This window comes from Paraburkholderia sp. J8-2 (assembly GCF_905220195.1).
Classification (GTDB): Bacteria; Pseudomonadota; Gammaproteobacteria; order Burkholderiales; family Burkholderiaceae; genus Paraburkholderia.
The window spans coordinates 400,957-456,491 of the sequence record NZ_CAJMZA010000002.1; the positions used below are offsets into that span (position 1 = coordinate 400,957).

The window sequence follows — 55,535 nt, forward strand, 5'->3', positions numbered from 1 at the left end:
TGTCGTCGTTATTCTCTGCATCGCGCGACGTTGCGCGCGCCAGGCTCATCCCACCACCGCGTGCACGATCAAGAGCAGCACGACGATGAACAGCACTGCGCCGATGATGCCCGCGATGATCAGCTGCACGGGGTGCAGGTTCGCGGCGTCGTCTTCGAGGTCGGCGCGTTTGCGCACGCCGAGAAAGGACCACGCCACCGCCTTCATCACCTGCAGGATGCCGCCCTTCTTCTTCGCCGGCCCTGAACCTGCGCCGCCGCGTTCGTCGCTCATGCGCCTTTCGCCTCCTGGCTTCGTTGCCAGAGCCTCATGCTCCCGCCGACTGTTTCGGCGGCGGCGGCACGGCCGGTTTGTTCAACTCGAAAAACGTGTACGACAGCGTGATCGTCTTCACGTCCTTCGGCAGCTTCGGGTCGATCACGAACACCACCGGCATGCGCTTCGTCTCGTTCGCCTTCAAGGTTTGCTGCGTGAAGCAGAAACACTCGATCTTGCGGAAGTACTCCGTCGCCTGCTTCGGCGCATAGCTCGGAATGGCCTGCGCGTCAATCGTACGTCCTTCGTTGTTCGAAATGTCGTACATCACCGTCATGACTTCGCCCGGATGCACGTCGAGGCTCGTTTGCTCCGGCCTGAAGCCGAGGAGGCCCCGCGCGTTCGCGTCGAACTCGATCGAGATCGTGCGCGTCATGTCCACCTGCGTGTTGCGCGCCTCACGCTCCGTGGTATCGCGCTGCACGAGGTTGTTGATGCCCGTGACCTGGCAAATCGCCCGATACATCGGCACCAGTGCAAAACCAAAACCGAACATCAGCAGCGCCACGACGACGAGCTTGATGAGCATCGACCGGTTGAATGCGCGATCATTTCCAGCTTGCGTGGACATCGGACTTCCTCGAACGATCTTCCGGCAAACGCACTTCGCGTTAGTGGCCGGGGAAATACACCTGCTTGACGACGGCAGCCACAAAGAAGCCGACTACGACGGCCAGCAGAATGAGGCCGAGCCGCAGATTGCCCGCGCGGACCTGCTCGGGCGTACGTCTTTTTTGTGGATCCCGGGTCATACGTGCAACGCGGCTGGCCGCGGCTTCTCCTTGCATCGTGAATCGCCTCTTGTGCGTGCTGCTGTGAACACTGCGCGAAGACTGCGTTGAGACCGCGGGCTTCGTTCGCGTCCGGCTGTGCGCAGCCGGACGCCACAAACTCAACGACTCATTCGACCGTCGGCGGATTCTCGAACGTGTGGAACGGGGCCGGGCTCGGCACGGTCCATTCGAGGCCGGTTGCGCCGTCCCACGGCTTGTCGCCGGCTTTCTCCAGTTCGCCGCCGCCGCGGTATGCGGGCAGCGCCACCGCGAACAGGAAGTACACCTGAGAAAGGCCGAAGCCGAACGCACCGATCGTGATCACCTGATTCCAGTCCGTGAACTGGGCCGGATAGTCGGCATAGCGGCGCGGCATCCCGGCGAGACCGACGAAGTGCATCGGCAGGAACGCGAGGTTGAAGAAGATCAGCGAGCACCAGAAGTGGATCTTGCCGCGCATTTCGTTGTACATCCAGCCGGTCCATTTTGGCGCCCAGTAGTACCACCCTGAGAACAACGCGAATAATGATCCCGCCACCAGCACGTAATGGAAGTGCGCCACCACGAAATAGGTGCCGTGATACTGGATGTCGAGCGGCGCCATGGCGAGCATCAGGCCCGAGAGGCCGCCGAACGTGAACACGATCAGGAAGCCCACTGCCCACAGCATCGGCGTTTCGAAGCTGAGCGAGCCGCGCCACATCGTGGCGACCCAGTTGAACACCTTCACGCCCGTGGGCACGGCGATCAACATCGTCGCGTACATGAAGAAGAGCTGGCCCGTGACCGGCATGCCGGTCGCGAACATGTGGTGCGCCCAGACCATGAACGAGAGAATCGCGATCGACGCCGTGGCGTACACCATCGAGCTATAGCCGAACAGCGGCTTGCGCGAGAACGCCGGGATGACCTGCGAGACGATCCCGAACGCCGGCAAGATCATGATGTAGACCTCGGGGTGCCCGAAGAACCAGAAGATGTGCTGGTACATGACCGGGTCGCCGCCGCCTGCCGCATTGAAGAAGCTCGTGCCGAAGTGGCGGTCGAACAGCAGCATCGTGATCGCGCCTGCGAGCACCGGCATCACGGCGATCAGCAGGTAGGCGGTGATGAGCCAGGTCCACACGAACATCGGCATCTTCATGAGCGTCATGCCCGGCGCGCGCAGGTTCAGGATGGTCACGACGATGTTGATGCCGCCCATGATCGACGAGGCGCCCATGATGTGCACCGCGAAGATCGCGAAGTCCATGCCCGGGCCCATCTGCGTGGAGAGCGGCGCGTAGAGCGTCCAGCCCGCTGCGGTCGCGCCGCCCGGCGAGAAGAACGAGCCGACCAGCAGGCACGCGGCGGCGGGCAGCAGCCAGAAGCTGAAGTTGTTCATGCGCGCGAACGCCATGTCCGAGGCGCCGATCTGCAGCGGAATCATCCAGTTCGCGAAGCCCACGAACGCCGGCATGATCGCGCCAAACACCATGATCAGGCCGTGCATCGTGGTGAGCTGGTTGAAGAACTCGGGGCGCATGATCTGCATGCCCGGCTCGAACAGTTCCGCACGAATCGCGAGCGCCATGACGCCGCCAGAAAGGAACATCACGAACGAGAAGAGCAGATACAGCGTTCCGATGTCCTTGTGGTTCGTCGCGAGCAGCCAGCGGCGCCAGCCGTGGGGCGTGGCGTGCGCGTGGTCGCCGTGCACGTGGCCGTGCCCTCCAGCTACATCGTGTCCGATGCTAGACATGTCTTATCTCCTGTCGATCGCCGCCTCACGCTGATGCGCTGACTGCGATCCCTTGCAAAATGATTGCGAAAGCGAATGGCCTTGCGTCTCTTGCTGCAGCGTTTGCCTGCTTTGTTATGTGCTCGCGCAGCGCTTGTCCTGCGTCTGTGCTGCTTGCCGTACTGGCGTGGCGACCGCTCAGGCCGCCGCGCTGATCTCCACCCGGCGCGCTTCCTTCGCGTTCGCGCCGCCCGTGATCGTTTCCGGCTTCTTCAGAATGATGTGGTCTTCAGCAATGCCTGCCGCCTTCAGCGCGTCGCGCACGGCTTGCGCGCGGCGCTTGGCGAGGTCCGCATTCGTGCTGGCGTTGCCGCTCGCATCGGTGTAGCCCGAGAGCGTGAACTTCGCGTCGGGATGCGCCTTCGCGTAGTCGGCTGCAGCCTGGATGGCGTCCTTCGCGTCGGCGGGCAGCGTGCTCTTGCCCACTTCGAAGTACACGCTTGCCGGCAGTGCCGCCGCGCTCGGCGCCTGTTCGGCGCCGCTTGCCGCTGCCGCACCGCTGGCCCCACTCGCTTCGGCAGCGCCGCTAGCCTCTTGCGCGCCGCTAGCCGCAGCCGCGTCGCTCGCGCCGCCCGCACCCGCCGCGGCGGTATGGTCGCCGCCCTCGGGCATCTTGCCGTTGCGCGCGTCGGCCACCTGGCGCGGCTGCAGAATGTCGCCAGTGTGGTTGCCCCACGCGTTGCGCTCGTACGTGATGACCGAGGCGATCTCCACGTCGTTGAGCGTGGGCGCCCACGAAGGCATGGCGTTCTTGCCCTTCAGGACGATGCTCACGTGCTCGGCAACCGGGCCATTGGCCACCTTGCTGCCGTCGAGCGCCGGGAACGCGCCCGCGCCCTTGCCGGTGGGCTGGTGGCACACCGCGCAGTTCGACGCATAGACCTTCTCGCCGCGCTCCTTGAGCTCAGCCAGTGTGTAGGTCTTGTTCGGGTCGTCGTTGGCGGCGGCCATCTTCGCTTTTTGCGTATCGACCCACTTTGCATAGTCGTCGTCGGAGAGCACCTCGACCACGACCGGCATGAATGCGTGCTCCTTGCCGCACAGTTCGGTACAGAAGCCGCGATAGGTGCCGACCTTGTCGGCCTTGAACCACGTGTCGCGCACGAAGCCCGGAATTGCGTCCTGCTTCACGCCGAATGCGGGCACGTACCACGAGTGCACGACGTCGTTGGCCGTCGTGATGATGCGGATCTTCTTGTTCACCGGCACGACGAGCGGATTGTCGACTTCCTGCAGATACGTATCGGTGATCGGCACCCGGTTGTTCACCTCGGAGCGCGGCGTGCTGAGCGTGGAGAGGAAGTTGATGCCCTCGCCCGGCCCCTTCACGTAGTCGTAGCCCCATTTCCACTGGTAGCCCGTGACCTTCACGGTGAGGTCGGCGTTGGACGTGTCCTTCATCGCCACGACGGCCTTGGTGGCGGGCAGCGCCATCAGCACGACGATGATGAACGGCACCACCGTCCAGATGATTTCGACCGTGGTGCTCTCATGGAAGTGAGCCGCCTTGTGGCCCTTCGATTTACGGTGCGCGTAGATCGAATAGAACATGACGCCGAACACGCCGACAAAAATCACGGCGCACAAGAGCAGCATCATCATGTGGAGGCTGTAGAGCTCTTCGGCGATGCGCGTGACGGGCGGCTGAAAATTGATCTCGTTCACCGCAGGGCCGCCTGGGCTGTCTCCGACTGCGAGTGCCGCGCCGGCGACGAGGAATCCGCTGCACGCCAGCACGCCCTGGAGGGCTCGCTTGATTGTTTTCATAGCTTCCTTACCCATAATTTCCATTCAAACCCTCGACCCCGCAGGAAGGTTTTGCAACCAGGGCGCCCCCTGGGACGCTCATACCGCCAACCGGGCAACTCACGCGCCGCGCATTAACCCGCGCGCGCAAGCCATGCACGCAGTTCCCGCGCGAACTGCGCACGCCGATATTGCGGCAGATGCAACCCGACAGCGACCGCCTGACCGCGGGACACGAGACGCACCGGGTCGCGTGGGGTCGCGCCCGGCTCGACCCGGACCCAGCGGGGATTGAATTCGAACTGCGTGAGCGCGTCGGCGCTCATCTGTTCGATCACCAGCCGGTTCGGATAAAGCCTGATACGTTCGTAATCGACAGCATGGCGCGCATAAATGACAAAAGCGCCGCCTACTACCAACAGATCGATACCGGTAAACGGCAAAACCAGCCAGGCGCCGTGGATCAACAACAGAACGGCGATCGCGATGGAAACCAGCGCCAGCGAAACATAGAAGAACACGAATTGCCTGGGCGAAACCGAACAGTTGCGCTTCATGGTCCAGTCTTTCAGGACCGGCTCCGGACTCGCCAGCAGATCAGGCGCCTGCATCGCTCGCCTCCCCCACTTGCAACTTCGCCAGACTATCGCCGCGCTGCGCCTCGCACAACTACGGGAACATCTGGACTTGCCACAATGGATTTTGGGGACCCTTCCGTGCAGCAAACTGACGCATTATAGGCGCGATCCCCAGCCCTCACAAGCAAGCATCAATCGCCCGCAAACCCATGCCAGACGGGCCTTGCAGCGATTTTTCAAGCATTTTCCAGGGGCTTTTCAGGCGCTAATTTCAGGCATAACGAAAGCCCCCTTACCACGTTACCGATTCCTTGCCGGACCCCGGCCGATGTCTTCGATGCGCACGATGCCATGGCCTTCGGCGGTCATGCGCGGCACGGCCTTCCACGCGTGGCCGTAGATGATCTCGAAGGTCAGCGGGATCGTGCCCGCGTGCGGCCCATCCGTACGGCGGCGCGCCTCGAGCGCGGCCACGAGCGCACGGTGCAGGCGCCGCGCGCCGTGCGTACCGCCGCTTTCACCCTCGCCATCGCCGTGGCGCTCGAACGGATACGCGCCCCAGCGGCGCACATCGGCGAGCAGCTTTTCCGGCGTCTTGTAGGTGATGGTGAGCGTTTCCTGGTCCATCACCGGAATCTCGAAGCCGTTCTCGACGAGCATGTCGCCAAGATCGTGCATGTCGACGAAATCGATCACGTGCGCGCGCGTCGGCACGCCGTGCGCGGCTTCGACCTCGGCGTACGCGCCGCGCAACTCCTTGAGCGTGTCGGGCCCGAGCGTGCTGAACATCAGCAGCCCGTTGACCTTGAGCACGCGCTGCCACTCCCCGAACACGAGGTCGGGGCGCGGATGCCAATGCAGTGCGAGATTCGACCACAGCAGTTCGAACGCGTCATGCGCGAACGGCAGTGCCGCGAAGTCGGCCTGCGCAACACGCGGACCGCGCGAGCCGAGCGCGCGGCCAACCGATGCGGGCAGAAAGCGCCGCCAGCTCGTGTCGGGGGCGTCGTGCTCGCGGGCGCGGCGCAGCATGGCGAGGGAGAGATCGGTGCCGAACACGGGCGCTTCGGGAAAGCGCTCGCGCAAGCCGGGCAGATCGTCACCCTGGCCGCACGCGATGTCGAGCACGGCCGCGGGATTCACTTTGATGTATTCGAGGCGCTCGCGCATGCGTTGCGCGATTTCACGCGGCAGGAACGCAACGTCGTCGAAAGTCGCCGCGCGGCGATCGAAGATGCGCCGCAGGTGCCGGGTGTCATAGTCCGGACGGCCAGTTCTTGCGGGAGACGGGGACATGTCGGTCGTATTGGCGAAGTCTGCGAAGTATACTCGCTCACTCCTTTCCTTTCAGTCACGCGAGCCCGCTGCCCGGGCCGTCCTTCGATGCCGCCGCGCCCTATTTCACGTGAGCCACGCAATCCACCGCGTGTCACGCCGACCGCTTCGGACCACGCACCGCACCGCATTCGTCATGCGGTTGTTGCGCGCGTCTGTCGACAGGCGCGGGCGCTGCCGTCACGGCTTGCCCACTTCGTGCTGCCCAATCTGTGCCCATTATGCGGCAATTTGACGCGAGCCACGCTCTGTGTGTGCTGCGATGCGGCGTACTGGAATGAGCCACGGCTGCGCTGTACGGTCTGCGCCATGCCGCTCGCGCACAGGCGCGGTGCGGCGGCGCGCGCACGCTACCGCTGCGAGGCCTGCGTCGACGCGCCGCCCGCATTCGACGCAACGCTCGCGCTCGCCGACTATCGCGCGCCGCTCGACCTGCTCGCGCGGGGCCTGAAGTTTCGCGCGCGCCTCGCGCTCGGCGAGGAATTCGCGCGACGCCTCGCGCTCGCCGCACAAGATATGTCCGACGAACAGGGCATGCCCGAGATCGTCGTGCCGGTGCCGCTCTCGCGCGAACGCCTGATCGAGCGCGGCTACAACCAGGCCTGGCAGATCGCGCGGCCGCTCGCACGGCGCCTGGGCACGCACGCGGACGCCACGCTCGTCCGACGCATTCTGCATACGGCGCCGCAATCGAAGCTCGATCGCGAAACGCGCCGCCGCAATGTCGGCCGGGCGTTCGCGCTCACGCGGCCACTTGGCGGCCAGCATGTGGGCGTGGTCGACGACGTGATGACTTCGGGCGCGACGCTCGACGCGCTCGCACGTACGCTCAAAGCCGCCGGCGCACGGCGCGTGACGAATTTTGTCGCACTGCGCACGCCGAAAGACTGATCGGCCTCACACTATTCAAGACATCGAGAGAGTTTTATCGCCATGTTCAACGTCGTTCTCGTCGAACCCGAAATTCCGCCGAACACCGGCAACGTGATTCGCCTGTGCGCGAACACCGGAGCGCGGCTGCATCTGATCGAGCCGCTCGGCTTCCCCCTCGACGACACGAAGCTGCGCCGCGCGGGCCTCGATTACCACGAATACGCGCAGATGCACGTCCACGCCAACTGGGACGCCTTCATCGCCAAAGAAGCACCGGATCCGGCACGCATGTTCGCGTTCACGACGCGAGGCTCGGGCCGCTTTCACTCGCACGCCTTCCAGCCCGGCGACTGGTTCGTGTTCGGCGCGGAAACGCGCGGCCTGCCCGATGCAGTGCTCGAGCGCTTCGAAACACCGCAACGCGTACGGCTGCCGATGCGGCCGGGCAACCGCAGCCTGAATCTCTCGAACACGGTCGCGGTCGTGGTGTTCGAAGCGTGGCGTCAGGCCGGGTTCGAAGGGGGCGAATAAAGCAAATGCTACGCGTTGCCCCGCGCCGCGAGTTCATCCTCGTAGCGCGCGAGCATCGTGTTGTCGAAGCACGCGAAGATCACATGCTCGAGCGCGGGCGAATTGGGTAATGCGTCGATCACAGTCGCGACTGCAATCTTCACCGCCTCGTCGGCGGGAAAACGGTAGATGCCGCAACTGATTGCCGGAAACGCGATGCTCGTCACGCCCGCCTCGCGTGCGCAGTCGAGCGAGCGCCGGTAACACGAAGCCAGCAGATGCGCTTCATCACGGCCGCCGCCATACCAGACGGGGCCCACGGTGTGGATCACGTGTTTCGCGGGAAGGCGATAGCCGCCAGTGATTTTGGCGTCGCCGGTCGGGCAGCCGTTCAGCGTCTCGCACTCGCGCAGCAGGTCCGGCCCGGCGGCGCGATGAATCGCGCCATCCACGCCGCCGCCACCGAGCAGCGATCCGTTCGCGGCGTTGACGATCGCATCGACCTTCAACGTGGTGATGTCGACGGCCTGCGCCTCGATGCGGCACTTTCCGATGGTCAGCATACAGTCCTCCTTTGCGCTCGGGTCCCACGCAATACGCGCGTAGTTCACGCAAAGCGCAGCAGGACCGAAACGCCCTACTCCGCCTTCGCGTCGCGCCTCAGCAGCGCGCTCACGGCGTCGCGCGGCGTGACACCGTCGAACAGCACGGCGCATACCGCCTGGGTAATCGGCATCTCGATGCCATGCGCGCGCGCGAGTGCCAGCACGGCCTGCGCACAGCGCACGCCTTCGGCCACATGGCCGAGTGCGCCGAGGATGTCGTCGAGCGTGCGGCCGCTCGCGAGTTGCTTGCCCACGGTGCGGTTGCGCGAAAGGTCGCCCGTGGCCGTGAGAATGAGGTCGCCGAGGCCGGTGAGCCCCGTGAAGGTTTCCGCACGCCCGCCGAGCGTGACGCCAAGGCGCGTCATCTCCGCGAGGCCGCGCGTGATGAGCGCGGCGCGTGCATTCAGGCCGAGGCCCAAGCCATCGGCGATGCCGGTCGCGATCGCGAGTACGTTCTTGACCGCGCCGCCCACCTCGACGCCGACCACGTCGTCGCCGGTATAGATGCGCATGGCGCGGTGATGGAACGCGGCGAGCGTGCGCTCGCGGCAGTCGGCGGAGGTGCTTGCCACCGTCAACGCGACGGGCAGGCCCTCGCCCACTTCGCGCGCGAAGCTCGGCCCCGACAGCACGCCGTTGCTCGCGTGGCCGGGCAGTTCGGCGGCCACGACCTGATGCGGCATCAGTTGCGACTCAGCTTCGAAGCCCTTGCAGAGCCAGACGAAGTGCGCGGGCACGCGGCCCATGTCGCGCAGCGTGCAGAGCATGCCGCGCAGGCCCGCCACGGGCGTGGCGAGCACGACGAGATCTGCCTCGCCCGAAGCATGGTCGAGCGCGGCAGCGAGATCGGTTTCGTATTCGAGAGACTTGGGCAGCGCAACGCCCGCCAGATAGCGGGCGTTTTCATGCGTCTTGCGCAAGGTGTCGACGAGCGCGCCATCGCGCGCCCACAACAGCGTGTGATGCGCCTGGGCGAGGTGCCCTGCCAGCGCGGTGCCCCACGCTCCGGCGCCGAGAACGGCGATGTTCATTCCGATACTCCGCACCGGTAGTTCGTGGAAACGATCAACGCGCGCTTTAGTGCGTCGCGCTGCTTGCGCCGTCTTGCTGGGCGAGTTGCTGCAGGCGTTGCTCGTAGAGCGCCTGGAAGTTGATCTCGGCCAGGTGGATCGGCGGGAAGCCTGCACGCGTGATCGCGTCGGCGATGTTCGAGCGCAGGTACGGGAACAGGATGGTCGGGCAGGCGATGCCGACGAGCGGATCGACCTGTTCGGCCGGGATGTTGCGGATGTCGAAAATGCCGGCTTGCTTGGCTTCGATCAGGAACGCAACCTTGTCCTTGACCTTGGCCGTGACGGTGCCGGTGACGATGATCTCGAACACCGTATCGGCGAGGCGCTCGGCCTTGACGTCGACTTCCACTTCGACCGAAGGCATGTCCTGCTCAAGGAAGATGGCCGGCGAATTCGGCTGCTCGAGCGACATGTCCTTGAGGTAGATGCGCTGGATATTGAAGAACGGCTGGTTGTTCTCGTCAGACATGGTGTATGGCTTCCCTGATTGAATGGATCACGGCGGCATTATCGCGACATCTCGAAGTCCCGAAAATGCGCCGCACTACGGCAATGAACGGCAACAGGCCCGCGCAAGCCTCGCTGGCTCGCGCGGGCCGAAACCCTGCGTCGCTACGCCACGCTGCGCAGCCCGCCCGCGGACGAGGTCCCACGGCGATCGTGGCTGCTAATCAGGCTATGAATCAGCCTGGGCTCAGCGCCTCTAACCTCAGACGGTTTCGAGCAGCGGCGTCAAGCCGCCCGCACGGTCGAGCGCGGAGAGGTCATCGTAACCGCCCACGTGCGTCTCGCCGATGAAAACCTGAGGCACAGTACGCCGGCCGGTGCGCGTCATCATCTCTTCGCGCCGCGCCGGGTCCCGGTCGATCAGCACTTTCTCGATGTGTTCGACGCCGCGCGACTTTAAAAGACGCTCGGCCATCTGGCAATACGGGCACACCTGGGTGCTGTACATGACCACTTTGCTCACTTCGAACCTCCTTGTTTCACGACCGGCATTCCGGCCTGCTGCCAGGCGTTCACGCCGCCGTCCAGCACGTGGACCTCGGCAAAACCGGCGTCCTTCACGAGGCGCAGCGCCTTGTGCGACTGCTGGCCCGTCTGGCAGACCAGCAACACCGGGTTGCTCTTGTTCTTCACGAGCTGGCCGATCTTCGTCTCGAGTTCGCCAAATTCAACCTGGCGCGCCGACGGAAGATGGCCCTTCGCGAATTCACCCGCGGGACGCAGGTCGACCACCACGGCATTGCGGCGGTTGATGAGCTGCGTCGCCTCGGCGGTCGAAACGCCGCCGCGGCCGCCGCGCTTGAGCGTCGGCCACAGGAGCAACCCTCCTGAGATGAGGACGATCGCGATGAGTACAAGGTTGATGTAATTGGTGAAGAACGTCACGGAGGGTCCGCCGGAAAAAGGGAAAGTCAGAGAAATCGTGCGAAATCGGGTTCGGGCAATCCGCTCATTATAAAATAACCGTTTGTCGCAGGGTTACCGCCCCCCAGCCCGGGCGTGCAGCCCGCCGGACTGGACGGCCGCCATGGTGTAGCCGCGGCGTTGCGCCTCCCGTCCCCGATTACCGCTTCCTTCACTACCGACCGGCATCCTCATGTACAAACTCGTACTCATCCGCCACGGCGAATCGACGTGGAACAAGGAAAACCGCTTCACCGGCTGGGTGGACGTCGACCTCACCGAGCAGGGCAACCGCGAAGCGCAGCAGGCAGGCCAGCTACTCAAGGAGTCCGGCTACACGTTCGACATCGCCTACACCTCGGTGCTCAAGCGCGCGATCCGCACGCTCTGGCACGTGCAGGACCAGATGGACCAGATGTACCTGCCCGTGGTCCACTCGTGGCGCCTGAACGAGCGTCACTACGGCGCGCTTTCGGGCCTGAACAAGGCCGAAACGGCCGAAAAATTCGGCGACGAGCAGGTGCTGGTCTGGCGCCGCAGCTACGACACGCCGCCGCCCGCGCTCGAGCCGACCGACTCGCGCACGGCGTACAACGATCCGCGCTACGCCAGGGTGCCGCGCGAGGAACTGCCGCTCACCGAGTGCCTGAAGGACACGGTCGCGCGCGTGCTGCCGATCTGGAACGAGTCGATCGCACCGGCCATCAAGGCAGGCAAGAAGGTGGTGATCGCCGCGCACGGCAACTCGATCCGCGCGCTCGTGAAGTACCTCGACAACATCTCGGATGACGACATCGTCGGGCTGAACATCCCGAACGGCGTGCCGCTCGTCTATGAGCTGGACGAGAACCTCAAGCCCATCACGCACTACTATCTGGGCGACGCCGAAGCCATCGCGAAGGCGCAGGCCGCTGTCGCGAACCAGGGCAAGAAGGCCGGCTAAGGGTCCGCGTTTTCCTTTATCGGCCGCGTCCCGGCCGTGCCTCGTTCACGTGCCTGGTACGTTCAGGCAGCCGCCGGCCCGACGGACCGGCGGCCTCCGCAACTCGTTGCACATTCCCCTTTTCCGCTTTTCGGGTCCTGGCTGGCAAGATTGCCAGCGCCCTGCCAGCACCGCGCCAGCACTGGATTGACGGCACACGGTTTGCGAACCAGGTGCCGGCCGCACTGTCTTAGTCCCATCGTACGCGCCTTATACACAGCCACGGCGGGTGTGCAGTTATACTTGTCCGTCGCTTTTCCAATAGACGCTGCCACGCGCCTTTTCGACCGCACGCAACATACTCTATGCGAAAGAACCTGAAAAATATCGGCCTGATCGCCGCTGGCCTCGCGACCGGCGTATTTGCCACCCTGCAGATTTCCGCCGAGGCGCAGCAAACCCAGCAGACGGTCGTCGAACCGCTGCCGCTCGACCAGCTGCGGCTCTTCGCCGAAGTGTTCGGTCAAATCAAGCATGAGTACGTCACCCCGGTCGACGACAAGAAGCTTCTCACCGCCGCCATCAAGGGCATGGTGTCGAGCCTCGACCCGCACTCGTCGTATCTCGACAAGACCGACTATCAGGAGCTGCAGGAGCAGACCAAGGGTCGCTTCGCGGGTCTCGGCATCGAAATCTCGTCGGAAGACGGCCTGATCAAGGTCATCTCCCCCATCGAAGACACGCCCGCGTACCGCGCCGGCATTCGTCCGGGCGACCTCATCACGCGCATCAACGACAAGCCGGTGCGCGGCATGACGCTCGACCAGGCGGTCAAGCAGATGCGCGGCGACCCGGGCACCAAGGTCACGCTCACGATCTTCCGCAAGACCGACGACCGCACCTTCCCGCTCACCATCACGCGCGCCATCATCAAGGTGCAGAGCGTGAAGTCGAAGATCGTGGCGCCGGGCTACGCGTATATCCGCATCACGAGCTTCCAGGAGCGCACGGTCCCCGACCTCGCCCAGAAGCTGCAGGACATCGCGCGCCAGGAGCCTAACCTCAAGGGCATCATCCTCGACCTGCGCAACAACGGCGGCGGCCTGCTGCAAAGCGCCGTGGGCGTGGCGGGCGCGTTCCTGCCGCCGGATTCGGTCGTCGTTTCGACGAACGGCCAGATTCCGGACTCGAAGCAGGTCTACCGCGACACCTACGAGAACTACCGTCTGCCGTCGTTCGACGGCGACCCGCTCAAGGGCGAGGCGGCCGAGTTCAAGACGGTGCCGATGATCGTGCTGACCAACGCCTACTCGGCGTCGGCTTCCGAAATCGTGGCGGGCGCGCTGCAGGACTCCAAGCGTGCCCTCATCGTCGGCAAGACGACGTTCGGCAAGGGTTCGGTGCAGACCGTGCGCCCGATGACGGCCGACACGGCGCTGCGCCTGACCACGGCGTACTACTACACGCCGAGCGGCCGCTCGATCCAGAACAAGGGCATCCGTCCTGACATCGCGGTCGACCAGTACTCCGACGGCGATCCGGACGACGCACTCGTCACGCGCGAAGTGGACTACCAGAACCACCTCGCCAACACGCAGGACCCGGACGAGAAGAAGGAGCAGGAAGTGCGCGAGCAGGAGCGCATGGACATGCTGCGCCAGCTCGAAGAGCAGAACGACAAGAAGACGCCGGAGCAGCGCCAGAAGGATCGCGAGCGCAAGCCGGTCGAGTTCGGTTCCACCGACGACTTCATGCTCCAGCAGGCGCTGAACAAGCTCCAGGGCAAGCCTGTGGCCGAGTCGAAGTCGCCGATGGAGCGCCGCCTCGCGCAGCAGAAGCCGCCGACCTCGGCTTCCGCGCCGATCGCGGTGAAGCCGGGCGCCCTCATCATGGCGCCGGCTCCGGGCTCCGCTGCCGCGCCGGCCTCCGCTCCGGCGCCGGCCAAGTAACACGCCGTACCCGCCTCGCGACCCGCGCGTCTTGTGCGCCGGTCGCGAGGCCGCCCCTCCTCCAGCCGCTGGCGTCGTTACAATAACGGCACGGAATTTCCCCGGCGCGCGCTTCCCCATTCAGAGCCATTCGGGCTCTCGAGGTCCATCGCAGCGCCATCGAGCAAGCGCATCGCGATGAACGACGACCAACTCCTTCGCTACTCCCGCCATATCCTCGTCGACGAGATCGGCATCGAGGCGCAGCAGCGCTTTCTGAACGCACATGCCATCGTCGTGGGCGCGGGCGGCCTCGGCTCGCCGGCGGCCATGTATCTCGCGGCCTCGGGCGTCGGCACGCTCACGCTCGTCGACAACGACACGGTCGACCTCACCAACCTGCAGCGGCAGATCATGCACGAGACGGCGTCGGTGGGCCGCGCGAAGGTCGAGTCGGGCCGCGACGCCATCGCGCGCCTGAATCCCGAGGTGAAGGTGAACGCGCTGCAAACGCGCATCGACGACGCGTGGCTCGATGCACACGTGCCGGGCGCGACTGTCGTGCTCGACTGCACCGACAACTTCGCCACGCGCCACGCGATCAACCGCGCGTGTGTGAAGCACGGCGTGCCGCTCGTCTCGGGCGCGGCACTGCGTTTCGACGGGCAGATCAGCACGTTCGACTTCCGCGACGAGGCCTCGCCGTGCTACGCCTGCGTGTTCCCCGAAGATCAACCCTTCGAGGAAGTGGCGTGCTCGACGATGGGTGTGTTCGCGCCCACCGTGGGCATCATCGGCGCGATGCAGGCGGCCGAGGCGCTGCGCGTGATTGGCGGCATCGGCGCGCCGCTCGTCGGGCGGCTCATGATGCTCGACTCGCTGCGCATGGAGTGGAACACGATGCGCGTGGCGCGCCAGCCCGATTGCCCGGTGTGCGGCGAGCGGCACCGGCACGCGTGATGCGCTCAAGAATCTGGACACAAAAAAGCCCCGGACCTGCCGGGGCTTTTTTGCATTTGCGCGTGTGTGCGCATAGAGACGTTCAGGCTTGCGCCACACGCTGCAGCGCCGCCTGCAACTCCTCGGGCTCGTAAGCGGCCAGCACTTCCGACACCGGCTTTTCCAGCGCCTTGAGCTGCGAGCGCAGGATCTCCTGCTTCACCACGAGCAACTGGCTCGGATGCATCGAAAACTCGGTGAGCCCCATGCCGAGCAGCAAGCGCGTAAACGCCGGGTCACCCGCCATTTCCCCGCACACCGAAACCGGCACCCCTGCGCGCTTCGCCTCGCGCAGCGTATGGGCGATCAGCTGCAGCACGGCCGGATGCAGCGGATCGTACAGCTCGGCCACCGCGTTGTCGGCCCGGTCGATGGCGAGCGCGTACTGGATCAGGTCGTTGGTGCCGATCGAGAGGAAGTCGAGACGGCGCAGGAACATCGGCAGCGCGAGCGCCGCCGCCGGGATCTCGATCATCGCGCCGATCTGGATGTTGGGGTCGTAGGCGAAACCGGCGTCGTCGAGCTGGCGCTTCGCCTCGCGGATCAGGTCGAGCGTCTGATCGATCTGCTGCGCGTGCGCGAGCATCGGAATCAGGATCTTGACCGAACCGAACGCCGAGGCGCGCAGGATCGCACGCAACTGCGTGAGGAACATCTGCGGCTCGGAAAGGCTCCAGCGAATCGCACGCAGGCCGAGCGCGGGGTTCGCCGCCGTCTCAAAGCCGTCGCTGCCGCTCATGGCGTCGAGCGGCTTGTCCGCACCCACGTCGATCGTACGGATCGTCACGGGCAGCCCGTTCATGAGCTCCACCGCGCGGCGGTAGGCCGCGAACTGCTCGTCCTCCTCCGGCAAGTGGTCCTTGTGATTCATGAACAGGAACTCGGTGCGAAAGAGACCCACGCCCGTCGCGCCGGAGTCGAGCGCGGCCTGCGCGTCGTCGGGCAGCTCGATGTTCGCGTAGAGCTGGATCTTCGCGCCGCACAGCGTTTGCGTGGGCGAGAACTTCAGGCGCTGGAGCTTGCGCCGCTCGAGCGCCATCTCACTTTGCCGGTAGGTGTACTCCTCCAGCACGATGGGTGCGGGATCGACGATCACGACGCCATGATCGCCATCGACGATGATGAGATCGTCCTGACGGATCAGCGCGCTCGCCTGCTGCATACCGACGGCCGCCGGAATGCCCAGACTGCGCGCGACAATGGCCGTATGCGAGGTGCGCCCGCCGAGATCGGTCACGAAGCCCTGGAAGGTTTGCCCCTTGAACTGCAGCATGTCGGCAGGCGCGATGTCGTGCGCGACGACGATCATCTCGTCGCAGCCGCCGTGCAGCGACGAGGGCATGGCGCCCGCGAGCGACTTCAGCACGCGCTCCACGACCTGTTCGATATCGGCCTTGCGCTCGCGCAGGTACTCGTCCTCCACGTCGTCGAAGTGGCGCGAGAGGCGTTCGAGCTGTTCGGTAAGCGCCCACTCCACATTGAAGCGGCGCGTGCGGATGAGGTCGATGGTCTCCTGCACGAGCATCACGTCGTTCAGGATCATGAGGTGCACGCCGATGAACGCGCCCATTTCGGAAGGGGCGTCGGCGGCGAGGTCGGCGCGCAGCGTGTCGAGCTCCAGTTCCACGGCCTGAAGCGCGGCGCGAAAGCGCACGATTTCGTCTTCGATCTGCGCGGGCTCGATGAGGTAGTGGTCGACGTCGAGCGCAGCCGGGGCGATCAGATACGCTCGCCCGATGGCAATACCGCGTGATACGGGAATTCCATGCAGCGTGAACGGCACGCGCACCTCCTCTGTTATTTGATGCTGCGGCAAACCGCTGCAATGCGCTCTCTCAGACCCCGGCGATGATTATAAATTCCGGCGCGGCCAAATGTGGCCATGCATACCTGTTCGCGCCTTACTGCGGCGTTGTGCTGCAGTGCCCGGCGCACCAATGAAAACGCCGCGGCAAACCGCGGCGTTTCAAGCAAGGCGCAACGACCGTGCGCGTCTTACTGACCTTCACCAAACTTGTCGGCGATCAGCTTGAGCAGCGCGCTCATGGCGTCGGCCTCGTCGGGGCCTTCGGTTTCGATCATCACCGTGCTGCCGATACCTGCCGCCAGCATCATGACCCCCATGATGCTCTTGGCGTTGATGCGGCGGCCGTTGCGGCTCATCCAGATTTCCGCCTGATAGTTGCCTGCGAGCTGCGTCAGCTTCGCCGACGCCCGCGCGTGCAGGCCGAGTTTATTCACGATGGTCGTTTCTTGTTGCAGCATAGGTCGATCCGGACGCAGTGTGTGGAAGTGTGACTGGGGTCTTTCGGTGTGCCTTGTTGTTGGCTTTTGGTGCCGCGACGCCGCTTCAGGCGGCGCCTGCCGGCCTCAATACGCCCGCCGCGACGCCGCCTGTACAAGCCGCGCCTAGCGTTGCCGCGGCCGGTTGGCTTGCGCCCTGGCCTGCGGCCTGATTGGGGGGCTGAGTTGCGGCGAGCTTGGTCGCGTCGGCAGCGCCTTCGGCGCAGGGCGCGGGCGGGCAGCCGCATTCGCTCGCCGCGGCCGCAACGGGCGGCATGGTCGGCCCGATCGTCTGGACGCCCTTGCTCGCGCCGGCGAGCGCCTTTTCGACGAGCGTGTCGAGCGGCGTCGCGCGGTAACACACGGCGCGCACCAGCATCGGCAGATTCACGCCGGCCAGCACGCGCACCTCGGGCACCGTGGCAAGACGCGCCGCGATGTTCGAAGGCGTAGCGCCGAACATGTCGGTCAACACGAGCGCGCCGTTATCCTCGCGCAAGCGCTCGATCTCCGAATTGGCTTTGGCGACCACTTCAGCCGGGTCGCTGTCGGGGAGCACGTCGAGCGCGCCGATACGCGCCGGACAACCGCCATAGATATGCGCGATGCACTCGCGTAGCGCGGTGGCGAGCGGTGCGTGCGCAATGATCAGAATCCCTGCCATGTCAGCTTGACTGCAAAAAACGGCTCAGTTGATGCCGGGACGTTTCGTCAATCGCGTCCTGCAGCGCCGAGCCTGCGGCCAGCCGTGGGCTCGCAGGGTCGGAACACGCGCCGCGCGGCAGCCAGATCGCTTTACGACGCAGGCTCGCCAGCCCGGAACGCGGGCTCGCGGCATTGTAGCAGGGTCATTTTCGCGCACGCGAGGCGGTTTTGCTCACAGCGGCGACAGGTGTCGCGCGCGATTCACAAACGCCAGGCAAGTACGCGACCTTTCGTGGTCCGAAACTGCCCGCCAGCCAAGGTCTTGATGGAGCGCCCGCCCTGCAAGACGCCCACAGCCGGCAGATGCCGCCATACATGCGGCTTTCAAGTGCGCATTCCAGGTGCGGCCTTCAAATGCGCCCCGGCCAACGTTTCGGGGCCAAACCCAGCTCAGGCCGCCGCACGCTCCAGCGCGTCGATAAACATGGCGGCCACGTCGAAGCCCGTCTGCTCCATGATTTCGCGGAAACACGTCGGGCTCGTGACGTTGACCTCGGTGAGCCAGTCGCCGATGGCATCGAGCCCCACGAGCAGCAGGCCGCGAGCCGCGAGCGTCGGGCCGAGCGCTTTCGCGATCTCCAGATCGCGCGCCGTGAGCGGCTGCGCGACGCCCAGTCCGCCCGCCGCCAGATTGCCGCGCACCTCATTGCCCTGAGGAATGCGCGCGAGCGAGTACGGCACCGGCTCGCCGCCGATCAGCAGAATGCGCTTGTCGCCGGCCTTGATCTCGGGGATGAACTTCTGCGCCATCACGCTGCGCGCGCCGTCATGGCTCAGCATCTCGATGATCGAGCCGAGGTTCATGCCGTCCGCCTTCACGCGGAACACGCCCATGCCGCCCATGCCGTCGAGCGGCTTCAGGATCACGTCCTGATGCTCTTCGTGGAACTTGCGCAGGCGCGCCGCGCTGCGCGTGACGAGCGTGGGCGCGACGAACTGCGGAAACTCGCCGATGGCGAGCTTTTCCGAGTGATCGCGAATCGACTGCGGCTTGTTGAAGATCTTCGCGCCTGCGCGCTCGGCAATCTCCAGCAGCCACGTGGACGTCACGTACTCCATGTCGAACGGCGGGTCCTTGCGCATGATCACGGCGTCGAAGCCCGTGAGCGCGCGCGCATCGGGTGAGTCCTTGAACCACGTTTCACGATGCAGGTCCGCCGTATCGCCGACGATCTCGAAGCGCCGCACATCGGCTTCGACCTGGCCGTTCACCCATGCGAGGTGCTGCGGCTCGCACGCGAAAAGCGTGTGGCCGCGCTTCGCGGCCTCGGCCATCATCGCGTAGGTCGAGTCCTTGTAGATCTTGAACCGTTCGAGCGGATCGGCGATGAAGAGAATGTCCATATCGTCCCTGCGTTGTCCCTGGTGTCATGACGGCAACGCCCGCACGGGGCGGGCGCTGCGTTGAATTGTCCGAATAATGACGGACGAGGTGTAGGTGCCGGTCAGACCTGGATCGCCTCGGGGTCGGTCTTCTCCAGCTCGACCGACGCCGCCAGCAAACCGAGCCGCGCCACCACGCCGTACATGTAGAAGCGGTTCGGCGGCGCCGCGCCCGCTTTCGCGCGCGTGTCGGGCAGCGCCGTGTGCTCGAAGCCGAGCGGCACGAAGTGCATGCCCGGCGCGTTCAGGTTCTGGTCGCGCTCGCGGCTGCCGTGCGCGCGGTAGAAGCCGCCCACCACGTAGCGGTCGATCATGTACACGACCGGCTCGGCCACTTCGTCGCCGATATGCTCGAACGTGTAGACGCCTTCCTGCACGATCACGTCGCGCACTTCGAGCCCGTCCTTCGTGGCCGACATCTTCGCACGTTCGCGCTTCGTGAGTGCGGCGACCTCCGAGGCGTCGTGCACCGTCATCACGCCGCGGCCGTCCGTGCCGGCGTCGGACTTGATGACGACATAGGGCTTTTCGGTGATGCCGTACTCGCGATACTTCTTCGCGATCTTCTTGAGCACGGCGTCGATGGCGGTGGCGAGCTGCTCCTCACCCGTGCGCGCCTCGAAGTCCACGCCTTCCACGTGCGCGAAGTACGGATTGATCATCCACGGGTCCACGCCCACCATCTTCGCGAACTTCTTCGCCACGTCGTCGTAGCACGAGAAGTGCGTGGACTTGCGGCGCACCGCCCAGCCCGCGTGCAGCGGCGGCAGCACGTACTGCTCGTGCAGGTTTTCGAGCACGGGCGGAATGCCGCCGGAAAGATCGTTATTCAGCAGGATCGAGCACGGGTCGAAGTTCTTCAGACCGAGGCGCCGCTGCGAACGCTCGAGCGGTTCGAGCACAATCTTCTGGCCGTCCGCGAGCGAAATCGTCACCGGCCCGGCGATGGTGTCGTCGAGCGTGCCGAAGCGCACGTTCAGGCCCGCCTGGCGCATGATCGTGGCGAGGCGTGCGACGTTCTCCAGGTAGAACGCGTTGCGCGTGTGCATCTCCGGAATCACGAGCAGGTTCTTGGCGTCCGGGCAGATCTTTTCGATGGCGGCCATGGCCGCCTGCACGGCGAGCGGCAGCACTTCCTGCGGCAAGCAGTGGAAGGCGCCGGGAAACAGGTTGGTGTCGACGGGCGCGAGCTTGAAACCGGCGTTGCGCAGGTCGACCGAAGCGTAGAACGGCGGCGTGTGCTCCTGCCATTCGAGGCGGAACCAGCGCTCGATGGCCGGCGTCGCGTCGAGGATGCGCTGCTCCAGCTCGAGGAGCGGGCCATTCAACGCCGTAACCAGATGCGGGACCATAAGGGGTGACTCGCAGACAAAATGCTTTGATTGTAGGGAAACCGGTCGGTTATCTGGGGACGATTGCGCCAGTTGCAAGACGGATTTGCCCTCATGAATTCCGTCATGAAATCCCTTCAGTGCAGTAGGGGCAATTGCCGGTTCCGCCCGTGCGGATATTCACGCCGGATATCCATTCTGGACCGCCCGCGCCGCCCGGCGCAATTGGGCACACGGATTGAAGGGGCACTATGCGAACGCGCGGGCGGGACGCTTATTCCCTTGCGCATCGACCGGCGCACGGACCCACTCCGGCCCCAGCACGGCCCCCAAAAAAGAAAAGGGCCCGCCAAAAAGGCGGGCCCAGGTCGCTGCTTGCTGCCCTGCTAGATCAAACCGTCGAGAACGGCGCGTTTATTCCACGCGCTCGCCATGCAGAACCACATCCAGACCTTCGCGCTCGTCTTCTTCCGAAACGCGCAGGCCCATGACCATGTCGATCACCTTCAGCAGGATGAAGCTCACCACGCCGCTGTAGATGAGGGTCGTGAGCACGCCCTTGATCTGCAGGACGATGCTGCCATCCGCGCCGCCGATGTCCTTCACCGCGAACACGCCGGTCAGAATCGCGCCGATGATGCCGCCGATGCCGTGCACGCCGAATGCGTCGAGCGAATCGTCGTAGCCGAGCTTGCCCTTGAGCCACGTAGCCGACCAGAAGCAGACCACGCCCGCCACCACACCGATCACGATCGCGCCGAGCACACCGACGAAGCCCGATGCCGGCGTAACTGCCACGAGACCTGCCACTGCGCCCGAAGCGATGCCGAGCACCGAAGGCTTGCCCTTGGCGATCCACTCCGCAAACATCCAGCCGAGTGCTGCGCAGGCGGTAGCGATTTGCGTCGTGAGCATCGCGAAGCCGGCACGGCCGTCAGCCGCGACTGCCGAACCCGCGTTGAAGCCGAACCAGCCCACCCACAGCATGGCCGCACCCATCAGCGTGAGCGTGAGGTTGTGCGGAGCCATCACTTCGCGGCCGTAGCCAACCCGCTTGCCGAGCACGAGGCAGCACACCAGACCCGCGATACCGGCGTTGATGTGCACGACCGTGCCGCCTGCGAAGTCGAGGATGCCGGCGCTGGCGAGCCAGCCGGTCGGTTCCCAGACCATGTGCGCGATCGGCGAGTAGACGATGATCGACCACAGCGACATGAACACGAGCATCGCCGAGAACTTCATGCGATCGGCAAACGCACCGGTGATCAGCGCCGGCGTGATGATCGCGAACGTCATCTGATAGACGAAGTACACGGTCTCGGGGATGGTCGGCGCGAGGTGGCTCACGGTGAGCGTCGTCGCCTTGTCGCCCTTGATGTAGTTCATACCCTCAAGGAAGATGCGCGAGAAGCCGCCGATGAACGAGCCGCCCGGCGTGAACGCGATGGAGTAGCCCACCACCGTCCAGATCACCGTGACCACACAGGTGATCGCGAAGCTTTGCATGAGCGTGGCAAGCACGTTCTTCTTGCGGACCATGCCGCCGTAGAACAGCGCGAGGCCCGGGATCGTCATGAACAGCACGAGCGCGGTGGAAGTCAGCATCCAGGCGGTGTCGCCCGAATTGATCTTCGACGAATCGACCGAGAACGGCGCGGTCGGTGCGGCGGGCGCGGCGGCTGCGGCTGCAGCCGATGCGTCTGCCGGGGCGCTGGCGGCGGCTGCCGGTGCCGAAGCGGCGTCGGCGGCAGGCGCCGAAGCCGGTGCGGCGGCCGTTGCGTCAGGCGCCGAAGCGGCGGCCGCCGGTGCGGAAGCCGCGGCGGGCGCGGATGCGTCGTCCGCAAGCGCGGCGCCGACGCCGCCGGCCAGCAGCGAGCCAGCCATCATCAGGGACATCAAAAGTTTGCGCATCTCGGTTTCCTCTTTCCTCTTGTCTCGGTCTCTTTAGGCCTTACTGCGGGCTTTACAGTGCGTCGGCGCCGGTCTCGCCGGTGCGGATGCGGATCACTTGTTCGATCGGCGTGACGAAAATCTTGCCGTCGCCGATCTTGCCCGTGCGGGCCGCGCGTTCGACCGCCTCGATGGCCTGCTCGACGATGTCGTCGGCCACGGCGGCTTCAATCTTCACCTTCGGCAGAAAGTCCACGACATACTCCGCGCCGCGGTACAGCTCGGTGTGCCCCTTCTGGCGACCAAAGCCTTTCACCTCCGTCACCGTGATCCCCGACACGCCGATTGCCGAGAGGGCTTCGCGCGCCTCATCGAGCTTGAAGGGCTTGATGATTGCTGTAATCAGTTTCATGTAGTCCTCGCTGTGGTTTGCTTCATACCTTTGTTTGCTTCTGCAACGGGCGCCTTGCGAGCGGCGCATGATGCGTAACCGCCCCGCTGGCGCACCGTGAGCCAACCGTCGTTCGGTGCGCGGGGCAGTAGTAGCAACACCCGTGCCAATATGCTGCACCCGGTCTGCAACGCCGATCTGATGGACTTCGATGCAAGCGCGCCCAAAGCCGTGGACAATGCCGGTCCGCGCCTTGAGGGGCGCGGCGCGCAAGGCCCTGGCCGAACGGCCAGCGTGAGGCGCGCGCGGTGGCGTGGCGGGGGGAACGTTGCTACAGTGTTCTCAGGCATCGCTGCCGCGCTGGGAGCCGCATAGCGGCTGGAATTGGCCCGCTGAGCCGCCGCGCGAAGCACACTGGCCTGCGGTGCGCACCAGTTGCGCGCACACGTGGCCGTGGCCCTGCGAGTTCGCACCAAGATCGATCACGGTTCGTCGCGGGGCACAGGCGAAACAAAACTTGCACATTTTTTGTGCAGCGAAGGGGAATCGAATGAAGCAACCAAACGACGTATTCAATGATCTGCAGTCCCGCGTGAGCGATCTGCTGAAGAACTCGCCGGCGCGCGATGTCGAGCGCAATGTGCGCGCAATGTTGTCGCAAGGCTTTTCGAAGCTGGACCTCGTCACGCGCGAGGAATTCGACGCGCAAACGCAGGTGCTCGTGCGCACGCGCCAACGCCTCGAAGAACTCGAGCGCCGCGTGGCCGAACTCGAACAAAAGCTGCCGGTGACTAGCCAGTCCTCCTGATCATTTCGTTGCGCATTCCTGTGCGCAATTGAGTGCAGCACCCTTGCCGCACCGCCGCAAGCGATTCGTACGTGAAACGCAATGGAACCGTAAAGGGGCATACGCCTCACCAGCCTGGCGCATGCATGGCGCGCGAAGTTTGTCAGTACAACGCGCGCGCCACGCCAGCATGCGAGCCTTCCGGAGAATCCCATGTCGCTTGCCGTGGTGCGCAGCCGCGCGCCGGCTGCTGGCCGCGCGCCCGAAGTCACCGTAGAAGTCCATCTCGCCAACGGGCTGCCGTCGTTTTCCATCGTTGGGCTGCCCGATCTCGAAGTGCGCGAAAGCCGCAAGCGCGTGCGCGCCGCGCTCTCGAACTGCGGCTTCGATTTCCCGGTGAGGCGAATTACCGTCAACCTCGCGCCGGCTGATTTGCCCAAGGAATCAGGCCGCTTCGATTTGCCAATCGCGCTCGGCATTCTCGCGGCAAGCGGGCAGCTTCCGGCTGCGGCGCTCGCGCACCGCGAGTTCGCGGGCGAGCTTTCGCTCACGGGCGCCGTGCGGCCGATGCGCGGTGCGTTCGCCATGGCATGCGGCACCGCCCGCGCACACAGGGAGCGCGCAGCGCGTGTGGACGACGCGGCATCGCCCGGCCAGGGCGAGATCCTTCGCATTCCTGATACTGAGACCGACGAAGCAACGCTCGCTCTCGCGCCTACGCCGCGCGAGCGCTCAGGCGTGCCCGAGCTTTATCTGCCTGCACAAAACGCCGTCGAAGCGGCGCTCGTGCCGGGGGTCGCGGTGTATGGCGCGGCCGACCTGCGCTCGCTCTGCGCGCACCTTGCAGGCGCCGACCCCGAAGCGCGCCTCGCCCCCGTGCGTGCGAGCGCCCTCGACGCCGCCCCCGGCGCCACGCCCCTCGATATGGCCGACGTGGTGGGCCAGCGCGGCGCGCGCCGGGCGCTCGAAGTCGCCGCGGCCGGCGGACATCATCTGTTGATGGTCGGGCCGCCCGGCGCTGGCAAGTCGATGCTCGCCGCGCGCCTGCCCGGACTCCTGCCCCTCATGACCGAAGACGAAGCGCTAGCTTCCGCCTCCCTGCTCTCGGCCAGCGCGATCGGCTTCACACCGCAGCAGTGGCGGCAGCGGCCGTTTCGCGCGCCGCACCACTCGTCGAGCGCGGCCGCGCTGATCGGCGGGCGCAATCCGCCGCAACCGGGCGAGATCACGCTCGCACATTTAGGTGTCCTGTTCCTCGATGAGTTGCCCGAATTCGACCGCCACGTGCTCGAAACGCTGCGCGAGCCGCTCGAAGTGGGGTCGATCACCATTTCGCGCGCCGCGTGGCAAACCGACTTTCCCGCTGCGTGTCAGCTCGTTGCCGCGATGAACCCCTGTCCGTGCGGCTGGCGCGGCGACCCCGCAGGGCGCTGCCGCTGCACGCCCGAAAGCGCCGCGCGCTATTTGCGCAAGCTCTCGGGACCGCTGCTGGACCGCATCGACATCCAGATCGAGATTCCCGCGCTGCCGCCCGCCGAACTGGCCGCTCGCGCCAGCACGCGTGCCGAACCGAGCGCCGCGATCGCCGCTCGCGTGCAGGCGGCGCGCGAGCGGCAGTTGGCGCGTCAGGGCAAAACCAATCGCGAATTGACCGGCCGCGAGACCGACGCGGTCTGCCAGCCGGACGCTGCAGGTGAAACGCTGCTGCGCGAAGCGGGCGAGCGCTTCGGCTGGTCGGCGCGCGCGCACTATCGGGTGCTCAAGGTCGCGCGCACGATTGCGGACCTCGCCGGCGCGTCCATGCCCGAGGCCGCGCATGTGGCAGAGGCCGTGCAATACCGGCGGGTGTTTGCGGAACGTTAGCGAGGCACAGTCAATTTCGGTGGCGTAAGCCGCTGAGCTTGTGCCGCCCGGGAATGTGAATAGCACCAATAAATCGAAGTCAAGCCTTGACTTATGCACACTTCGTCGTGTTTGCCCCGGATTTGTTCATGGTTCGCATTACGCGCCGGCTGGTTTGATAACTCCTTGATTCTTCTGATTTTCTGGATTTACAGAAAAGCGGCCAAAACTAACAGAAAGCCCACAGGACGGCCCTTTCCGGCCAACGCGGCGTTGTTTTCCACAAAGTTACCCACAGCTCCTGTGGGTAACCGGTAAACCCTCAATCAAATCCGATAATTAGCGTGTTTACCTGCTGCGCAACATTCACTTCGACCGCCAAACGCCCACCGCAGCGAGAGCCAAACATCGCTTCACAAGCTGTGCTGCGGAGTCCCGAATCTCAGTACAGCTTGAAAGATCCGAAGAATTGGTCGACCTGCTCGACCGGCGGCTCGGTGCGACCGACAATCGCCACCTGATAGGCCCGTGCGCCCTTCGCGACGAGCCGCGCGTGGATCGTGCGCGACTCGCCGTTGGCGCCCGCCTTGCCGGCCATGTGCATTTCCACGCCTTCGATCGAGCCGCCCGTTGCAAGCGGCACCGCCACTGCGCGCGCGTCGGGCGGCGCGCCCACGTTGCGCGCGAGGCCTGCGCGCAGGAAGTCGAGCGCCTTTTGCTGCGTCGCGGGCTGCGCGTCGGGCAGATCGAGCGTGCCGATGACGAACACGTCGCCGGCGACTTCGGCCGTCTGAACGCGCATGCGCATCGGCGTGCCATTCACGTCGATGCGGCGCTCGTCCTTGTCCGGCTTGGCCGGCAGGTCGATCGAGTAGCCGCTCGCGTCGTTCGAAATCGTGCGCCAGTCGTAGGTGGGCGAGCACGCAGCCAGCGCGAACGCCGTGGCAAGCAGGCCCAGCATCGCCGCGCGGGCAGCGACGATAGCGCGCAGCGACGGGTTCAACGGGAGGCGGGCACGGCGAAGGATGTCCAGGACCATGGGGCGCGGTTTGTCACGGGAGTGAAAGGTGCGCGACATTATCCGCCGGCGCATACCCGGATGTTGTCGCGTAACCGCTATGCCGGGAAATTCGGCGCTACAATGTTTTGGCTTAACACCCGCGTCTTTCGGCGCACGAGGCAAGGCTCATGACCGCTGCATCCCCGAATTCTTCGAAATCGCGCTCCGGCGTGCTCATGCGCGTTGGCGCGGCGGTGGTCGTCGTCGCGATCGCCATCGCCGGCTACTTCGCGTTCTTCGGCAGCCAGCAGCGCGTGCCCGACGCCACCTTCACGCTTCTGTCGGGCCAGAAGGTCTCCACGAACGACCTCAAGGGCAAGGTCTATCTCGTCAACTTCTGGGCGACGAGCTGCACCACCTGCATGGCGGAAATGCCGAAGATGGTCCAGACCTATAACCGCTTCAAGGGCGAAGGGCTCGAGTTCGTGGCGGTCGCAATGAACTACGACGCGCCGATGTACGTGGCCAACTACGCGCAAACGCGTCAGCTGCCGTTCAAGGTGGCAATGGACGACGGCTCGGCCGCGAAGCAGTTCGGCAACGTCCAGCTCACGCCCACCACTTTCGTGATCGGCCGCGACGGCAAGATTCTCAAGCGCTACGTGGGCGAACCGCAGTTCGCGGAGCTCGACCAGCTGCTTCAGAAGGCGCTGGCGACCTGAAGGGCGGCCAGGCCGGTAGGCCAATAACCAACAAAAAAGCAGCGGAAGCCCCGCTGCTTTTTTTTACGCCTGCACGCTGCACAACGTGTCGCGAACCGGAGCTAACCCTCGCCGCGCGCCACCAGCCCATAGCGGCGAATCTTCTCGTACAGCGTGGCCTTCGCCATCTGCAGCCGCTCGGCGGCCTGGGCGACCGCCCCGTTGCTCTGCGCAAGCGCGTCGGCGATCAGCGCACGTTCGTATTGCTCCACGCGTTCCTTGAGCGGCAGCGCGTCGTCGTCGCCGGCCACCGCGCCTGCCGAAAGATCGTCGGGAATCCCGAGCACCCGCCGGTCCGCTGCGTTGCGCAGTTCGCGCACGTTGCCGGGCCAGTCGCGCTGTGCAAGGCGCATGCGGTCGCGCTCGGTGAGGAGCGGCGCGCTGCGCTGATAGCGCACCGCGGCGTCGAGCAGAAAATGCTCGAACAACGGCACGATGTCTTCGCGGCGTTCGGCGAGCGGCGGCAGCGCGATCGTCACGACGTTGAGCCGGTACAGCAAGTCGCGCCGGAAGGTGCCCGCCGCGACGTGCTCGCTCATGTCGCCCTTGGCCGCCGCGACCACGCGCAAGTCGGCGCGCACCGGCTGGTTCGAGCCGAGGCGCTCGAGCACGCCATCCTGCAGCACGCGCAGCAGCTTCACCTGCAGCGAAAGCGGCATGCTCTCGATCTCATCGAGAAAGAGCGTCCCGCCGCTCGCGTGCTCGAGCTTGCCGATCCGGCGCTTGGCCGCCCCGGTAAACGCGCCCGCCTCGTAGCCGAACATCTCCGACTCGAACATCGGCTCGGGCAACGCGCCGCAGTTCACGGCGACGAACGGTTTGTCATGCCGCGGCGAAAGCTCGTGAAGACTGCGCGCGATCAGCTCCTTGCCCGCGCCGGTGTCGCCGTTGATGAGCACCGAGGCGTCCGTGGGCGCGACGTTCGCAATGAGCTTGCGCACCTGCTCGATAGCCGGACTCTTGCCGATGATGCGCGGCGCGAGCGCGTTCTGCCCCGCCAGCTCGCGGCGCAGCGCGAGGTTTTCGAGCACGAGCAGGCGCCGCTCCAGCGCGCGCCGCACCGTTTCGATCAGGCGCTCGGAGGCGAACGGCTTCTCGATGAAGTCGTATGCGCCGTCGCGCATGGCCTGCACGGCCATCGAGATATCGCCATGGCCCGTCACGAGGATGATGGGCACTTCGGGCGCACGCTCATGGCATTGCGCGAGCAGATCGAGCCCGCTCATGCCCGGCAGGCGGATATCGCTTACCACGACGCCCGCGAACTCGGCGTCGATCAGCGGCAGCGCGCCTTCCGCGTTGGCGAAACCGGCGGCGTCGAAGCCCGCGAGCTGCAGGCTTTGCACGCCCGCGCGGCGCACGAGTTCGTCATCCTCAACGTAGAGCACCCGGCCGGGCGTCGTGTTCACCATGTTCGTTCGTCATCCTGATTCATAAGCGCGCTTCGGAGCGCTTGATCACAATCCTGCCGCACGCGCCGCGCTCGCGGCATCGGCACGCGCGCGGCGCAGCGTCAGCACGAAGCGTGCGCCGCCTTCCGGTGCGTTGCTCGCCGTGAGCGAGCCGCCGCAATCACGCGCGATCGACGAGGAAATCGCGAGTCCGAGGCCAAGCCCCTGCCCCATTTCCTTCGTCGTGAAAAACGGCTCGAAGAGGCGCGGCAACACATCTTCGGGAATGCCCGGCCCATTGTCGCTCACCGCGATGGCAAGCGTCGCCGCGCTCGCCTGAACATCGATCGCAATGCGCGGCGCGGGCAGGCCCGCCACGGCGTCTAGCGCATTGCCGAGCACGTTGATCAGCACTTGTTCGAGCCGCAGGTCGTCGCTCTGCGCGCTCAGGTCCGGGTACTCGGCGTCCACATCGAGCGGCACGGGCGGCGCGCCGTCTTCCGTCAACGTGAGATCCACGCGCACGCCGTCGAGCCGCTTGCCGAGCAACGCGAGCGAGTTGCGCAGCGCGCGGGCAACCGGCGCGCGCGCGCTCCTCGGCCGCGCGCGTCCGACGAACAGCTTGAGCTGGTTCACGATCTTGCCCATGCGCTCGGTGAGTGCACCGATCGCCTCCAGGTTTTCGGTGGCCGCCGCGTACTGGCCGCGCTCGAGAAACACACGCGTGTTGTCCGAGAAGCTGCGCAGCGCCGCAAGCGGCTGGTTCAGTTCGTGCGTGATGCCCGCCGCCATCTGGCCGAGCGCCGCGAGCTTGCTCGCCTGGATCAGCTCGTCCTGGGTCGCGCGCAGTACGCCTTCAGCGCGCGTGCGCTCCGCCACCTCGCTCTGCAGACGCTCGTTCGCCTGCGAGAGATCAGCGGTGCGCTCGGCCACGCGCTCGTTGAGCATCGCGTAGGCCTTTTGCAGCATCGCGCGGCTGCGCATTACTTCCTTCACGCGCGCGCGCCGCATGCGCCAGTAAAAGCCAAAGAGGCACAGCGAGACATAGCCGAAGCCCGTCATGATGGTCGCATTGCGCGAGGCTTCGAGCACCGGGTCGATCGACGACATGGTGACGAGATGCCAGTCGGGCTCGCCAAGCGAGCGGCGCGTCTCCAGGTAGCGCGGGGCGCGGATGCCCGCACCCATGCGCACGATGTCGGCGTCGCCCGGCAACACGCGCTCGACGCTTGCCGGCAGCGGCGCGATCGGCTCGCTCGCGTACTGGCGCGTGGCGTCGATCGAGGCCACGACAGCCGGTGGCAGCGGGCGCACCGTGCGGTACTTCCACGCGGGCACCGAGGAGAGAAAGATCACGCCGTGATCGTCAGTCACGAGAAGCGGCTCCGAGGCATCGGTGCCCGGAAACCATTCGAGATTGAGCTTCACCACGGCCACGCCGACGATTTTGCCGTCGCGCCGCACCGGCTGCGACACGTAGTAGCCCGGATCGTGCGAGACCGTGCCGATGCCGAAGAAGCGGCCCACGCCGCCCTGCATCGCGCCGATGAAATACGGCCGGAAGCGGTAATCCACGCCCACGAAGCTATCGGGGTCGCGCCAGTTGCTCGCCGCTATGCTCATGCCGTCGGCGCGGATGATGTAGGTCGTCGTGGCGCGCGCGTGGCGGTTCACGTCTTCGAGATACCGGTTCGCGGCGGCGACCCACTCGGGCCGCGGATCGACGAGCACGTTCTGCACGAGCGGATGCTCGCCGACGATATAGGGCAGCGAGTCGTAGCGCTCGAGCGTGCTCTTGAGCGAAGCCGCGGTGCGGTCGCCGCGCACGGCCGCGTTGCGGCGCAGCGCGTCGATGCCGGCCTGCCACGTCAGCGCCCACGTCAGCGCGCAGACCGCGACGAGACCGGCTGCGAGCGCGAAGAGGATGATGAGGCGGCGCGTCACGTGAGCGGCTTCCAGGCGGTCAAGGGGATGAGGGAGATTGTGGCACACGGCCGCGCTGGGGCGTCCGGCTCGTCCGGGGCGGACAGCGGCCTTCGGGCGCGCTCAGGCAAACGTGCAGCCGCGTCAGACGATACAGGCAAAAACGGGCGGTGCGCTCACGCAGGGGAAACGGGCGCGCCGCCCAACGGCCATGGCCGCGAAACAACGAGAGAAAGAACATCGGCGGGCGGCGCGCGCCTCGCGGCTTGCGCGCCGCCGCCGGCGCCGCTTACGCGCCCGCGCTTTCCTTCAGATCTTCGGTCTGGCCTGAGAGCACGGCGCGCAGCTTGTTGCGGTCGAGCTCCTTCTCCCATGCCGAGACCACGACCGTCGCCACGCCGTTGCCGACGATGTTCGTGAGCGCGCGGCACTCGCTCATGAAGCGGTCGATACCGAGAATCAGCACCATGCCCGAGAGCGGAATGGTCGGCACCACGGCAAGCGTTGCCGCCAGCGTGATGAAGCCCGCGCCGGTCACGCCGCTCGCGCCCTTCGAGGTGAGCATCGTCACCGCGAGCAGCGTGAGCTGCTGGGTCCACGTGAGGTCCGTGTTGGTCGCCTGCGCGATGAAAAGCACTGCCATCGTCATGTAGATGTTGGTGCCGTCGAGGTTGAACGAGTAGCCGGTCGGCACCACGAGGCCCACCACCGAGCGCGAGCAGCCAAGGCGCTCGAGCTTCTGCATCAGTTGCGGCAGCGCCGATTCCGACGAGCTCGTGCCGAGCACGATCAGCAGCTCTTCCTTGATGTAGGAAACGAAGCGAATGATCGAAAAGCCCGTGAAGCGCGCGATCGCGCCGAGCACGACGAGCACGAACACGATCGACGTGAGGTAGAACGTGCCGATCAGCTTGAGCATCGGAATGAGCGAGCCCACGCCGTACTTGCCGATGGTGAACGCCATCGCGCCGAACGCGCCGATCGGTGCCAGCTTCGTCACGATCTTCACGATGCCGAACAGCACGCCCGAGACGCTTTCGATGAACGCGGTCACCGGGCGGCCACGCTCGCCGATCTGCGTGAGCACCGCGCCGAACAGCAGCGCGATCAGCAGGATCTGCAGGATCTCACCCTGCGCGAACGCCGAGGAAATCGTGTCGGGAATGATGTGCATCAGGAAGTCGACGCTGCTCTGGCCGTGCGCCTTTTCGGCGTAACTCGCCACGGCCTTGGCGTCGAGCGTGTTCACGTCGACGTTGAAGCCCGCGCCCGGCTTGAGCACGTGCGTGGCGATGAGGCCGAGCACGAGCGCGAAGGTCGAGACGATCTCGAAGTAGAGCAGCGCCTTGCCGCCCACGCGGCCCACCTTCTTCATGTCCTCCATGCCCGCAATGCCGGTCACGACGGTACAGAAGATGATCGGCCCGATCACCATCTTGATGAGCTTGATGAAGGCGTCGCCGAGCGGCTTCATGTCGATGCCGAGGGCGGGCCAGTAGTGGCCCAGGATCACGCCGATGACGATCGCCACGATCACCTGGACGTAGAGGACTTTGTGGAGAGGTTTCTTCACGATGGTTCCTGCAAATGAGTTAAGCCAATGGCCGAACGAAGGAGGTTCGGGCCGCGACAGGACGAAACTGGGGAATCAGCGAAACCGGAAGATGGGATCGGACATCGGCTGTCTCCTGACTGTTTTTTTGTCGCGGCCTGGGTGGCCGCGCGTTCTTAGTTGCAAGGAGAATGCCAGCAAGCATCAACGCTCATCAAGTTGATTTATAAGGACTTTTACTCAATGAACAAAGGCGCGAATCTGGTTTTCCAGAATCGCGCCCTACTGCTGTTTGGATTTCCAGAAACGGCGGGGGTGTTGCGTCAGCCGCGCCCCTTCCACGGCACGAGGCGCTTTTCGAGCGCGCGCATGCCCAGATCGAAGCCCCAGGCGATGAGCCCGATCAGCACGATGCCCATCACCACGACATCCGTGCGCAGGAAGCTCGACGCGTTGAGCACCATCTGGCCGAGCCCCGCCGTCGCGGCGACCATCTCGGCGGCCACGAGCGTGGTCCAGCCAAAGCCGATGGCGATGCGCAGGCCCGTGAGGATCTCCGGCAGCGCGGCGGGCAGCACGACGAAGCGCACGATCTGCGCGAAGCCGCCGCCGAGCGACGCTGCCGCGCGGATCTGCTCGACGCTCGCGCTCTTCGCACCGGCGCGCGCGGCCATTGCGATGGGCGCGAAGCAGGCGAGCCAGATCACGACGATCTTGGCCGTCTCGTCGATGCCGAACCAGATCACCACCAGCGGCAGATAGGCGAGCGGCGGCAGCGGCCGGTAGAACTCGAGCGGCGGATCGAGCAGGCCGCGCGCGATGCGCGACACGCCCATCAGGATGCCCACGGGAACGGCCGTCACGACCGCGAGCAGGAACGCGCCGAACACGCGCAGCGCGCTCGAGAACAGATGCTCGGAAAGCGGCAGACCGCCCTGGATGCGGCCGTGCCAGGCGTCGGCGAACGCTTGCCAGACGGCTTCGGGCGTTGGCAGGAAAAGCGGCGGCAGCCAGTGCAGGTGCGTGGCGAGCCACCAGAGCAGCGCGAGCGCCGCCACAGACGCCGCGCTCAGCGCGGCGGTCGGACCTTCGCCGGGCATGCGCCAGACTTTCGAGCGGGCGGCTTGCGCCTCGCGCGCCCCATGCGCCTCGCCGCCGTGGGGCAGCGCGCGACGCGCCTTCAGCGCGACTTCTCTCAACGATTCCTGCGGCACGCTCATACCGGCTCCTCGTGTGCGTGTGCGCCCGCGTCCGCGTGCAGCAAATCGACTAGCCGCTCGCGCCACGCAATGAATTCCGGCGACGACTTCACCGCGCGCGCATCGCGCGTGGCGAGGTATTGGCGCGCGAACGGCACTTCGTACTCGCGCTCGATACGGCCCGGCCCCGGCGTCATGACCACGATGCGCGTCGCGAGAAAAAGCGCCTCCTCCACGCTGTGCGTGATGAAGAACACCGTCTTGCGCGTGCGCGCCCAGACGTCGAGCACGAGCGTTTGCACCTGCTCGCGCGTCAGGGCGTCGAGCGCGCCCATCGGTTCGTCCATCAGCAGAATCTGCGGGTCGCTCGCGAGCGCGCGCGCAATGCCCACGCGCTGCTGCATGCCGCCGGAGAGCGCATACACGCGTTCGCGCGCCTGCGCTTCGAGCCCCACGAGCGCAAGCTGCTCGCGCGCGATGCGCTCGCGCTGCGCCTTCGGCACGCCCCGAAAACGCAAACCGAGCGCGACGTTGTCGAGCACGTCGAGCCACGGCAGCAGCGCATGCTTCTGGAACACCACGCCGCGCTCCGCGCCCGGGCCCTCCACGCGCGCGCCGTTCACGCGCACGTCGCCCTGCGCGGGTTCGATGAAGCCCGCGATGCAGTTGAGCAACGTGGTCTTGCCGCAGCCCGAAGCGCCGAGCGCCACGACGAATTCGCCGCTCGCCACTTCGAGGTTCACGTTCGCGAGCGCGACGTTCGGCGGCGCACCGCGTTGCGCGCCCTCATAGATGACGGTGAGATCGCGGATCGCGAGCGCGCTCATGCAAAGCTCCTTGCGTTCAGTGCGCGGCGGCGCGCTGCACGTACTGCGGATCGACGCCCACCGAGTAGTCGGGCAGCACGTTCTGGATCGTGCCCTGCTCCTTGAGGAAGGTCGCCGTGGCGAGCAGCGACTGCGCCGCGCCCGACTGCGCCCCGCCGCCCAGCCATTGCTTCGAGGCTTGCTCGGCGGGCGTGGGGAAGGCGTAGAGCGCAAGGCTCGCCGGCACTTCGGCGGCATTCGCCCCCGACTCCTTCGCGACGGCCTGCACCTGCGGCGAAGCCGCGTTCCAGGCGCCGCGATGCGCGCTGTAATCGGCGTCCGCGGCGGCCAGCACCTTGACGAACTTCGCGACGAAATCGGCGTTGTCCTTCGCGAAGCGCTTGTCCGCGACGAAGCCGTCGAAGGTCGCCTTGCCCGTGGCCTTCGCCACCTGGCCCGACGTGATCAGCACCTTGCCGTTTTTCTTGACCTGCGCGAGCACGGGGTCCCAGATGTAGGTCGCGTCGATGTTGCCGCGCTGCCAGGCGGCCGCGACTTCGGGCGGACGCAGGTTGACGATCTTCACGTCGGCGGGATTCACGCCCGCGTTCTGCAACGCGACGAGCGCGTGAAAGTGCGAGGTCGAAACATACGGCACGCCGATGGTCTTGCCTTTGAGGCCCGCGATGCTCGTCACCCCCGAGCCGTCGCGCGCGACGAGCGCTTCGGCGTCGTTGATGTTGTCGAGAATCCAGAACAGCGAGAGATCCACACCCTGCGAAAGGCCCGCTGCGATCGGGCTCGAACCGGCCTCGCCGAGCTGCACGGAGCCGGATGCGAGCGCGCGGATCACGTCGGCGCCGCTCGCGAGCTTGCGGTAGGTGACCTTGTAGCCCGTTTCCTTCTCGACTTCGCCCGTGGCCTGCGCATAGCGCCACGGCACCACCATGTCCTGATACGCAATCACGACCTCACGCGTTTCGGCATGCGCGCGCGGCACGCCGAACGTGGCTGCGAGGCAGGCGGCGGCGAATGCAACGGCGGCGATGTGCGGGCGGCGTACGAAGGCAGGGAGAGCGCGTGGGTTCATCGGGAGACTCCGGCGGAACGACGTTCGAGTGAATGAAGGTTCCGACTATAGGGAGTCTGGCGGCGGGTGGTTCTAACTTATCCGCGTTAGCTAATGACGCTGCTGGAGCATTGCTTTTCGCGCCGCAATGGATGGCGTGGAAATCGACGCACGACACGCGCTGCTCGAGCGCAGCGCATAACGAAAAAGCCCGCTTTTCAGCGGGCTTTTCGTGTTGCGTGCTTGCAGGAAGCGGGGGCTGGTTTAAACCACCCCTGCCCCATGCGCCTGCAGATCGGCGTGATAGCTCGAACGCACCATGGCGCCAACGGCCGCGTGCGTGAAGCCCATCTTGTATGCCTCTTCCTCGTACATCTTGAACGTGTCCGGATGCACGTACGAACGCACCGGCAGGTGATGCTCGGAAGGCTGGAGGTACTGGCCAATCGTCAGCATGTCGACGTCGTGCGCGCGCAGGTCGCGCATCACCTGAAGAATTTCCTCTTCGGTTTCGCCCAGGCCCACCATCAGGCCCGACTTCGTCGCGACTTCGGGATGCAGCGCCTTGAAGTCCTTGAGCAGCTTGAGCGAGTGCGCGTAGTCCGAACCCGGGCGCGCTTCCTTGTAGAGACGCGGCACCGTTTCGAGATTGTGGTTCATCACATCAGGCGGCGCGGCGTTGAGGATCTGCAGCGCGCGATCGAGACGGCCGCGGAAGTCCGGCGTGAGAATCTCGATACGCGTTTCGGGCGACTGCTCGCGCACCTGGCGGATACATTCGACGAAGTGGCCGGCGCCACCGTCACGCAGGTCGTCGCGGTCAACGCTCGTGATCACGACGTACTTGAGCTTGAGCGCGCCGATGGTGCGCGCGAGATTCGCCGGTTCGTCCGGATCGAGCGGATCGGGGCGGCCGTGGCCCACGTCGCAGAACGGGCAGCGGCGCGTGCACTTGTCGCCCATGATCATGAACGTGGCCGTGCCCTTGCCGAAGCATTCGCCGATGTTCGGGCAGCTCGCTTCCTCGCACACCGTGTGCAGGTTGTGCTCGCGCAGGATGTTCTTGATTTCGTAGAAGCGCGAGTTGCCCGTGGCCGCCTTCACGCGGATCCACTCGGGCTTCTTGAGCTTCTCGATGGGAATGACCTTGATCGGAATGCGCGAGGTCTTGGCCTGCGCCTTCTGTTTTGCGGTGGCGTCGTAGGGAACGGCGTCGGCGTTGGCGCCAGCGGGGTTCGCAGTGATGTCAGTCATGCTTTCGATCCAGTCAGGCCGCCGGTGCAACGCCAGCCTGCGGTTGCGGCGGTTCCCCGCCGGAGACGGCCGATACGGCCGGTTCCACTCCAGCCGCTTCGGCCGAAGGGTCTGTGGCAGCCGCTTCGGCTACCGTGAGAAGTGTTGCTGCGTGCGCCGCGAGGTTCGCCTCGAGCCGCGCCGCCAGCGTGGCGGCAACATCGCGCCAACTCGCCTCCACACCCAGCGTGGCCATGTCGACGGTTTCGAGACCGGCGTAACCACACGGATTGATCGCGAGAAATGGGTTCAGATCCATCGATACGTTCAGGCTCACGCCGTGATAGCTGCAGCCGTTGCGGATCTTCAGCCCGAGGGCGGCGACTTTCGCGCCCTTGTGCGCGGCGCTCGCGCCGCTGGCCTCTTGCGGCACGTAAATGCCGGGGGCGCCTGCCTTGCGCTCGCTCGCGAGATTATACGCCGCCAGTGTTTCGATCACGGCGTCCTCGATGAGCGTGACGAGCTCGCGCACCATCAGCTTCCGGCGCCGCAAGTCGAGCAGCAGGTAGGCCACCACCTGGCCCGGCCCGTGATACGTGATCTGCCCGCCGCGATCGATCTGCACGAGCGGGATGCCGCTGTTGGCGACCAGCAGGTGCTCGGGCTTGCCGGCCTGGCCCAGCGTGAACACAGGCGGATGCTCGACGAGCCAGATTTCGTCGGACGTATGCGCGTCACGGGCGGCCGTGAACTCGCGCATGGCGTCGAAGCTTGTTTGATAAGCCTCGTTGCCGCGCCAGCGCACGACGATGGACGAACCTGCCGTTTGGGAATCGGCCGCGGCTATGCCGGGGTCCGAAGAGATTTGCGAGGGTGAAACCGGGGTGGCGCACATGATTTCGGGAGTTTACCGAATTCGGGACAAGCGCGCCGGGCATGCTGCGGATAACGGCGGCGATGGGTTGCCCGCCCATCGCCGCCGCGTTTGGCTCAAACCGTGCGCCAGCCGTCGCCAATGTGAACGCCTGCGCGCTGCGCAGCGCGTGCGGCGATATCGACCACGCGCTCGCTCAGGCGCGCCGGCGCGGCGAACCCAACCCACGCGGCCGCACCGCCTTCCGCACCGATCCACAAGCGTTCGCCGCGCCGCAGCCGCAGCGTGTGGCCGGGTTCCAGCCAGTAGTCGGCGGTGTCGTCGCTGCGCGTGACCCAGACGGTGCCGCACTTCACGGTGAGCCGCGTGCTGCGCGTGACGCGCACCGAGGCCGTTTGGTCGGCCGCCACTTCAAACGTGATATCCGAAGAAATTTCTCTCATTTTCGACTCCGAATGACCTGCTCCGATGGCTACAATCGTAGACGCCATAAGGGATCGGGAAAAACGATCAATTTTCACGGCTATGTGAGAAAAAATACGATATGGATCTGCGCCAGCTACCCGCGCTGAATGCGCTCAAGGCCTTCGAAGCCGCCGCCCGCCACGAAAGCTTCTCGCGCGCCGCCGACGAACTCTTCGTCACGCACGGCGCCGTGAGCCACCAGATCCGCGCGCTCGAAGCGGAGCTGGGCGTGGCGCTCTTCGCGCGCGACGGCAAGCGCGTGCGCGTGACCGACACCGGCCGCCGCTACGCCGGCCAGGTGCGCGACGCGCTCAACCAGCTCGCGCACGCCACCCAGGAAATCCGCGCGGGCGACCGCGACCGGCGGCTCGTGGTGTCGATGCTGTCGTCGTTCGCGGCGCGCTGGGTCACGCCGCGCATCGGCCGCTTCATCGAGGCGCATCCCCAGTGGGACGTCGAGCTGCAATCCACGAATTCGCTCACCGACTTCGCGCGCGACGATGTCGATGTCGCCATCCGCTTCGGCTACGGACACTATCCGGGCCTGCACGCCGAGCTGCTGCTCGACGAGATCTTCTTTCCGGCCTGCTCGCCCGATTTCAACGGCGGCAAGCTGCCCACCGACCCGCGCGACCTCGCGAAGCTGCCGCTGCTGCGCTCGGACGACGAACTCTGGCGCCCCTGGTTCGACGCCGCGGGCCTCCAGGACCTGCCCGAACCGAAGCGCGGCGTGCTCTACCAGGACTCGTCGAACCTGCTGCAGGCGGCCATGGACGGCCAGGGCATCGCGCTCGTGCGCCGCTCGCTCGCCATGCACGAGATCACGCTCGGGCGTCTCGTGCGCCTCTTCAAGGACGTCGACGGGCCGAGCCCCTGGCGCTACTACTTCATCTGCCAGCCGCAACGCATGCAGACCGAGCGCGTGCAGGCCTTCCGCGACTGGGTGTTCGACGAGGTCGCGCGCTTTCGGCGGCTCTACGAGGACGCTTGCGAAGCCGGTCCGCTGATGACGGCGGCCGCGGCGGCGCAACGCGCCCGTGTGGGCGACGTGCCCTGAAACGAATGCCTCAGATGCAACAAGGGCCGCGCATGGCGGCCCTTGTCGTTCGAATCACTGCCAGCGCTTACAGCACGATCTTCACCATCGGATGCCCGGTGAGGGCGCGATAGATGTCGTCGAGATGTGCCTGGCTCGTGGCGCGCACCGTGACGGTGAGGCCCGTGTAGTTGCCGCCGCTCGACGGACGCGTCTCGATGGTCGTGGCGTCGAAGCCGCCGTCGAATTCGCGCAGCACCGTCACGATGGTGTCCTGGAATTCCGGATGCGTCTTGCCCATCACCTTGATCGGGAAGTCGCAGGGGAATTCGATCAGCGATTCTTTCGCTTCGGGGTTGCTTGCCTGCTGTGTCATATTCATTTCTCCACTACCTGTAGCTCGGCGGCCAGTGCTTGCACAGCCTCCGCCTCGCGTTGCTTCGCGCGCTGGTACGCCGCATGGAGCGCGGCGTACACCGGGCCCGGCTTGCCGGCGCCGACCGGCTTGCCGTCGAGCGCGACGACCGCCAGCACTTCCTTCGTTGCCGACGTCACGAGAATTTCGTCTGCCTCGCGCAGTTCGGCCTCGGCCACTTCGCGCGCTTCGAAACGCACGCCGCACGCCTCGGCCAGTTCCTCGATCAGGCCGTAGCGGATGCCTTCGAGAATGCGGTTGCTGCGCGGCGGCGCAAAGAGCGCACCGCCCTTCACGACCCACACGTTCGCCGACGAAGCCTCGGTCAGCCAGCCGTCGCGCAGCTGGATCGTCTCGAACGCGTCGTTTTCCGCTGCGTGCTGCGCCATCAGCACGTTGCCGAGCAGCGAAGTCGACTTGATGTCGCAATTCAGCCAGCGCTTGTCTTCAGCGGTGACGCAGCGCACGCCATGCTCGCGCTGCGCCTGCGCGGGCAGCTTGAGCGGATTGACCATCGCGAACACAGTGGGCGTGGCCGCCGCGGGAAACGCGTGGCCGCGCGGCGCGACGCCGCGCGTGACCTGCACGTAGAAGTTGGCGTGCGCATCCCGCGCGAGCGCGCCCGCCGTTTCGTTCGCCTCGATCAGGCGCGCGACGAGTGCGCGCCAGCCCGCCTCGTCGAACGGATTCGCAATGCCAACCTTCTCCAGCGAACGCTTGAGCCGCGCGAGGTGCTGCGCAATGCGAAACGGCACGCGCACCTTGCTTTCACCATCGGCTGCGTCGAGCGCATAAACGGGCACGACCTCGTAGATGCCGTCGCCGAAGATGAAACCGCGATCGAGCACGGGAATGCGCGCTTCGGAAAGCGGCGTGAGTTCACCGTTGAGCCAGACGAGCGGCTCGGCGGCTTGCGTCGTTGGAGCGCCTGTCATCACTTCTTCTTGTTGACCATGAGCATGAGCGAATCCCACACGCGGCCGACGATGCCGGCTTGCGGCACGGCTTCGAGTGCGACGAGCGGAACCTGTGCGAGCACCTTGCCGTCGGCGCCCACGAACTTCGCGGTACCAACCTGCTGGCCAACCGTGAACGGCGCGATCAGCGGGCTGCTCAGTTCGACCTGCGGCTTGGCCTTGTCGGCGGCGCCCTTGGGCAGCGTCACGTACTGGTCCTTCTGTACGCCGACCTTCACGGCGTCGAGCGTGCCCTTGTAGACGCGCGGCGTCGCCACGGCCTGGTTCGCCTGATAGATGCGCGTGGTGTCGTATGCGCTATAGCCGTAGTTCAGCATCTTCAGGCTGTCCTGCACGCGGTCGTGTTCCTTCTCCTCGCCCATCATCACCGAGACGAGACGGCGGTTGCCGCCGCTCGCGAGCGGACGGTGGGCCGATGCGATCAGGCAGTAGCCCGCGGCTTGCGTGTGGCCGGTCTTCAGGCCGTCGACCGTCGGGTCGATCCACAGCAGGCGGTTGCGGTTCGGCTGCTTGATGTTGTTGTACTTGAATTCCTTGACCGAGAAGATCTCGTAGTACTCGGGATAGTCGCGGATCAGACGCGTGGAGAGCGTGGCGAGGTCGCCAGCCGACGTGTAGTGATTCGGGTCGGGCATGCCGTTCACGTCGGCGAAATGCGTGTGCGTCATGCCGAGCTTCTGCGCTTCGGCGTTCATCATGGTGACGAAGTTCGCTTCGCTGCCACCCACCAGTTCGGCGAGCGCGATGGCCGCGTCGTTGCCCGACTGGATGATCATGCCGTACACGAGGTCATGCACCGAGACCGGCTTGTTCGCTTCGATGAACATGCGCGACTCGTCGTTCTTCACGCGGCGCACGGCTTCGCTCGGCGTGACGATCTGGTCCATCGTGATCTTCTTGCTCTGCAGCGCCTCGAACACGAGATACGCGGTCATGAGCTTCGTGAGCGACGCAGGCTCGACGCGCTCATTGGCATTGCCGGAAGCGAGCACCTGATTCGCGGTGGCGTCGACGAGCACCCACGAGCGCGCATTCACGCCCGGAGGCGGCAGCCCGCCGAGTACGTTGTCCGCAGGGGTGCCGACAGCCACTTCTGCTTGCGGCTGCGCCTGTACTTTCACGCCCGCAGTGTGTGCGGGCGTGCGAGCGAACGCGCTCGCGCTCGCCAGAAGCGCGGCGGGCACAAGCGCTGCGAGCGTGACATTGCGAACGAGGGAAGAAGGAACAAAAGAAGACGGTTGGCCGGAGGAGAGAAAACGCATAGGTTCAGGTCGGGCTGAATGGGGACGGGATGAACGTAGCGCGCCATGCGGCGCACGGTCGGAGAAAGCCGGAATGCGGGTGCCGTGCACGCGCCGATCGCAGCGCAGCAAGCACAAAATTGGCGAACATTATACGCGTCACGTCGCGGCGAATTTTCGCGATGTCACACGTTTGCGCATACCTGTCGTGCATTTTTCACGCATTTCTCTCGCCAGACGCGACGTGACGGCCAGGTGACGAGCGGCTTGCATCGGGCCCCGAAACATCGGCGCCCGATGCCCGTGAACTGTCAGCGCCAGGCTTCGACGATGATGCGCTTGAGGATATGCAGCTTGCGATGCAGGAAATGTTCTGCCCCCGGAATCACGACAATCGGCAATTCCTGCGGGCGCGCCCATTCGTACACCGAGAGAATCGGCACGGTGTCGTCGAGTTCGCCGTGGATCACGAGCGTGTCGTCGCGCACCGGCGCGACGTCCCAGCGGCTTGCGGCGGTGCCGACGAACACCATGCGCTCGATGGCACCGCCGGCTTCGAGATAGCGCTTCGCGACGTGCGACAGCACGAAGGTGCCAAACGAAAAGCCCGCGAGCACAAGCGGCACGTCGGCCTGGCCCGGTTGCGCGCGCATGTGTGCAATCAGTTCGAGCAGGTCGTCCTGCTCGCCGATGCCGTTGTCGTGCGTGCCCGCCGTTTCGCCCACGCCGCGAAAGTTCGAGCGATAGGTCGTGTAGCCGAGTTGCACCAGCGTGCGTGCGAGTGTTTGCGCGACCTTGTTGTCCATCGTCCCGCCAAAGAGCGGATGCGGATGCGCGACAAGCGCAATGCCGCGCGGCGTCGTGCCGGCGTCGGGCAGGTCGAGCGCGCATTCGATCTTGCCGACGGGACCGTCGATCTGGAATTTTTGTGTCTGGGCGTTCATCGTGCGGCAGTCCTTACGGGTACAGATTGGCCTTGCATGAGGGTCGATCAGCGATCGATTTTCAGGCGCTCGACCACCTGGCCGTTCTGCAGATGCGAAACGACGATTTCGTCGATGTCGCTCTCATCGATATACGTGTACCACGTGCCTTCCGGATACACGACGACGGCCGGGCCTTCCTCGCAGCGGTCGAGGCACCCCGCCTTGTTGATGCGCACCTGGCCCTGTCCTGCGAGACCAAGCTGCTTCACGCGCTTTTTCGCGTACTCCTGCATGGCTTGCGCATTGCAATTCGCGCAGCTCGGGCGGTCCGCGCCAGGCTCGCGCTGGTTCAGGCAGAAAAAGACGTGGTACTTGTAGAACGAATCGGTCATGGCGTGGGGCACCGGTGAGTGTCGTGCAGTGAGCGCAGGCTGGCTGAAAGCGTGTGGCCCGCCTGAGGTATGACTTGAGCATTGTGTTGCGCGCCGGCGTGGCCGTGCGGCGATCCGGTCGATTATAACGAGCGCGGCGCGAACGCTCCGGTGAGCGCCGCGTGCCTTCACGCGCCGCGGCGGGCGCGCTTCGCGGCCCGGCGCGCGCGCCGCACGAGCCACGCGCGTTCGAGCGAGAACGCCGTCCACGCGAGCGCGGCCCAGGGCCACGTCCATGCGAGCCAGCGCGCGAGGCCGTTGAAGTGCAGGTAGCGGCCCTGCCGCCAGTCCGCGAGCACGACATCGAAGTACGGGTTCACGGGCAGCACGTTCACGAACACGAGGGCCACAGCAAGCGCAAGCGTCGCCGCCGCAGCGCGCAAGGCGCGCGGCAGACGCAAGGCGAGCAACGCGAGCAAGGTGCCCCATACGAGGCCCGCGAGGGCCCCCGGCGTGGCCCAGTCGAAAATGAGCCCGCTTTGCGACTGCAGAAAGGTCGCGCCCACCTTGACGACGAGCGTCGCCGCAAGGAGCGCGACGACGAGCCGCGCACGCGGCGCGCGCGCTCGCATGGGGAGCGTCGCGAACGCCGCCGCGCCGAACAGGTTGAGCGTCGTGACGATTGCCTCCCAGCCGCTATCGGGCAGGCGCGCGGCGAGCATGTCGGGCAGCGCGCGCAGATGCCAGGCGGCAGGCGTCCAGGCGAGCACGGCGTCCTGCATCGAGCCGTCGAGGCGTTGCCACAGCGCGCGCGCCCATTCGCCCAGACCGAACAGGCGCGGCGTGGGGTACATCGTCGCGAACGGCCAGAGCCCTGCAAGCACCATCAACACGGCCGCGTCGCGCTCGAACCAGCGAAAGCGCAAGCGGCGCAGGAAACCGCGCTCGAGCAGCGCGCCGGTGGCGGGCGCCGCCACGAGCGCGCCGAGCAGTGCGCCGAGTGCGTTCGAGGCGAGATCGAGATTGGACGCCACGCGCGTGGGCAGCCAGGTCTGCACGGCCTCCATCACGCCCGAGAGCAGCGTGCCCGCAATCGCGGCGAGCAGCACGGCGCGCACGCCTCGCCAGCGCGGCCACGCGGCGAGCACGACGAGCGCGCCGAACGGCATGTAGCCGAGCACGTTGGTGACGATGTCGAAAACCGTCCAGTAGCGCGGCCATGGATCGCCGAGATAGGCGAAGGGACTGAGACCGAGCGAGCGCCAGCCGGAGAACGGATACCACGAGCCGTAGACGATCAGCGCCGTGTAAAGCACGAGCGACTGGCGCGAGAGCGTCGACGCCTGGCGCGGCAGGGGCTCGCGGGCGGCGGGCGGTGGTGGCGATGGTGGCGATGGAGCCGCGAACGTGTCAGCGTGCGGCGCGGGCGTGTCGCCGCTGGCGAGCGTACCGCGCTCGCCGCTCGCGCTCTGGCCACCGCTTTGGCCACCCTCGTCGCCGTCCATCGCGCGCCGCCCGCCATGCGGGGCGCGCAGCCGGAGCCGTCCCGCTTCGATCATGCCGCTATCCTGCCCTTGCCCCCGATGCCGCGCCGCGCGCCGCCATCGCGCAACGCCGGTCTGCGCTTTTGAATGCGCTCTTGAACGTGCCCCTCAAGGCGTGCCCGCGAGCGACTGCGTGCTCAGCCACGCGCCGAGCTGGCTCGCGAACTCGTCGCTGGCCGCCTGCAGCGCATGCACGCCGCCCGCGGCGTCGGGCGTGGCCGCCGGCGCGCGCGTGGCAAACGAGCGCTGCGCCAGCACGCGGCCGCCCTGCATGAGCGTGGCGCGCGCGGCCAGTACGCCCGCGCTTTGCGTCGGGCTCTCGAACACCTGCTCGAACTCGTACAGTTCGACCTTGAGCATCGGCGCCTGCACGGCGTCCCCGCCCGCGAGCACCGTTGCGTGCGCGCCGAGCGACGTGCGCAGGCGCTCCGTGAGCAGGCGCGCGGGCGACATCGTCCAGCGGCTGTTCGCGTAGCGCGCCGTGCGCTGGGAGTCGGAGCTCATCCGGTAGAGAATGCCGTCGTTGTCGAGCGGCGGCGGCGCGTTGACCGCCAGCACCTTCAGCAGCGGCTTGCCTTGCGCGGCGGGGGCGCCCTGAGGGCTCTGCGACGACTGCAGGCCAAGGTCATAGCGAACATCGTTGATCGAACCCGGATTGCCCGCGCAGGCGGCCAGGAGCGCACCGAGCGCGAGCGCCGCGAGCCAGGCTGTGCTGGCCGCTGCGGCACGTTGCATCGATCGTGGCAGGCGTGGTGTGCGTGACATTGCGTTTCCTTCTTTGGCGCGCGGCGCATACGCCGCGCGGTGTGCATCGAATGGTGTCGCGAAAGGCCGTATGACTCGTGGCGCGGCCTACTTCGTGCCCCCGGCAGACGGCCACGCAAAGCCCGGCTCGCCGGGCCCGGGCGCCGGCTGCGGCGCGCCGCCGAACAGCACGCTGCGCGGACTCGTGCTGAAGGTGCCCGCCGCGCGGTCCACGGCGCGCATGGCCGAGCGCACGTCGTCGGTAAGCGAATCGACGCGTGGCAGCGTGTCGTAACCCACGCGCGCCGAGAGGTCCTGGATCGACACGTCGATCGAGCTGAGCGCCGCGCCCGCCTGGGCCGCCGCCGTGCCGGCCTTGTTCAGGTTGGTCTGGAACGGGCCGTCCGGGCGGTTCATGCTCGTGATGAGCGTGTTGGTCGACTGCAGCGCGTGCTGCAGGTCGGTCACCGCGCCGGGAAGCTGCTTCGCGGTGGGCTGGAGCTGCTGGGCGAGCACGTTCACGCTGCTCGCGGCCTGCTGCAGGCTGGTGACGGCCTCCATCACCTGCTTGCGGTTGTCTTCGGAGAGCATTTCGTCGATGTCGCCGGCGATGTTGTCGAGCTTGCGCAGCAGCGCGTCGCCGCGGCGCTGGAGCTGATCGAGCAGGCCCGGGCGCAGCGGCAGCTCGGCCACATGTGCCGCGGACGAATGCAGCGGTGAAAGATCCACGCCGTTGTCGTCGAGCTGCACGAAGGCGATGCCCGTCACGCCCTGCAGCGCGAGCGAGCCGAAAGTGGAGCGCGTCATCGGCGCCTTCTGGTCGACGAGAATGCGAATGCGGATCTGGCCCGGATGCTGGGTATCGAACTTGATCGACTGCACCTTGCCCACGTCGATGCCGCGAAAACGCACCGACGCGTCCGGATAAAGGCCCGTCACACTCGAGCGCGAGATGAGGTCGTACGGCACGCGCACGGTGTGGTCAGCGCTGAAGAAGATGACGACAAGCGCGATCACGATGAGCAGGCCTATCGTGAACATGCCCGCCCAGAACGCATGCGGTTTGTTTTCCATCGTCAGATTCCTTCTTTGGCGGCCGCAGCGCGCCAGTTGAGCCGGTCACCTACCACGGCTTGTACCCCACGGCTGCGGGAGCGAGCGCCGCCGGCGGCAGCTTCGCGCGCCGCTCGGGCGGCAGCGCCTGGAGCGCGCGGCGACCGCGCATGCCCAGAAAATACTCGCGGATAAACGGATGATCGACGCTCGCCGCCTCCTCCACGGGCGCCGCCACGAGCACGCGGCGCTCGGCGAGCACGGCTACGCGCGTGGAGAGCGCGACCATGGCGTCGAGGTCGTGCGTGACGAGCACGACGGTGAGCCCGAGGGCCCGATGCAGCGTGCTGATCAGTTCCACCACTTCGTCGGAGGAGCGCGGGTCGAGCCCGGCCGTGGGCTCGTCGAGAAAGAGCAGTTCCGGCTCCAGCACGATCGCGCGCGCAAGGCCTACGCGCTTGATCATGCCGCCCGAGAGCGCCGCCGGCATTTTGGAGGCGTGCTTGCACGGCAGCCCGACCATTTCGAGCTTGAGCATGACGATGTCGCGCAGCAGCGCGGCCGGCACCTTGCCAAGCTCGCGCACCGGCTGCGCAATGTTGTCGAACACCGTGAGCGACGAGAACAGCGCGCCTTGCTGGAACAGCATGCCGGTGCGCGTGCGCATGAGGCGGGCGCGCTCGGGGTCGACGGTCGAGATGTTTTCGCCGAACATCTTGATGCTGCCCGAGGTCGGCTTTTCGAGCCCGAGAATCTGGCGCACGAGCGTGGTCTTGCCCGAGCCCGAGCCGCCCACGAGCGTGACGATCTCGCCGCGGCGGATTTCGAGGTTCAGATGCTGGTGGACGATGTTGCGCCCGTAGCGCTTCGAGAGGTTGTGGACTTCGATCACCGGCTCGCCGATGGTCGGCAGCGGCAAGTCCTGCACGACCTCCTTGAGCGGCGTGGTGATCGTGCCGGTCGTTTTCGTCTCGATCGTCGTTACCGTCGTGCCAGTCGTGCTCATGACAACCCCACGTTCTGGAACAGGATCGCGAACACGGCGTCGGCGAGGATCACGATCGTGATCGACGTGACGACTGACGTGGTCGTGCCCTCGCCCAGGCTCTGCGAATTCGCCTTGATGCGAAAGCCGAAGTGACAGCCCACGATCGCCACCAGCATGCCGAACGCCACTCCTTTGCCGAGGCCGATCCACACGTTGGCGATCGGCACGACGCTGGGCAACGAGCGCATGAACCACGAAATGTCGATGCCCAGCACGATCTTCGCCGCGATCGCGCCGCCTAGCAACGCAATGATGTCGGTCCAGATCACGAGCAGCGGCATGGCGACGCCGAGCGCGATGACGCGCGGCAGGATCAGCCGCAGCCCGTGCGAGATGCCCATCACGCGCATGGCGTCGAGTTCCTCGGTCACGCGCATGACGCCGATCTGCGCAGTGATGGCCGAGCCCGAGCGCCCCGCCACGAGAATCGCCGAGAGCACGGGCCCGAGTTCGCGGATCACCGCGAGACCGAGAATGTTGACGATGAACTGGTTCGCGCCGAAAAGGCGCAATTGCTGCGCCGAGAGGTACGACAGCACGATGCCGATCAGAAACGCGACGAGCGCCGTGATAGGCAGCGCGCGCGCGCCGGCGTTGTATATGTTCGCCGAAATCTCGATCCACGGCGTGACCTTGGGCTTGCGCAGCACGAGCAGCAAGTCGAGGATCACGCGCCCGAACATGGCGATGCCGCCGTACAGGTGGTCGAAGAACGAGAAGATCGCAAGGCCGAGCTGCGTGACCGGGTCGACGCGCACGACGCGCTCCGCCGGCTCGCGCACGGAATCGAGCAGCGCGATGCGCTCGAAGATGTCGCGCTGCGTTTGCGTGAGGTCGACGAGATCGGTGGGCAGCTTGTGGCCCCAGACACTCCAGAGCGCCTGTCCACCCACGTGATCCATGCGCTCCACGCGCGAGAGGTCCCATTCCCCAATGCGCTCTTGCGCGAGCGCGCGCAGACGCCGGGCGGCGCCGCCCTCTTCGCGGTCGCGCGCGAGCGCGAGCGCCGTCCACTGGCCAGACAGGCGCACGGTCTTTCCGTGGGTGCCGGCCGAGACTTCAATGCCGGGCGGCGTGGCTTGATTCAAGGGTAAGCACTCGACAGGCAGGGTGAGCAAACATTGTAGCGAACGCGCCCCGTTTCGTCGGTCCGAAAGCGCACGGCCGACATGCAAACGTGAGGCGAACTGTGGGTAACACTCTGGATAACTTGTGGACTGCCTGTGGGCGGCCTGTGAATTGCCTAAAGATTAAGCAAATTGCGCGGGATTCGGCGGTGCGGTGGTCAGCGCCCAGCACCGCAGCGCCTGTGGATGAATCCGTGGATAACCTGTGGGCTGGCTGTGGGCGGCATGTGGATACCCGCATTTCGGGCCGAAACGGGCGTTGCGTCCTGCTGTTCACGCCCCAGCCACTACAATATGAGACATGAATGCGACGCCCCCCACCCCCGATACTCCGAGCGCCGGCGACTGGCGCATCGACCGCGACCGTGCGATCACGCTGTTCGGCCCGGCCGCGCACGACTGGCCCATCGAGATCGTCGAGGAAACCGGCTCGACCAACGCCGACCTGATGGCGCGCCTGAAGGCGCTGCCGCAAAAACGCGACGCACTCGAGCGCCCCATCGTGCGCGTGGCCTATCTGCAAACGGCCGGCCGCGGCCGGCGCGGCCGCACCTGGGTCGCGCAGCCCGGCGACGCGCTGCTGTTCTCGATCGGCTGCGTGCTGCCGCGTCCGATCGATGGGCTCGCGGGCTTGAGCCTCGCCATCGGCTCGGCGCTGGTGGACGGCCTGCGCACGCTGCCCGTGACCGCGCCGGGGCAAATCGCACTGAAGTGGCCCAATGACGTGCTGCTGGAAGGCGACAAGCTGGTGGGAATTCTTGTGGAGACGGCCTGGACGACCGCCGACGCCACGGCGGTCGTGATCGGCATCGGCACGAACGTGCGCGGCGAAGATGCGCTCGCCGCCAAGGTCGAGGCGCTCAACGCCGCCGGCGGCAGCGCAGCGGTCGTGCCCGGCACGACGCCCACAGCGCTCTCGCGCGCGTGGCCGAACGCCAACCTCACCGACACGCTCGCCGCCGAACTCAACGCGCTCGAAGCCGCGCTGCAACGCTTCGGCGCCGCGGGCTTTGCGCCCTTCCAGGCGCGCTGGAACGCGTGCCACGCTTACGCGGGCCGCGAGGTCGCCATCTACGAGCAAGGCAAGGAGTTGCTGCGCGGCACGGCGGCCGGTGTGGACGAGAGCGGCCAGCTACTCGTCGATACGCCGAACGGGCGCGAAACCGTCACGACCGGCGACGTGTCGCTGCGGCTCGCGGACGGCGGAGCATGAGCCGGGGCCCCTTCCTCCTGATCGACGCAGGCAACAGCCGGATCAAATGGGCGCTCGTCGCGTCGGACGGGTCGCGCCTGCATGCGGGCACCATCGATCACGTTCCCGCCGACGCCACGCAAGCCACGTCTGACACCCGTTGCGAGGAATGGGCGGCGCTGCCCCGGCCCGCTGGTGCGTGGATCTCGAACGTCGCGGGCGCGGCGGTCGCGCAGCGGCTCGACGCGCTAGTCGAGGCGCACTGGCCGGGCCTCGCACGCACCGTCGTGCGGGCGAGCGCGCAGCTATGCGGCGTGACGAACAGCTATGCCACGCCCGACGCGCTCGGCAGCGACCGCTGGGCCGGCATGATCGGCGCACACGCGGCCTATCCGGACGAACCGCTCCTGATCGCGACATTCGGCACGGCCACCACACTCGAAGCCCTGCGCGCCGACGGCACGTTCGTGGGCGGCATGATCGCGCCGGGCTTCACACTCATGATGCGCTCGCTCGGCGAGCACACCGCGCAACTGCCCGTGGTCGCCGGCGGCATGGCGGATGCTGCCCACCCGGGCATTGCCTTCGCCACCGACACGCGAAGCTCGATCTCGGCGGGATGCGCGCTCGCGCAGGCGGCGCTCGTCGAGCGCGCCTTGGCCGATTTACAGGACGCGTGGAGAATCCCGGTGCGGCTCGTGGTGAGCGGCGGCGCCGCAGCCGAAGTGACAGCGGCGCTCAAGGTGCCGCATACTCGCCACGACGCACTGGTGCTGTCGGGCCTGGCGCTCATCGCGGCGCAGTGCTGAGCTGCGACCCCGGCCCTGAAACTGAACGAACGATTTCGAAGGAGCTTCACACGATGCTGCGCTGGCTGATCGCCATTCTGATTCTCGCCAACGGACTGGCTTTTGCGGCCATTGGTGGCGTGTTCGGCCCGACGCCCGCGTCGGGCACGCGCGAAACCCAGCACCTGAACCGGCAGATCCACCCCGAGCGGCTCGTGGTGAAGGCGATCCGGCCCTCCGAATCAGCCGACGTGCCGACCGTCGGCGGCCCGGTGGCGGACCCGGCGGTGCAGGCGTCGACCCTGACGCAGTAAGCAGCGCTTCAAACGCAACTGGCCGGAGGCCGGGCGCGCCCAAGCCTCGGGCGGCCCGGCCTCCGGCCGGTTTTGCATCTGCCGAGCGCACGGTGTGAACGTGCACCCGGACGCCAGAACTTACTTCGATCCTTCCTGCGCGCGCACTTTCTGCAGCAGCTTCGTCGTGGAGCGGTCGTGCTCGAAGGCGATCGCGAGCGCGCGCCCGCCCCACCCGCGCACCAGTGCCGACTCGGGCAGCGCGTCCATGTCGTAGTCGCCGCCCTTCACGAGAATGTCCGGACGCACGGCCTCGATCAGTTCGACGGGCGTTTGCTCACCGAACTGCACCACCCAGTCCACGCTCTCCAGCGCCGCGAGCAGCGCCATGCGGTCGTTCTCGTTGTTGATGGGGCGGTCGTCGCCCTTGCCGAGCCTCTTCACCGAAGCATCGCTATTCACGCCGACGATCAGCGTGGCGCCGAGCGCCTTGGCATCGGCGAGATAGGTCACGTGTCCGCGATGCAAGATATCGAAGACGCCGTTGGTGAACACCACGGGGCCCGGCAGCGAGGCGCGCAGTTGCGCGAGCGCGTCGCGGGTTGTGATCTTGCGTTCGAAGGAAGCGGGCATGGAATGAGGCTCGGCTAAGAAAATGGGCGTGAGTCGATTCAGGCAAAGCTGTTACCGAACGCCCCAATGAAAACGGCCCGTCACGCGAAAAGCGCTTCGGGCCGTCCCGATCGCGGCGCGCCACGTAAGGCGCGCACGCGAGATGTCCCGGCGCATCAGGCCGGCTGTTGCGTGCCTTGCTCGGCCTGCAGGCGCTGCACCACTTCCTTGCGATAGCGGTTCAGTTCCTGCGCCGTGGTGAACGTGCGCTCGAACAGGATCGAGAGGTTGTGCAGGATACGCTCGATGACCTTCTTTTCCCAGCCGTCGTCGAAACGGATCTGCTCGTCGAGCCAGCGCTCGAGCCATTCCGGGTCGGGCAGGCGCGACTGCACGGTGTCGCGCGGGAACAGCGCCTGGTTCACGTGCAGGTTCGTGGGGTGCAGCGGCTTTTCGGTGCGGCGCGCCGACGCCATCAGCACGCCGATCTTCGCGAACGCCGCGCGCGCGACGTCGCCGAAATTATTGAGCGCCTTCTTCATGTAGCGCAGATACGCGCCGCCATGGCGCGCTTCATCGCGCGAAATCGTTTCGTAGATGGCCTTGATGACCGGCTCCGTGTGCCATTCGGCAGCGCGGCGATACCAGTGGTTCAGGCGGATTTCACCGCAGAAGTGCAGCATGAGCGTTTCGAGCGGCGGCGCCGGATCGAACTCGAAGCGCACGGCATGCAGCTCTTCTTCGGTCGGCACCATTTCCGGCTTGAAGCGGCGCAGGTATTCCATGAGCACGAGCGAATGCTTTTGCTCCTCGAAGAACCACACGCTCATGAACGCCGAAAAGTCGCTGTCGTGGTGGTTGTCGCGCAGGAACATTTCCGTGGCCGGCAGCGCCGACCATTCGGTGATCGCGTTCATCTTGATGGTCGCGGCCTGCTCGTCGGTGAGGAGCGACGCATCGAACTTGTCCCATGGAATGTCCTTTTCCATGTCCCATCGGACCGATTCGAGCGATTTGTAAAGTTCCGGATAAAGCATCGTGTTCATAGTCCCGCCCCTGATCTGCGCAAAACGCGCGCATGACGAATTCGTAGCGTGCCGCGTGCCCGCATAAACGCGGTCGCGCAGGCAAAAAGCATTTAATTTTACGCGGTATCCGGCCCTCTGGACGCAATCGCAGACCGGCGAACGCAATACGCGTTGCCCCACGACAATCCAGCCAACCGGAATGAAGGCGCCGTCGTGGATTCTGGGTAGCTGCTCCGTGCCTCGAACCCGGCCGCCTGATACCGCTGATCACTTCCGATGCCCGCGAGGCGTGCGAACCATCGCCGCGGGTCATGCGACACAATGTCGCACTCTGGTGCCCCGCGCTCGACGTCCCTTTGCCGCACCTTGCCGGCTGATTTTTCAACGGACGAACACCCCGCCCGTCAAGGCCGTGGACCTTGTACGGCGAAGCAGCGCATCGCCGCCCGCAATTCCCACGAATGACCACAAAAACCTTACACAATAATAGCATGCCGGTCTTTCAGTTCCGCCGCGCCTCCAAATCCGCGATCGCGCCGTCCGTCGGAGCTTTGAGCCAAGTCAAAAGAACATCGCTTTGCGCTAGCGTGTCGCGATAACCCAGTTCAATCAATTCGCGCGTGAATTCGCGCTCGAACAGCAAATAGCTCGCGAATGCCGCGCCGGATGCGCGGTTGCCGCCCATCGCACCCAGTAGCATGCGCACCGAGCGCGGCAACTGCTGCAAATGGCGCGCGGCGACCAGCTCGATGCGCTCGCTCGGCGCGATCGCGAGCACCTCGACATGCCGCCAGCCGCTTTCCGGCTCCACCGCATGCGGCAGCTGCAGCACCATGCGGTTCACGTGCTCGATGCGCTCGATATCGGCGCCGAGCGCGTCGAGGAACACGCTTGCGAGCACCTGCTGGCCGATCTGCGCGAGAGTGGGATACGTGTCTTTATCGCCCCGCGCCGCGGGCACTTCCGGCGTAGGCGTGGCCGCGCCGAGCACGACGATGCGCTGCGCGCCGAAATGGATGGCGGGCGAGAGCGGCGCGATCTGACGGATCGAGCCGTCGCCGAAATATTCGTGGCGGCCGTCGAGTTCGAGGCGCACAGCCGGAAAGAGGAACGGAATCGCCGCCGATGCGAGCAGATGAGCGGGCGTGAGCGCGACCATGCGCGCGGTGCGCTGCGCGCGCCGCCAGGCGGTGATCGGCTCACTCGCCTGGTAGAACGTGACGTGCCGCCCCGACGAATAGCTGAGCGCGGTGACGGCGAGCGCATGGAGCCGCCGCTCGTCGAGCATCTGCTCGATGCGGTGGAAGTTGAGCGAGTGCGGGAGCATCCGCGCGAGCGGCGTGCTGTCGAACAAGGTGCGCGGCGCGGTGCGCGCGCCCACGCTGGAGGCGGCCCAGCCAAACGCGAGCGCGGCCAGCCAGCGCGCGCCCGCGGCCGCGACGCCCGGCCAGTCGGTGCGATAGATCTGGCTTGCGCGCATGTCCGACCAGATCTCGACGAGGTGCGCTGCACCCTGCGTGAACTGGTCGGCGCGACTCGCGATCGAGGTGGCGTTGATCGCGCCCGCCGAGGTGCCGCAGATTACGGTGAAGGGCATGGCGCGGCGCGCCGGCTCGGCGTGGCTGGCCAGTTCGGCTAGCGCGCGCAACGCGCCGGCCTGGTAGGCCGCACGCGCGCCGCCGCCCATCATCACGAGCGCAAGCCGCATGATGCCGACGCTCCCCGCTGTTGTGCAGCTTTTGTCCCGGCGTTGCCTTTCTGCTGCGTCCCCCGGGACCGTTCTTCGTAACGTGACGCCGCGCGCCTTATTCCGGCTGCGCCGGTGCCTTCTTCGCGCCGCGCGGCGCGCTGCGGGCCGCCCCGCTGCTGTTGCCGTTGCCGCCGCTGGCGCTGCCGGCGCGTTTGGCGCTGCCGCTGCTCCGCTTGGCCGCCGCGGCCGCGGTCTTCGCTTGCGCCTCGCTCACCGCTTCGGCTGCGGCTTGCGCCGCCTCCGCGGCGGCGGCCGGCTGCGCCATCGCGAACTGCGCGAGCTGGTTGAACTGCGCCTGCACGAGATTCCACCACGAACCCGCGTCGAAGCCCGGCGGCGCGGATGCGGTGCCCTCGGCCGCATCGCCGGCGCTCGCGCCTTCCGGCTCGGCGGCTCGCTCGCGCGAGGCGCCCGCTCTCGGCGCTTCGGACTCGGCGTGCGTTGGCGTCATCTGCGCCTGCGCGAATGCGCCGAACGCGCGCAGCGTGGAAAGCGTCGCGCGTTGCACTTCGAGCGCCTGGATGGCGGACTGCAGCATGCCGAGATTGAGCTTGAGCCACTGCTCAACGGCGCGCAGATCGGTGATGCGCTTGTCGAGTTCCTCGATGTTGGTGAGCGGCGTCATCATGTCGGACATCATCGAAAGCGACGGGCCGAAGGCTTGCGCCACGCCCGGTTCAGTACCCGGAAATGCGCCGCCGAACGGCGTGAGGCGCATCATCCCCCACATGCGGTCGAGCATTTCGGCCGGCGGAAAGCCGGGAAAGCCCGGGAACGGCGGCAAGGTGCCTGCTGGGTCGGTCATGCGGATCTCCCTCGCATAGATAGGTGGTCAAATGCGCACGCGGCGGCGGCGCAAAACGATCTCTTCGATAATAGCGCGCGCAAAAGTAGAAATCGGCATAAAGCGCCAACCAACGCTCGAACCAACGCGCGTCAGAACGGATCGCCGCCCGGAAAATCGGGCGCGCGGCGCTCGCGCAGCGACTGCACGCCCTCGCGCACGTCCGGTCCCGCGAAACCCATGAATTCGAGCGCGAGCGACGTGTCGAAGGTCGGCCCCGCCATGCGCAGCCAGTTGTTGAGCGCGTACTTGGTCCAGCGCACCGCGGTTTGCGAACCACCCGCAAGACGTTTCGCCACTTCGAACGCCTTCGGCAGCAAGTCGTTCTCGTCCACGGCCAGCGAGACGAGGCCGATGCGCTCCGCTTCCTCGCCGCTCACCGGCTCGCACAGCAGCAGGTAGTACTTCGCCTTCGCCATGCCGCACAGCAACGGCCACACGATCGCGGCATGATCGCCCGCCGCGACGCCGAGGCGCGTATGGCCGTCGATGATGCGCGCCGTTTTCGTCGCAATGGAAATGTCGGCCAGCAGCCCCGCGACGAGCCCCGCGCCCACTGCCGGGCCGTGCATGGCCGAGACGATCGGCTTGCCGCAGTTGATCACGTTGTAGACGAGGTCGCGCGCCTCGCGCCACACGCGCGCGCGCACGTCGAAATGCGTGGCCATGTCTTCGACGAGCTGCAGGTCGCCGCCCGCCGAAAAGCCCTTGCCCTCGCCGCGAATCACGGCGACGCGCGCGTCGGGATCGCGGTCCACGTCGCGCCAGATTTCGGCGAGTTCGCGGTGCATATTCGCGTCGGCGGTCGCGAGGC

The 55,535-nt window shown here is 66.2% G+C and carries 56 protein-coding genes (1 of these 56 running past the window's edge); 12 read left to right on the top strand and 44 right to left on the bottom strand.

Annotated elements, in window-relative coordinates:
- Window positions 1-45: 45 nt before the first annotated feature.
- From U5A52_RS07065 to U5A52_RS07095, 7 genes are all read right to left on the bottom strand, one after another.
- Window positions 46-207, bottom strand: coding sequence for a DUF2970 domain-containing protein (locus tag U5A52_RS07065; RefSeq protein WP_373682561.1), 162 nt, complete (start codon window positions 205-207; stop codon window positions 46-48).
- Between the two features lie 100 nt (window positions 208-307).
- Window positions 308-886, bottom strand: a complete 579-nt coding sequence (locus U5A52_RS07070; RefSeq protein WP_321907614.1) for a cytochrome c oxidase assembly protein — start codon at window positions 884-886, stop codon at window positions 308-310.
- Between the two features lie 40 nt (window positions 887-926).
- On the bottom strand, window positions 927-1,067 hold the full coding sequence (locus tag U5A52_RS07075) for a cytochrome oxidase small assembly protein (protein WP_321934513.1): 141 nt from the start codon (window positions 1,065-1,067) through the stop codon (window positions 927-929).
- Between the two features lie 148 nt (window positions 1,068-1,215).
- Window positions 1,216-2,829: a cytochrome c oxidase subunit I gene (gene ctaD, locus U5A52_RS07080; protein ID WP_321934358.1), complete on the bottom strand. Its 1,614-nt coding sequence runs from the start codon at window positions 2,827-2,829 to the stop codon at window positions 1,216-1,218.
- Between the two features lie 177 nt (window positions 2,830-3,006).
- Entirely contained in the window at window positions 3,007-4,659 is a 1,653-nt protein-coding gene (gene coxB / locus U5A52_RS07085; RefSeq protein WP_321907610.1) for a cytochrome c oxidase subunit II, read from the bottom strand.
- A gap of 89 nt (window positions 4,660-4,748) precedes the next feature.
- On the bottom strand, window positions 4,749-5,225 hold the full coding sequence (locus U5A52_RS07090; RefSeq protein ID WP_158756827.1) for a DUF2244 domain-containing protein: 477 nt from the start codon (window positions 5,223-5,225) through the stop codon (window positions 4,749-4,751).
- A gap of 267 nt (window positions 5,226-5,492) precedes the next feature.
- Entirely contained in the window at window positions 5,493-6,488 is a 996-nt protein-coding gene (locus U5A52_RS07095; protein ID WP_321907608.1) for a methyltransferase domain-containing protein, read from the bottom strand.
- Between the two features lie 168 nt (window positions 6,489-6,656).
- Between U5A52_RS07095 and U5A52_RS07100 the strand changes: the two genes are divergently transcribed.
- Entirely contained in the window at window positions 6,657-7,418 is a 762-nt protein-coding gene (locus U5A52_RS07100; protein ID WP_415773663.1) for a ComF family protein, read from the top strand.
- Between the two features lie 42 nt (window positions 7,419-7,460).
- Complete coding sequence (trmL, locus tag U5A52_RS07105) at window positions 7,461-7,931, top strand: tRNA (uridine(34)/cytosine(34)/5-carboxymethylaminomethyluridine(34)-2'-O)-methyltransferase TrmL (RefSeq protein WP_321934359.1); 471 nt, start codon at window positions 7,461-7,463, stop codon at window positions 7,929-7,931.
- Between the two features lie 8 nt (window positions 7,932-7,939).
- Here the strand turns inward: trmL and U5A52_RS07110 are convergent, their stop codons facing one another.
- From U5A52_RS07110 to U5A52_RS07130, 5 genes are all read right to left on the bottom strand, one after another.
- Entirely contained in the window at window positions 7,940-8,473 is a 534-nt protein-coding gene (locus U5A52_RS07110) for an O-acetyl-ADP-ribose deacetylase (RefSeq protein WP_321934360.1), read from the bottom strand.
- A gap of 74 nt (window positions 8,474-8,547) precedes the next feature.
- Window positions 8,548-9,546, bottom strand: a complete 999-nt coding sequence (locus U5A52_RS07115; RefSeq protein ID WP_321907603.1) for an NAD(P)H-dependent glycerol-3-phosphate dehydrogenase — start codon at window positions 9,544-9,546, stop codon at window positions 8,548-8,550.
- A gap of 46 nt (window positions 9,547-9,592) precedes the next feature.
- Window positions 9,593-10,057 (bottom strand): protein-export chaperone SecB, encoded by a 465-nt coding sequence (secB, locus tag U5A52_RS07120; protein WP_133185322.1) that lies wholly within the window; start codon window positions 10,055-10,057, stop codon window positions 9,593-9,595.
- 240 nt (window positions 10,058-10,297) lie between these two features.
- Window positions 10,298-10,558 (bottom strand): glutaredoxin 3, encoded by a 261-nt coding sequence (grxC, locus tag U5A52_RS07125; RefSeq protein ID WP_321907600.1) that lies wholly within the window; start codon window positions 10,556-10,558, stop codon window positions 10,298-10,300.
- The gene (locus U5A52_RS07130) at window positions 10,555-10,980 is read right to left on the bottom strand and encodes a rhodanese-like domain-containing protein (RefSeq protein WP_042270087.1); all 426 of its coding nucleotides are present in this window, start codon (window positions 10,978-10,980) and stop codon (window positions 10,555-10,557) included. The genes grxC and U5A52_RS07130 overlap by 4 nt, the downstream gene beginning before the upstream one ends.
- 211 nt (window positions 10,981-11,191) lie before the next feature.
- On the opposite strand from U5A52_RS07130, the gene gpmA reads away from it, so the two are divergent.
- The 3 genes from gpmA (at window position 11,192) to U5A52_RS07145 (ending at window position 14,808) form a co-directional block, all read left to right on the top strand.
- Complete coding sequence (gene gpmA / locus U5A52_RS07135; protein ID WP_321907599.1) at window positions 11,192-11,941, top strand: 2,3-diphosphoglycerate-dependent phosphoglycerate mutase; 750 nt, start codon at window positions 11,192-11,194, stop codon at window positions 11,939-11,941.
- A 344-nt stretch (window positions 11,942-12,285) separates the two neighbouring features.
- Window positions 12,286-13,869, top strand: a complete 1,584-nt coding sequence (locus U5A52_RS07140; RefSeq protein ID WP_321907598.1) for a S41 family peptidase — start codon at window positions 12,286-12,288, stop codon at window positions 13,867-13,869.
- 177 nt (window positions 13,870-14,046) lie between these two features.
- Complete coding sequence (locus U5A52_RS07145) at window positions 14,047-14,808, top strand: molybdopterin-synthase adenylyltransferase MoeB (RefSeq protein ID WP_321907596.1); 762 nt, start codon at window positions 14,047-14,049, stop codon at window positions 14,806-14,808.
- A gap of 82 nt (window positions 14,809-14,890) precedes the next feature.
- Here the strand turns inward: U5A52_RS07145 and ptsP are convergent, their stop codons facing one another.
- The 7 genes from ptsP to U5A52_RS07180 all read right to left on the bottom strand — a co-directional run bounded on the left by ptsP (window position 14,891) and on the right by U5A52_RS07180 (window position 22,851).
- On the bottom strand, window positions 14,891-16,630 hold the full coding sequence (gene ptsP / locus U5A52_RS07150; RefSeq protein ID WP_321934361.1) for a phosphoenolpyruvate--protein phosphotransferase: 1,740 nt from the start codon (window positions 16,628-16,630) through the stop codon (window positions 14,891-14,893).
- A gap of 212 nt (window positions 16,631-16,842) precedes the next feature.
- Window positions 16,843-17,112 carry an HPr family phosphocarrier protein gene (locus U5A52_RS07155; RefSeq protein WP_028201809.1) on the bottom strand — a complete coding sequence of 90 codons (270 nt, stop codon included), beginning with the start codon at window positions 17,110-17,112 and terminating at the stop codon, window positions 16,843-16,845.
- A gap of 85 nt (window positions 17,113-17,197) precedes the next feature.
- Window positions 17,198-17,794: a PTS sugar transporter subunit IIA gene (locus tag U5A52_RS07160; protein WP_321907591.1), complete on the bottom strand. Its 597-nt coding sequence runs from the start codon at window positions 17,792-17,794 to the stop codon at window positions 17,198-17,200.
- A 431-nt stretch (window positions 17,795-18,225) separates the two neighbouring features.
- On the bottom strand, window positions 18,226-19,179 hold the full coding sequence (gshB, locus tag U5A52_RS07165; protein WP_321907589.1) for a glutathione synthase: 954 nt from the start codon (window positions 19,177-19,179) through the stop codon (window positions 18,226-18,228).
- A gap of 101 nt (window positions 19,180-19,280) precedes the next feature.
- On the bottom strand, window positions 19,281-20,570 hold the full coding sequence (gshA, locus tag U5A52_RS07170) for a glutamate--cysteine ligase (protein ID WP_321907588.1): 1,290 nt from the start codon (window positions 20,568-20,570) through the stop codon (window positions 19,281-19,283).
- Between the two features lie 393 nt (window positions 20,571-20,963).
- Window positions 20,964-22,460, bottom strand: coding sequence for an ammonium transporter (locus tag U5A52_RS07175; RefSeq protein WP_321907586.1), 1,497 nt, complete (start codon window positions 22,458-22,460; stop codon window positions 20,964-20,966).
- Between the two features lie 52 nt (window positions 22,461-22,512).
- Window positions 22,513-22,851, bottom strand: coding sequence for a P-II family nitrogen regulator (locus U5A52_RS07180; protein ID WP_028201804.1), 339 nt, complete (start codon window positions 22,849-22,851; stop codon window positions 22,513-22,515).
- Between the two features lie 529 nt (window positions 22,852-23,380).
- Here U5A52_RS07180 and U5A52_RS07185 point away from each other — a divergent pair.
- Both U5A52_RS07185 and U5A52_RS07190 read left to right on the top strand, forming a co-directional pair.
- Window positions 23,381-23,638, top strand: a complete 258-nt coding sequence (locus tag U5A52_RS07185; protein WP_028201802.1) for an accessory factor UbiK family protein — start codon at window positions 23,381-23,383, stop codon at window positions 23,636-23,638.
- 192 nt (window positions 23,639-23,830) lie between these two features.
- Entirely contained in the window at window positions 23,831-25,480 is a 1,650-nt protein-coding gene (locus U5A52_RS07190; protein WP_321934362.1) for a YifB family Mg chelatase-like AAA ATPase, read from the top strand.
- A gap of 421 nt (window positions 25,481-25,901) precedes the next feature.
- Here U5A52_RS07190 and U5A52_RS07195 read toward each other — a convergent pair whose 3' ends face one another.
- A complete protein-coding gene (locus U5A52_RS07195; RefSeq protein ID WP_321934363.1) occupies window positions 25,902-26,498 on the bottom strand; it encodes a hypothetical protein in 597 nt (198 codons plus the stop codon).
- Window positions 26,499-26,695: 197 nt separating this feature from the next.
- On the opposite strand from U5A52_RS07195, the gene U5A52_RS07200 reads away from it, so the two are divergent.
- Entirely contained in the window at window positions 26,696-27,181 is a 486-nt protein-coding gene (locus tag U5A52_RS07200; protein ID WP_415765071.1) for a TlpA family protein disulfide reductase, read from the top strand.
- 101 nt (window positions 27,182-27,282) lie between these two features.
- On the opposite strand, the gene U5A52_RS07205 is transcribed toward U5A52_RS07200, so the two are convergent.
- From U5A52_RS07205 to U5A52_RS07245, 9 genes are all read right to left on the bottom strand, one after another.
- Window positions 27,283-28,632: a sigma-54 dependent transcriptional regulator gene (locus U5A52_RS07205; RefSeq protein ID WP_321907575.1), complete on the bottom strand. Its 1,350-nt coding sequence runs from the start codon at window positions 28,630-28,632 to the stop codon at window positions 27,283-27,285.
- 45 nt (window positions 28,633-28,677) lie between these two features.
- Window positions 28,678-30,603 (bottom strand): sensor histidine kinase, encoded by a 1,926-nt coding sequence (locus tag U5A52_RS07210; RefSeq protein ID WP_321907573.1) that lies wholly within the window; start codon window positions 30,601-30,603, stop codon window positions 28,678-28,680.
- 220 nt (window positions 30,604-30,823) lie between these two features.
- Entirely contained in the window at window positions 30,824-32,107 is a 1,284-nt protein-coding gene (locus tag U5A52_RS07215; protein ID WP_321907572.1) for a dicarboxylate/amino acid:cation symporter, read from the bottom strand.
- 302 nt (window positions 32,108-32,409) lie between these two features.
- Window positions 32,410-33,306 carry an ABC transporter permease subunit gene (locus tag U5A52_RS07220; RefSeq protein ID WP_321934364.1) on the bottom strand — a complete coding sequence of 299 codons (897 nt, stop codon included), beginning with the start codon at window positions 33,304-33,306 and terminating at the stop codon, window positions 32,410-32,412.
- A complete protein-coding gene (locus U5A52_RS07225) occupies window positions 33,303-34,112 on the bottom strand; it encodes a taurine ABC transporter ATP-binding protein (protein ID WP_321934365.1) in 810 nt (269 codons plus the stop codon). Before U5A52_RS07225 ends, U5A52_RS07220 begins: the two co-directional genes overlap by 4 nt.
- A gap of 16 nt (window positions 34,113-34,128) precedes the next feature.
- Window positions 34,129-35,181: a taurine ABC transporter substrate-binding protein gene (gene tauA / locus U5A52_RS07230; RefSeq protein ID WP_321934366.1), complete on the bottom strand. Its 1,053-nt coding sequence runs from the start codon at window positions 35,179-35,181 to the stop codon at window positions 34,129-34,131.
- A gap of 243 nt (window positions 35,182-35,424) precedes the next feature.
- A complete protein-coding gene (gene lipA / locus U5A52_RS07235; RefSeq protein ID WP_158756805.1) occupies window positions 35,425-36,414 on the bottom strand; it encodes a lipoyl synthase in 990 nt (329 codons plus the stop codon).
- A gap of 13 nt (window positions 36,415-36,427) precedes the next feature.
- Window positions 36,428-37,288 (bottom strand): lipoyl(octanoyl) transferase LipB, encoded by an 861-nt coding sequence (lipB, locus tag U5A52_RS07240; RefSeq protein WP_321934367.1) that lies wholly within the window; start codon window positions 37,286-37,288, stop codon window positions 36,428-36,430.
- A gap of 95 nt (window positions 37,289-37,383) precedes the next feature.
- Window positions 37,384-37,710, bottom strand: a complete 327-nt coding sequence (locus U5A52_RS07245; protein ID WP_321907564.1) for a DUF2917 domain-containing protein — start codon at window positions 37,708-37,710, stop codon at window positions 37,384-37,386.
- A 101-nt stretch (window positions 37,711-37,811) separates the two neighbouring features.
- Here U5A52_RS07245 and U5A52_RS07250 point away from each other — a divergent pair, with 101 nt between their 5' ends.
- Window positions 37,812-38,789: a transcriptional regulator GcvA gene (locus tag U5A52_RS07250; protein ID WP_321907563.1), complete on the top strand. Its 978-nt coding sequence runs from the start codon at window positions 37,812-37,814 to the stop codon at window positions 38,787-38,789.
- 67 nt (window positions 38,790-38,856) lie between these two features.
- Here U5A52_RS07250 and U5A52_RS07255 read toward each other — a convergent pair whose 3' ends face one another.
- The 10 genes from U5A52_RS07255 to U5A52_RS07300 all read right to left on the bottom strand — a co-directional run bounded on the left by U5A52_RS07255 (window position 38,857) and on the right by U5A52_RS07300 (window position 48,175).
- Complete coding sequence (locus U5A52_RS07255; RefSeq protein ID WP_407671784.1) at window positions 38,857-39,144, bottom strand: DUF493 family protein; 288 nt, start codon at window positions 39,142-39,144, stop codon at window positions 38,857-38,859.
- A gap of 2 nt (window positions 39,145-39,146) precedes the next feature.
- Entirely contained in the window at window positions 39,147-40,118 is a 972-nt protein-coding gene (locus U5A52_RS07260; protein WP_321934368.1) for a D-amino acid aminotransferase, read from the bottom strand.
- Window positions 40,118-41,422: a D-alanyl-D-alanine carboxypeptidase family protein gene (locus tag U5A52_RS07265; protein WP_321907558.1), complete on the bottom strand. Its 1,305-nt coding sequence runs from the start codon at window positions 41,420-41,422 to the stop codon at window positions 40,118-40,120. The genes U5A52_RS07260 and U5A52_RS07265 overlap by 1 nt, the downstream gene beginning before the upstream one ends.
- Before the next feature lie 290 nt (window positions 41,423-41,712).
- Entirely contained in the window at window positions 41,713-42,345 is a 633-nt protein-coding gene (locus U5A52_RS07270) for an alpha/beta hydrolase (RefSeq protein WP_321907557.1), read from the bottom strand.
- 47 nt (window positions 42,346-42,392) lie between these two features.
- Window positions 42,393-42,719 (bottom strand): (2Fe-2S) ferredoxin domain-containing protein, encoded by a 327-nt coding sequence (locus U5A52_RS07275; RefSeq protein WP_321934369.1) that lies wholly within the window; start codon window positions 42,717-42,719, stop codon window positions 42,393-42,395.
- Between the two features lie 167 nt (window positions 42,720-42,886).
- Window positions 42,887-44,257 (bottom strand): VanZ family protein, encoded by a 1,371-nt coding sequence (locus tag U5A52_RS07280; protein WP_321934370.1) that lies wholly within the window; start codon window positions 44,255-44,257, stop codon window positions 42,887-42,889.
- 93 nt (window positions 44,258-44,350) lie between these two features.
- Window positions 44,351-44,989, bottom strand: a complete 639-nt coding sequence (locus tag U5A52_RS07285; RefSeq protein ID WP_321934515.1) for an ABC-type transport auxiliary lipoprotein family protein — start codon at window positions 44,987-44,989, stop codon at window positions 44,351-44,353.
- 105 nt (window positions 44,990-45,094) lie between these two features.
- Entirely contained in the window at window positions 45,095-46,060 is a 966-nt protein-coding gene (locus U5A52_RS07290; RefSeq protein ID WP_321907552.1) for an MlaD family protein, read from the bottom strand.
- A gap of 49 nt (window positions 46,061-46,109) precedes the next feature.
- The gene (locus U5A52_RS07295) at window positions 46,110-46,991 is read right to left on the bottom strand and encodes an ABC transporter ATP-binding protein (protein WP_321907811.1); all 882 of its coding nucleotides are present in this window, start codon (window positions 46,989-46,991) and stop codon (window positions 46,110-46,112) included.
- 50 nt (window positions 46,992-47,041) lie between these two features.
- Window positions 47,042-48,175, bottom strand: coding sequence for an ABC transporter permease (locus U5A52_RS07300; protein WP_321907550.1), 1,134 nt, complete (start codon window positions 48,173-48,175; stop codon window positions 47,042-47,044).
- 340 nt (window positions 48,176-48,515) lie between these two features.
- On the opposite strand from U5A52_RS07300, the gene U5A52_RS07305 reads away from it, so the two are divergent.
- The 3 genes from U5A52_RS07305 to U5A52_RS07315 are packed head-to-tail and all read left to right on the top strand — an operon-like array spanning window position 48,516 to window position 50,508.
- Window positions 48,516-49,427: a biotin--[acetyl-CoA-carboxylase] ligase gene (locus U5A52_RS07305; protein WP_321934371.1), complete on the top strand. Its 912-nt coding sequence runs from the start codon at window positions 48,516-48,518 to the stop codon at window positions 49,425-49,427.
- Entirely contained in the window at window positions 49,424-50,215 is a 792-nt protein-coding gene (locus U5A52_RS07310) for a type III pantothenate kinase (RefSeq protein WP_321934372.1), read from the top strand. The genes U5A52_RS07305 and U5A52_RS07310 overlap by 4 nt, the downstream gene beginning before the upstream one ends.
- Before the next feature lie 53 nt (window positions 50,216-50,268).
- Window positions 50,269-50,508 carry a hypothetical protein gene (locus tag U5A52_RS07315; RefSeq protein ID WP_321934373.1) on the top strand — a complete coding sequence of 80 codons (240 nt, stop codon included), beginning with the start codon at window positions 50,269-50,271 and terminating at the stop codon, window positions 50,506-50,508.
- Between the two features lie 120 nt (window positions 50,509-50,628).
- On the opposite strand, the gene rfaE2 is transcribed toward U5A52_RS07315, so the two are convergent.
- The 5 genes from rfaE2 to U5A52_RS07340 form a co-directional block, all read right to left on the bottom strand.
- A complete protein-coding gene (gene rfaE2 / locus U5A52_RS07320; protein ID WP_321907545.1) occupies window positions 50,629-51,120 on the bottom strand; it encodes a D-glycero-beta-D-manno-heptose 1-phosphate adenylyltransferase in 492 nt (163 codons plus the stop codon).
- Between the two features lie 155 nt (window positions 51,121-51,275).
- Window positions 51,276-52,145, bottom strand: a complete 870-nt coding sequence (locus U5A52_RS07325; protein ID WP_028201777.1) for an acyl-ACP desaturase — start codon at window positions 52,143-52,145, stop codon at window positions 51,276-51,278.
- Between the two features lie 484 nt (window positions 52,146-52,629).
- On the bottom strand, window positions 52,630-53,835 hold the full coding sequence (locus U5A52_RS07330) for a patatin-like phospholipase family protein (protein WP_321934374.1): 1,206 nt from the start codon (window positions 53,833-53,835) through the stop codon (window positions 52,630-52,632).
- A gap of 97 nt (window positions 53,836-53,932) precedes the next feature.
- Window positions 53,933-54,682: a PhaM family polyhydroxyalkanoate granule multifunctional regulatory protein gene (locus U5A52_RS07335; protein ID WP_321934375.1), complete on the bottom strand. Its 750-nt coding sequence runs from the start codon at window positions 54,680-54,682 to the stop codon at window positions 53,933-53,935.
- A gap of 131 nt (window positions 54,683-54,813) precedes the next feature.
- Window positions 54,814-55,535, bottom strand: partial view of an enoyl-CoA hydratase/isomerase family protein gene (locus tag U5A52_RS07340; protein ID WP_321907539.1) — the 3' portion only. 103 nt of this gene lie beyond the right edge of the window; 722 of the gene's 825 nt are visible here — the last part of the coding sequence; the start codon falls outside the window, past its right edge — the gene reads right to left on this strand; it ends in the stop codon at window positions 54,814-54,816.

Bases quoted from the DNA above. Each gene is read 5' to 3' on its own strand.
- coxB (WP_321907610.1), bottom strand. From the start codon at position 4,659: ATGGAAATTATGGGTAAGGAAGCTATGAAAACAATCAAGCGAGCCCTC.
- U5A52_RS07090 (WP_158756827.1), bottom strand. From the start codon at position 5,225: ATGCAGGCGCCTGATCTGCTGGCGAGTCCGGAGCCGGTCCTGAAAGAC.
- U5A52_RS07155 (WP_028201809.1), bottom strand. From the start codon at position 17,112: ATGCTGCAACAAGAAACGACCATCGTGAATAAACTCGGCCTGCACGCG.
- U5A52_RS07205 (WP_321907575.1), bottom strand. From the start codon at position 28,632: ATGGTGAACACGACGCCCGGCCGGGTGCTCTACGTTGAGGATGACGAA.
- trmL (WP_321934359.1), top strand. From the start codon at position 7,461: ATGTTCAACGTCGTTCTCGTCGAACCCGAAATTCCGCCGAACACCGGC.
- U5A52_RS07195 (WP_321934363.1), bottom strand. From the start codon at position 26,498: ATGGTCCTGGACATCCTTCGCCGTGCCCGCCTCCCGTTGAACCCGTCG.
- gshA (WP_321907588.1), bottom strand. From the start codon at position 20,570: ATGGTCCCGCATCTGGTTACGGCGTTGAATGGCCCGCTCCTCGAGCTG.
- U5A52_RS07290 (WP_321907552.1), bottom strand. From the start codon at position 46,060: ATGGAAAACAAACCGCATGCGTTCTGGGCGGGCATGTTCACGATAGGC.
- gpmA (WP_321907599.1), top strand. From the start codon at position 11,192: ATGTACAAACTCGTACTCATCCGCCACGGCGAATCGACGTGGAACAAG.
- U5A52_RS07270 (WP_321907557.1), bottom strand. From the start codon at position 42,345: ATGAACGCCCAGACACAAAAATTCCAGATCGACGGTCCCGTCGGCAAG.
- U5A52_RS07075 (WP_321934513.1), bottom strand. From the start codon at position 1,067: ATGACCCGGGATCCACAAAAAAGACGTACGCCCGAGCAGGTCCGCGCG.
- U5A52_RS07115 (WP_321907603.1), bottom strand. From the start codon at position 9,546: ATGAACATCGCCGTTCTCGGCGCCGGAGCGTGGGGCACCGCGCTGGCA.
- U5A52_RS07175 (WP_321907586.1), bottom strand. From the start codon at position 22,460: ATGCGCAAACTTTTGATGTCCCTGATGATGGCTGGCTCGCTGCTGGCC.
- tauA (WP_321934366.1), bottom strand. From the start codon at position 35,181: ATGAACCCACGCGCTCTCCCTGCCTTCGTACGCCGCCCGCACATCGCC.
- U5A52_RS07185 (WP_028201802.1), top strand. From the start codon at position 23,381: ATGAAGCAACCAAACGACGTATTCAATGATCTGCAGTCCCGCGTGAGC.
- secB (WP_133185322.1), bottom strand. From the start codon at position 10,057: ATGTCTGACGAGAACAACCAGCCGTTCTTCAATATCCAGCGCATCTAC.
- U5A52_RS07110 (WP_321934360.1), bottom strand. From the start codon at position 8,473: ATGCTGACCATCGGAAAGTGCCGCATCGAGGCGCAGGCCGTCGACATC.
- U5A52_RS07250 (WP_321907563.1), top strand. From the start codon at position 37,812: ATGGATCTGCGCCAGCTACCCGCGCTGAATGCGCTCAAGGCCTTCGAA.
- rfaE2 (WP_321907545.1), bottom strand. From the start codon at position 51,120: ATGCCCGCTTCCTTCGAACGCAAGATCACAACCCGCGACGCGCTCGCG.
- U5A52_RS07245 (WP_321907564.1), bottom strand. From the start codon at position 37,710: ATGAGAGAAATTTCTTCGGATATCACGTTTGAAGTGGCGGCCGACCAA.
- U5A52_RS07220 (WP_321934364.1), bottom strand. From the start codon at position 33,306: ATGAGCGTGCCGCAGGAATCGTTGAGAGAAGTCGCGCTGAAGGCGCGT.
- gshB (WP_321907589.1), bottom strand. From the start codon at position 19,179: ATGGACATTCTCTTCATCGCCGATCCGCTCGAACGGTTCAAGATCTAC.
- U5A52_RS07070 (WP_321907614.1), bottom strand. From the start codon at position 886: ATGTCCACGCAAGCTGGAAATGATCGCGCATTCAACCGGTCGATGCTC.
- U5A52_RS07095 (WP_321907608.1), bottom strand. From the start codon at position 6,488: ATGTCCCCGTCTCCCGCAAGAACTGGCCGTCCGGACTATGACACCCGG.
- U5A52_RS07140 (WP_321907598.1), top strand. From the start codon at position 12,286: ATGCGAAAGAACCTGAAAAATATCGGCCTGATCGCCGCTGGCCTCGCG.
- U5A52_RS07065 (WP_373682561.1), bottom strand. From the start codon at position 207: ATGAAGGCGGTGGCGTGGTCCTTTCTCGGCGTGCGCAAACGCGCCGAC.
- U5A52_RS07330 (WP_321934374.1), bottom strand. From the start codon at position 53,835: ATGCGGCTTGCGCTCGTGATGATGGGCGGCGGCGCGCGTGCGGCCTAC.
- U5A52_RS07160 (WP_321907591.1), bottom strand. From the start codon at position 17,794: ATGGCAGGGATTCTGATCATTGCGCACGCACCGCTCGCCACCGCGCTA.
- U5A52_RS07225 (WP_321934365.1), bottom strand. From the start codon at position 34,112: ATGAGCGCGCTCGCGATCCGCGATCTCACCGTCATCTATGAGGGCGCG.
- U5A52_RS07305 (WP_321934371.1), top strand. From the start codon at position 48,516: ATGAATGCGACGCCCCCCACCCCCGATACTCCGAGCGCCGGCGACTGG.
- U5A52_RS07200 (WP_415765071.1), top strand. From the start codon at position 26,696: ATGCGCGTTGGCGCGGCGGTGGTCGTCGTCGCGATCGCCATCGCCGGC.
- lipB (WP_321934367.1), bottom strand. From the start codon at position 37,288: ATGTGCGCCACCCCGGTTTCACCCTCGCAAATCTCTTCGGACCCCGGC.
- U5A52_RS07265 (WP_321907558.1), bottom strand. From the start codon at position 41,422: ATGCGTTTTCTCTCCTCCGGCCAACCGTCTTCTTTTGTTCCTTCTTCC.
- U5A52_RS07315 (WP_321934373.1), top strand. From the start codon at position 50,269: ATGCTGCGCTGGCTGATCGCCATTCTGATTCTCGCCAACGGACTGGCT.
- U5A52_RS07335 (WP_321934375.1), bottom strand. From the start codon at position 54,682: ATGACCGACCCAGCAGGCACCTTGCCGCCGTTCCCGGGCTTTCCCGGC.
- lipA (WP_158756805.1), bottom strand. From the start codon at position 36,414: ATGACTGACATCACTGCGAACCCCGCTGGCGCCAACGCCGACGCCGTT.
- U5A52_RS07255 (WP_407671784.1), bottom strand. From the start codon at position 39,144: ATGACACAGCAGGCAAGCAACCCCGAAGCGAAAGAATCGCTGATCGAA.
- U5A52_RS07275 (WP_321934369.1), bottom strand. From the start codon at position 42,719: ATGACCGATTCGTTCTACAAGTACCACGTCTTTTTCTGCCTGAACCAG.
- U5A52_RS07260 (WP_321934368.1), bottom strand. From the start codon at position 40,118: ATGACAGGCGCTCCAACGACGCAAGCCGCCGAGCCGCTCGTCTGGCTC.
- U5A52_RS07190 (WP_321934362.1), top strand. From the start codon at position 23,831: ATGTCGCTTGCCGTGGTGCGCAGCCGCGCGCCGGCTGCTGGCCGCGCG.
- U5A52_RS07180 (WP_028201804.1), bottom strand. From the start codon at position 22,851: ATGAAACTGATTACAGCAATCATCAAGCCCTTCAAGCTCGATGAGGCG.
- U5A52_RS07145 (WP_321907596.1), top strand. From the start codon at position 14,047: ATGAACGACGACCAACTCCTTCGCTACTCCCGCCATATCCTCGTCGAC.
- U5A52_RS07325 (WP_028201777.1), bottom strand. From the start codon at position 52,145: ATGAACACGATGCTTTATCCGGAACTTTACAAATCGCTCGAATCGGTC.
- ctaD (WP_321934358.1), bottom strand. From the start codon at position 2,829: ATGTCTAGCATCGGACACGATGTAGCTGGAGGGCACGGCCACGTGCAC.
- U5A52_RS07280 (WP_321934370.1), bottom strand. From the start codon at position 44,257: ATGATCGAAGCGGGACGGCTCCGGCTGCGCGCCCCGCATGGCGGGCGG.
- U5A52_RS07310 (WP_321934372.1), top strand. From the start codon at position 49,424: ATGAGCCGGGGCCCCTTCCTCCTGATCGACGCAGGCAACAGCCGGATC.